The sequence below is a fragment of the Caryophanon latum genome (assembly GCF_001700325.1).
Lineage (GTDB): Bacteria > Bacillota > Bacilli > Bacillales_A > Planococcaceae > Caryophanon > Caryophanon latum.
In genome coordinates this window covers 1-57,671 of the sequence record NZ_MATO01000078.1, presented here as the reverse complement: position 1 = coordinate 57,671, position 57,671 = coordinate 1, and the positions used below count along the sequence as shown (strand labels likewise).

The following is a 57,671-nucleotide window of genomic DNA, read 5'->3' as shown; positions in this document are numbered from 1 at the left end:
ATCAACAAGAAATGATGAAATTAATGCAAGAGTCTGGTGTTAATCCTTTAGCAGGTTGTTTACCAATCTTCATCCAAATGCCGATTTTAATTGGTTTCTATCATGCAATTAGCCGTATGAATGTAACACCAGCATACGATTTAGGATCATTTTTAGGTGTTCATTTAGCTGAGCCAAGCATTCTTTTTGCTGTGCTTGCAGGTTTAATGCAGCTAGCTGTAATTTTAACGGGACCACCAGTTGGCGATAACCCACAAATGAAGATGATGATGTACATTATGCCAGTAATGATCGTTGTGTTCGGTGCGTTTTTACCAGCAGCACTTTCACTATACTGGATTGTCGGAAATATTTTCTCAATCGGTCAAAATTTTGTAATTCATAAACCTTGGTTGAACAAAAAGAAGTAACGAAATGACTCTTTTAGGGGGGCTTTACGTGAAACAAACTACGCAAATTGGTGCTACTTCAGAGGAAGCAATTGAACTAGCTCTTAAAAAGCTAGGCAAGACACGTGAGCAAGTGGACATCCAAGTTTTACAAGAAGGCAAAAAAGGTTTTTTAGGCATCGGAGCGCGCTCTGCACATGTAATCGTACGTGTGAAGGAAGAGTCAAAGCCAGTTGTCGTCATTCCTGCTGAAGAAGCTGTAGAACCGATCGTTTTAGACGAGCCGCGCGTTACAGAAAAACTAGCAGCCGCTGAGGACGATGAACCGATCGTGGAGCTAGAGGAAGCTGTTCCCGAAGCACCGATCGAGGAAAAGCCGAAAAAAATTGATGATACACCGCTTGTAAAAGAAGTGACGGAAACGTATTTAAAAGAAGTAGCTAAAGCAATGAACATTCATGATTTGCACGTTGATATGCATAAGCAAGGGAAAACTTTGTATGTAGAGCTTTCGAGCAAAAAGGCAGCGCTATTAATTGGTAAGCGTGGTCATACGCTAAATGCGCTACAGCAATTAACGCAGCTTGTTGTGAATAAGCAGTCGCAAAGCTATATCACGATTTTAATTGATGTTGAAAATTATCGTGATCGTCGTGAGGAAGCGCTTGAAGTATTAGCGTCACGCATGGCTGAAAAAGCAATTCGCACAGGCAAAACAGTAACGTTTGAGCCGATGCCATCGTACGAACGAAAAGTTATCCACAACGTACTGTCTAGTCGTGTGGATATCGAAACGTACTCAGAAGGCATAGAGCCAAACCGTTACTTAGTCATTCAACCAGTAAGATAAAAAAGACCATCTAAGACAAAAAATCTTAGATGGTCTTTTTTATTTAAGATTTTTGTGAATATTCCGCGATTTATCCACAAAAAGCTGTGGGTAACTTGTGGATAGATGTTAATAACTTCGCGTATTAACGTTGCTGCTTTAGATTTTATGTGAATTATGTTAGTCTATGTAGTTAGTGAGTAAAAGAGCGGATAAAACTTATGCACATGTGGATAAGTTTTTATTTTTAGGAGGATTAGTATGGAATTTGATACAATTGCTGCGATTTCCACACCGATGGGCGAAGGTGCAATTGCCATCGTTCGTTTAAGTGGGAACCAGGCAGTCGAAATTGCAGATCGAGTATTTAAAACGCCAGGTGGCAAACGTTTAATGGAGCAGCCGTCGCATACGATTCATTACGGGCATTTACATGAACCAAAGACTGGTGAAATCGTTGAGGAAGTCATGCTGTCGTTAATGAAGGCACCGAAAACATTTACGCGTGAGGACGTTGTTGAAATTAATTGTCACGGTGGTATTGTGTCTGTTAACCGTGTGTTGCAGCTTGTGCTTGTGAACGGTGCGCGTTTAGCAGAGCCAGGTGAGTTTACGAAGCGTGCGTTTTTAAACGGTCGTATCGATTTATCACAGGCGGAAGCGGTAATGGATTTAATTCGTGCAAAAACAGACCGTGCGATGAATGTCGCGCTCGGACAAATGGACGGTAAGCTGTCGCGTTTAATTACCGATTTACGCCAAGCTCTTATTGAAACATTGGCGCAAGTAGAAGTCAATATCGATTATCCAGAGTACGATGACGTTGAGGAAATGACCGTACCGGTGCTTCTTGAGAAGTGCTCGTGGGTGCGTGATGAAATAGAAAAGCTGTTACAAACGTCATCACAAGGGAAAATTTTACGTGAAGGTTTATCGACTGTTATTTTAGGACGCCCGAACGTTGGAAAATCGTCACTTTTAAATAGCTTAGTGCAAGAAAATAAAGCGATCGTAACAGATATTGCCGGGACGACGCGTGATATTATCGAAGAATATGTGAACGTGCGTGGTGTGCCGCTTCGTCTAGTTGATACAGCAGGCATTCGTGAGACGGAAGATATCGTCGAGCGCATCGGTGTGGAGCGTTCTCGTCAAGTTTTGAAAGAAGCAGACTTAATCTTACTTGTGTTAAACTCTGCTGAGGAGCTATCGATTGAAGATGAGCGCCTATTTGAAACGATTCAGCATATGGATTACATCGTCGTTGTAAACAAGACGGATTTAGAGCGTAAAATTGATTTAAATCGCGTGTACGACTTAGCGGGGAAATCGCGTGTTGTGGCGACATCGTTGTTAAAAGAAGAGGGCGTTATTGAGCTTGAAGAGGCGATTGCGGCGTTATTCTTTGATGGGCAAGTAGAGCAAGGCGACATGACGTACGTATCGAATGCGCGTCACATTGCGCTATTAAACCAAGCGCGCGACGTGATTACCGATGCGCTTGATGCAGCTGAAGCGGGCGTGCCAGTCGATATGGTACAAATTGATGTAACGCGCACGTGGGAAATTCTTGGTGAAATTATCGGTGATACAGTGCAAGAGAGCTTAATTAATCAGCTGTTCTCGCAATTCTGTTTAGGGAAATAGATTTATAACAAGAGAGGAATTTGAGTAATGGCAACACAGTATGAAGCAGGAAATTATGATGTAATTGTTGTCGGTTCAGGGCATGCAGGTGTCGAAGCAGCATATGCAGCGGCAAAAACGGGCGCAAAAACATTAATGCTAACGATCAACTTAGAGTTAATCGCATTTATGCCATGTAACCCGTCAGTTGGTGGACCAGCAAAAGGGATTGTTGTGCGTGAAATTGATGCGCTAGGCGGTTTAATGGGGCGCGTGATTGATAAAACGTACATTCAAATGCGCATGTTAAATACAGCGAAAGGTCCTGCGGTGCGTGCATTACGTGCGCAAGCGGATAAGCAGCTATATCAACGTGAAATGAAGCGCTTGTTAGAAGAAGAGGAAAATTTACAAATTCGTCAAGCGATGGTGGAAGAGCTAATCATTGAAGACGGTGTTGTAAAAGGTGTGTTAACACAAGTCGGTGCGATTTATCGTGCGGAAGCGGTCGTGCTGACGACAGGTACATTCCTACGCGGTGAAATTATTATCGGTGATTTAAAATATTCATCTGGTCCAAACAACCAACAGCCGTCAATTCGCTTAGCGGACAACTTAAAGGAACTTGGCTTTGACTTAGTGCGCTTTAAAACAGGAACGCCACCGCGTGTGAATAGTCGTACAATTGATTATTCAAAAACGGAAATTCAACCAGGTGATGACGAGCCGCGTGCATTTAGCTTTGAAACGACGGAGCATATTACCGATCAGCTGCCTTGCTGGTTAACGTATACGAGCGAAGAAACGCACGACATCATTAATGCGAATTTGCATTTATCGCCAATGTTTTCAGGCATGATTAAAGGAACAGGTCCGCGTTATTGCCCATCAATCGAGGATAAAATTACGCGATTCGCGGACAAGCCGCGCCACCAAATTTTCCTTGAGCCAGAAGGACGCGATACGCAAGAAGTATACGTGCAAGGTTTCTCGACGTCGCTACCTGAACATGTACAGCGCAAAATGGTCGCATCGATTCCTGGTTTAGAAAACGCGGAAATTATGCGTGCAGGCTATGCGATTGAGTATGATGCCATCGTGCCGACACAGCTTTGGCCGACGCTTGAAACGAAGGCGATTAGTGGGCTTTACACAGCAGGTCAGCTAAATGGTACATCGGGTTATGAAGAGGCGGCTGGTCAAGGGTTAATGGCTGGTATGAACGCAGGATTAAAAGTGCAAGGTAAAGAAGAAGTTATTTTATCTCGCTCGGACGCGTACATCGGTGTATTAATCGACGACTTAGTAACAAAGGGGACGAACGAGCCGTATCGTTTATTAACTTCTCGTGCAGAATACCGCTTATTACTGCGTCACGACAATGCCGATTTACGTTTAACGGACGTTGGCTACAAAGTTGGGTTAATTTCGGACGAGCGTTATGCGAAGTTTACGAAAAAGCGTGCGCAAATCGAGTCAGAAATTGAACGTCTACGCAGCATTATCGTGAAGCCGAACGAAACGACGCAAGAAGTAGTGCGTTCAGTTGGTGGTGCGGAATTAAAAGATGGTATTCGTGCATCTGATTTCGTGAAGCGTACAGAAATGACGTATGACTTAGTCGCAAGTTTAATTGAGCCGACAGCAGAGGCATTAAACGAGGACGTTCGTGAGCAAGTCGAAATTCAACTGAAGTACGAAGGTTACATTCAAAAAGCACTGCAACAAGCAGATCGCTTAAAGAAAATGGAAGACAAAAAAATTCCAGACAACATCGACTATGATGCAATTGGCAGCTTAGCAACAGAGGCGCTACAAAAGCTGAAGCAAGTGCGTCCGTTAACGATTGCACAAGCGTCACGCATTGCAGGGGTAAACCCAGCAGACATTTCGATTTTACTTGTGTACATTGAACAAGGGAAAATCGCACGTGTAAGCGGGGAATAACATAATGAAATATCAAGCGTGTTGATTAGCCATTAAACTGGCATTTCGCGTTCCTGAGGCTCGACTCAAGCCACGACCTAGAAACGCGAGCCGCAAGCGCAATGTGCCTAATGAATATGCTTGTAAAAAAAGGGCTGTGCTACAAGTCGACGATGACTTCAGCGCAGCCCTTTTTATTTTCGTATGTGCTGAGGTGAGCGCAGCGCCCGCGGAAAGCTTACTTCGACGTGAAAGGCAATTACAAGCTATGGCGAAGAGCTAAAAGTTATACACATTATGCACAGCGATTTGTGGATAACTGGTGTATAACGGCGAACGAAAATGATATACTGTGGACAACATTTCACGGAACAAAGAAAAGAGGGTTTTTATGAACGAGCAACAATTTATTGAAGCGCTAAAAGAAAAAGGTATCGAGCTAAGCGACAAGCAAATCGAACAGTTCCGCAAATATTTCGAGCTGCTTGTTGAGTGGAACGAGAAGATGAACTTAACGGCAATTACAGATTTAGAAGGCGTGTATTTAAAGCATTTTTACGATTCGATTAGCGCGTCGTTTTATTATGACTTTAACGAAACGACAACTGTATGTGACGTAGGAGCAGGCGCGGGCTTCCCGAGCTTACCGATTAAAATTTGTTATCCACATTTACACATTACGATTGTCGATTCGTTAAATAAGCGCATTACGTTTTTAAATCATTTAAGCGAGCAGCTTGGATTAGAAAACGTCAACTTCGTGCATGCGCGTGCGGAGGAGTTCGGGCAAAATGCGACATATCGCGAGCAGTTTGATACAGTAACAGCACGCGCAGTTGCACGTTTAAGCGTATTATCAGAGCTTTGCATTCCACTTGTAAAAGAAGGCGGCAAGTTTGTGGCGTTAAAAGCAGCAGCAGGCGCAGACGAGTTAAAAGAGGCGAAGTCAGCGATCAACACGCTCGGTAGTAAGCTAGAAGAAGAGCATCACTTCTTATTGCCAGTGGAAGAAAGCGAGCGTTCGTTATACGTGTTTAATAAAATAAAGGCAACACCAAAAAAATATCCACGTAAGCCAGGTGTACCGAACAAGTCGCCAATTAAATAACGACATGTTATCCACACCGTTGTCCACAATTTGTGGATAACGGTGTTTTCAATAGAGAAGGGAGATTATTCGATGGAACAAGCATTTGAGGAAATTGAACAAATTGAATTGCAGCACATTCGGGTAAATCCATATCAGCCGCGCAAAGTGTTTGATGATGAGGCGTTAGAGGAACTCAGTGCGTCAATTATCGAGCATGGTGTGTTGCAGCCGATCGTCGTGCGCAAAAAAATGAACAGCTATGAAATTGTTGTCGGTGAGCGACGTTTTCGTGCATCAAAGCTAGCCGGTAAAACGCATATTCCTGCGATTGTGCGTCATTTAACCGACCAGCAAATGATGGAGCTTGCGATTTTAGAAAATTTACAGCGTGAAGATTTGACGCCGATTGAGGAAGCTGAAGCATACGAAAGCTTAATTCAAAAGCTGCATTTCACACAGGAGGAGCTAGCGGTGCGCCTTGGGAAAAGTCGTTCGCATATTGCCAATTACATTCGACTGCTTAGCTTGCCAAGCGATGTACGCGAGCAAATTACGAGCGGAAAATTATCGATGGGGCATGGTAGAGCGCTGCTTAGCTTAAAGGTGCAGCGTCAAATGTCACTAATGGCTCAGCGCGTGATGAAGGAAAGTTTGAGTGTGCGTCAGCTAGAAAAAATCGTGCAGGAGCGCACCGCTGTTTCACGTGGAACGAAAGCACCGAAGCAAAAAGATGTGTTTGTACAAGAACGTGAAGCACAGCTGCGTGAACTTTTTGGAACGAACGTGCAAATTCAACAGACGAACAATAAAGGGAAAATCGAAATTGAGTTTTACTCGGACGACGATTTGCAGCGCATTTTTGATTTGTTACAATTGAGCGACATTGAATAAAAGCAGAGGTGAAGTGTATGGACATGCAAAGATTTGTGCAAAAGTGGATTGATTATTTTTCAAATCCCGAATTTTGGGACAAAGCATTCGCGGCTTTCATTGAGATTACGTTAATTTTAGTGATTTCAGCCATCGTTGTACGTGTTGCAAGAGCGGTTATTGCGCGCGTGTTCCGCATCCGTCGTCGCACACCACTGCGCGGAAACGAACGACGAGATACGACAATTTTGCGATTGCTGCAAAACATCGTCGTGTATTTAGTGTACTTCTCGGCGATTGTCGGTATTTTATCGTCACTTGGCATTCAAGTAGCCGGATTACTTGCTGGGGCAGGGGTTGCCGGCTTAGCAATTGGATTCGGCGCACAAAGCTTAGTGAAGGATGTTATTACAGGGTTCTTTATTATTTTTGAAGATCAATTTGGTGTTGGCGATTATATTAAGCTTACAGGCGGCGAAGGAACAGTTGTGGAAATCGGCTTGCGCACGACGAAAATTCAAGGACCGACTGGCGAGCAGCACATCATTCCAAACGGCGGTATTACGAACGTGACGAATTACTCGGTGAACAACACGAAGGCGACGATTGATTTAGACGTGCCGGTAAACGCGGATATTGAAGCGGTTCAAAGTGTCATTCAACAATATTTAAATACATTGCCAGCAGAGCATGAGGAGCTTGTGCGTGCGCCTCAGTTTCTCGGTGTCGTAAACTTTACGAAAGATGAGGCGACTGTGCGCATTACGTATGAAACATTACCGCGTCAAGCTGCTGCAGTTGGACGTGTCATGCGCCGTGACGTAATTTCGATTTTTGCGCAGTTTGGTTTTATTGCGACAGATTCAGATGAGGGGGATGAATAACGAATGGAACAAAAAGTATTTGCGTTAAATGACGTAGTGGAAATGAAAAAGCAGCACCCATGTGGTACGAACGTATGGAAAATTATTCGTGTCGGCGCAGACATTCGCATTAAATGTGAAGGTTGCGGGCATAGCGTCATGCTGCCACGCCGCGAGTTTACGAAAAAAATGAAGCGTGTCATTCAAACGGCGGAGTAAGTTGCGCAATCGTAAATAGACTTTTAGCGTGCAAATCAATATAATAGACAAGGTTATATTTTGTTCCTTGAAAGTAAGGAACTTTGTAGTAGTTGTATTCGTGTTGAAGCGCGATTTCACATAAGCTGGGAGCATGCGAACAGCTACATAGCGAATCAACACATTCGTTTTAACTTAGAACGTACGAGAATCTCTCGATAATAAAACATACAAGGAAGGTCGTGACTTTACATGGCATTAACAGCTGGTATCGTCGGTTTACCTAACGTTGGTAAATCAACATTATTTAACGCAATTACAAAGGCAGGTGCACTTGCAGCGAACTACCCATTCGCAACAATTGAGCCAAACGTAGGGAGCGTAACAGTTCCAGACGAGCGCTTAGACAAATTAACAGAATTAGTAACACCGAAAAAAACAGTTCCGACAACATTTGAATTTACAGACATCGCGGGAATCGTAAAAGGTGCATCTACTGGTGAAGGTTTAGGAAACAAATTCCTTGCACATATTCGCGAAGTAGACGCAATTTGCCAAGTAGTACGTTGCTTTGAAGATGAAAACATCACGCACGTATCAGGTACAGTAAATCCAATCGACGACATTGAAGTAATTAACTTAGAGCTTATTCTTGCGGACTTAGAATCTATCGATAAACGTATCGCGCGTGTTGCGAAAATGGCGAAGCAAAAAGATAAAGAAGCAATGGTAGAAGAGCCGATTTTACAAAAAATTAAAGAGGCGCTTGAAGCAGAAAAGCCAGCGCGTTCTGTTGAGTTATCAGACGATGAGAAAAAAGTAATTAAAGGACTGCATCTTTTAACAATTAAACCAACGTTATACGTAGCGAACGTTTCAGAAGATGAAGTAGCAGATACATCTGACAACAAATACGTAAATATGGTGCGTGAATACGCAGCAGCTGAAGGCGCACAAGTTATTACAATTTGTGCGAAAATCGAAGAAGAAATTTCTGAGCTAGAAGACGACGAAAAGAAGGAATTTTTAGCTGAGCTAGGCATTAACGAATCAGGCTTAGATCAATTAATTAAAGCTTCTTACAGCCTTTTAGGTTTAGCGACGTACTTCACTGCAGGCGTACAAGAAGTTCGCGCATGGACGTTCCGTAAAGGCATGAAAGCACCACAATGCGCAGGTATTATCCACTCTGATTTCGAGCGTGGCTTCATTCGTGCAGAAACAGTAGCGTATGACGATTTAGTAGAGTACGGCTCAAAGCCAGCTGCTAAAGAGGCAGGTCGCGTGCGTGCAGAAGGTAAAGAATACGTTGTACAAGATGGCGACGTAATGGAATTTTTATTCAACGTGTAATCATTGGAAAAGACACTTGCGAACATTCGCAAGTGTCTTTTTTTATGCCTTTATTTCGGGTCATGTAAAGTGATGTCGTCGTTCGTCGTGCCAGGTGGATAAATATATAATGTCGGCTCTGTCGGGTCATCTCGTACGACGGCATGTTTCGGGAATTTGCGCAGCGCCTTATACATTGAGAAATCACCGACTGCTCCGGCCATTAAAAATGCACCGACTAGTATCCATAAATAGCTATCGACGTAAAAGCCGTACACAGTTGGCAGCACGCCTGTTAACCAAAATGGTAGCAGCAGCGCTTTTTTCATCGCGTGATTTTCAACGAGCTGTGATGTCGTTGCGTAGGCGAGCCCTTTTTCGAGATCGGTACCGAAGCTTAGCGACGACCACGGCACGCCACCGTAGACGACGAAGCCGAGCAAATGGCATGCCTCGTGCGCGACAATTAAAAATATGTAAGCGACGCAAAACCAACCGAACGTGCTAATGATTGACCAAAATGAAAAGTCCCAGTACATGCGCGGCTGAATGGCGTAGTTTAGAAGCGGCAGTGCGACTGCTAATATGATCGACCAAATGACGTTTTGGCGCATGAGCTTGTCGATGTTCAATGAAATCGTTTCGTGTGACATAGAAGACCTCCTTTTTTGTTACGTATTATCACATTTGTTGATTAGCCTTTTTATACGGCAGTAGCGCGACTTAGCTTGCTGTGAGCGCTACGTCCATGTAGCACCGCCTTCATGACGAACATCGTGTTCACCACCGAGCCCGAGAAAAGCGAAGCCGTGGGAAGCAATCGGTTAATCAACATATGTGAGGCATTAATTTTAAAATTAGTATAGCGTATCACATGCAATAAACGCGCACATTCGCTATAATGAGAATGTACGTTCTATTTATATTGGACGATCAAATAAAAAGAATCAGCAGTAACTTCTAAATATATTTCTTGAATGTGTTCGGCGTGTGTGGTACAATTCATTGATGTGAGTAATACTGTTACTTGCTCCTTGCTCCTCGTAGGAAGAGTGAGCCAAAGACCATAAGGAGGTGCAATCTATAATGCGCAAATACGAATTAATGTACGTAATCCGTCCAAACATCGAAGAAGATGCTAAGAAAGCTTTAGTTGAGCGTTTCGCTGACATCTTAACTTCAAACGGAGCTGAAATCGTTGAGTCTAAAGACTGGGGTAAACGCCGTCTTGCTTACGAAATCAATGACTTCCGCGAAGGTTTCTACCAAATCGTAAAAGTTAACGCTGGCACACAAGCAATCGACGAGTATACTCGTTTAGCTAACATCAGCGAAGACATCATCCGCTTCATCGCTGTTCGCGAAGAAGAGAAATAATTTTTGAATTAAACTGCTGAGAAGGAGGTTGTATACGAATGATTAATAACGTCGTATTAGTTGGAAGACTAACAAAGGATCCAGAGCTGAAAATGACACCATCAGGAATTGCGGTGGCTCGTTTTACACTTGCTGTAAACCGTCCATTCACAAGTCAAGGTGGCGAAAAGAAAGCGGATTTCATTAACTGTATCGCTTGGCGCAAGCAGGCCGAAAACTTAGCAAACTTTATGCGTAAGGGCGGTCAGATCGGGGTAACTGGTCGAATCGAAACAGGTTCATATGAAGGTCAAGACGGCAAACGTGTTTATACAACTGAAGTCGTTGCAGACAATATCCAATTTTTAGAGCCAAAAAATAGCGGTCAAGGCAACGGAGGCTATCAACAGCCGCCAGCGCAAAACCAAGGCTATGATTACGGCGGTGGACAGCAATACGGTCAACAGCCATCTTATGGTGGAGGTTACCAGCAAGCTGCACCACAGCAGGCTCCATTTTCAAATCCGGCTCCAATGCAACAACCGCCGAATCAGCAAAACTATACAAATATGAACAACGACCCGTTTTCAGATAACAACAGTAAAAATTCTGTCGATATTTCGGAAGATGATTTACCGTTCTAAAACGGGACACCAAAAATTAGTTTAAAGGAGGAAAACGATAATGGCACCACGTCGCGGAGGCCGCAAACGCCGTAAAGTTTGCTACTTCACTTCTAACAACATTACGCACATCGACTACAAAGATGTAGATCTTTTAAAGAAATTCATCTCTGAGCGCGGTAAAATTTTACCACGTCGCGTAACTGGTACTTCTGCTAAATACCAACGTAAACTTACAACTGCAATCAAAGTTTCACGTATTATGGCATTATTACCATTCGTTGCTGATGAGAAATAAGAACGAATTAAACCCTGTTTTGTAAGCTTGCTTACGAAACAGGGTTTTTTTATTATTATCGGGCTCGCTTTTTCGCTGTAAAAAGGCTTTTTTAACGTGAGAAGTGACGAATATCGTTAGCCAAATGACGGACATTTTCATTCATTTCTTGAAAGTATACCGATTTGGATTGCGTTTGTAATAATGGTACAATGTTTAAGGAAAAGTACAATAAAGGAAGGTTTTTTATGCCGAATAAACAAACGAGTAAGTTAGCGCAAGGGGCGATGATGATTGCTCTATTTACCGTATTATTGGCGCTAGCTTTTTACGTACCGCTAGTTGGTTCAATTGCTTCAATTTTTGTTGCATTACCGATCATGTTGTACAGTGCGAAATATGATTTATCTGCGTCGATCGTTGTCGGTATTGCAGGCTGTATACTTGCACTATTAATCGGCGGTGTATTAGCAGTGCCATTTGCTTTATTATATATTGCACTCGGTATTGTGATGGGCTACGGAATTCAACAAAAGAAAAGTAAAGAGATGCTGTTTTTATCTTCAAGTGTAGCAGTGTTAATTACATCCGCGGTGCAATATTGGGCATCGATTCAGCTATTTGAAATTGATTTCATTCAAGATTCATTGAAATTAGTGAAGGAAAGCTATACGGAATCAGTAGCATTAGCTAAGGAAATGACAGGGCAGGAAATTTTTACGACAGAGCAGTTAAATTTAATTTTTGACACGCTTGAGATGGCGGTTCCGGCGTGTATTACGATTGCGGTCTTTTCGATTACATTTATTATTATGGTTGTGAACTTGCCAATTTTACAACGTCTTCATGTAGAAGTGCCAAAGTTTGCACCGTTTCGCCATATGCGTTTACCTAAATCGATTTTATGGTATTATTTAGTGATTTTAGTTGTAAACTTTGTAGCGAGTCCTGAAGTTGGCGACACGCTATATATGATTACGTTAAACATCTCGATGATTTTATGGATCTTATTAGTATTACAAGGGGTGTCATTTGTGCATTTCTTTGTGAACGCAAAGGGATTACCAAAGGCGCTTGCATGGTTTGCGACAGTGCTTGCCGTACCGTTATATTCATTTTATGTGCTTCTAGGTATTGTAGATTTAGGTTTTAACATTCGTGGATTGGTAGAGCCAAAGCAGACGAAAGAGTAGGGGTTGAGACAATGGGAGCTTTTCGAAAAAGACCGATGCGTTATCCAATCATCTTCTTTATGCTGTTGTTTATTGTAGCAGCATTTATTATGAGTACAAATAGTATTATGACTGCCGCTGTATTTACATTAGTGAGCCTTGCCATTGCCCTATATGCGTGGCGTACAGAAAAGTATTTATATGACGATACAGAGGCACATATTGAAACGTTATCGTATCGCATGAACAATGTCGGGGAAGAGGCGTTTTTACAAATGCCAATTGGAATTGTACTGTTAAATGAGGCGTACAATATCGCGTGGGTTAACCCGTACATGCAAAATATTATTAAAGAGCAGTCGTTAGTTGAAGAGGAAGTGGCGCTCATTGCACCAGAGCTAAGCAACTTTGTGAAGCAAGACGAGCAAACGGAGCGCACTGTAACGATTCATGAGCGTAAATACCGCGTGCTGTATAAAAAGAAGGAGCGTCTTCTTTATTTCTTCGATGTAACAAAACAGCTTCAAATTGAAACGCAATATTTTGAAGACCGCACCGTGCTCGCCATTTTATTTGTTGATAATTATGATGAAATTACGTCGATGATGGACGACCAGGCGCGCAGCTCGACAAATTCACTCGTGACGTCTATTTTAAATGATTGGGCGAAGGAGCACGATATTTTCTTAAAGCGCATTTCGTCAGACCGTTTTATGGCGGTGCTCAATCGTTCTATTTTAGAAAACTTAGAGGAGAAAAAATTTCCGATTTTAGATGACGTGCGTGAAAAAACACAGCAGCGCAACGTATCGTTAACGTTAAGCATCGGTGTTGGGACAGGCTCTGCTTCGCTAACGGAGCTCGGTCAGCTTGCACAATCGAGCTTAGATTTAGTGCTTGGGCGCGGCGGTGACCAAGTAGCTGTGAAAAATCCAGACGGCAAGCTGCGTTTTTATGGCGGGAAAACAAACCCGATTGAAAAGCGTACGCGTGTCCGAGCGCGCGTCATTTCGCATGCGCTACGAGATTTAATTCAAGATAGCGACCGCGTATTTGTAATGGGACATAAAATGCCAGATTTAGATTCGATCGGTGCGTGTGTCGGTGTGCGCAAAATGGCGAGCATGAACAAAGTAAGCGGTCATATCGTCGTAAACTTTGACGAGCTAACAGGTAGCGTCGGGCGTTTAATGTATGAGCTAAAGGCAAATGAAGAGCTATATACGTCGTTTATTTCGCCGCAAGATGCACAGCCGCTTATTACCGAGAAGTCGCTGCTTGTTATCGTTGATACGCATAAGCCAAGTTTAGTTGTTGACCCGACGATTTTACAGCACTTTGAGAAAGTCGTTGTCATTGATCACCATCGCCGAGCAGAGGAATTCATTGAAAATCCGGTACTCGTATATATGGAGCCGTACGCATCGTCTACAGCTGAGCTTGTGACGGAGCTACTTGAATATCAACCAAAGCATGATAAAATTACAATGATTGAAGCAACAGCACTGCTTGCAGGTATTATTGTTGATACGAAAAGCTTTACGCTACGAACAGGCTCTCGCACGTTTGAGGCGGCGTCGTATTTACGAACAGCTGGAGCAGATACAGTGCTTGTACAGCGCTTATTGAAAGAAGATATCGATACGTATATCGAGCGCTCACGCATTATTCAAACAGTCGAATTTGCAGCGCCAGGTATTGCGATTGCACATGGCAATGAGGGTGAGGTTTACAACTCGGTGCTCATTGCGCAAACGGCTGACATATTGCTAACGATGAAAGATATTTCTGCCTCGTTCGTTGTTGCGTTGCGTCCGGATGGGCAAGTTGGCATTAGTGCGCGTTCACTCGGTGAAACGAACGTTCAGCTCGTAATGGAACGTCTCGGAGGCGGAGGGCATTTATCGAACGCAGCCGCACAATTGCCAAACCAGTCATTAACGGAGGCGATTGCGCAATTGAAGAGTGCTATTTTTGATGTAATGGAAGGGAGTTCGGAAACATGAAAGTCGTATTTATTAAAGATTTAAAAGGTCAAGGTAAAAAAGGTGAAGTGAAGGAAGTATCAGAAGGGTACGCACAAAACTTTTTAATTAAAAAAGGCTACGCGAAGGAAGCAAATGCACAAGCGATGAGCGAGCTTCAAGGTCAAAAGCGTTTAGAAGAAAAGCATGCAGCAGCTGAGCTACAAGCGGCGAAAGATTTAAAAGAAACAATTGAAAACTTAGAAGTGGTTGTAAAAGCAAAATCAGGTGAAGGTGGTCGTTTATTCGGCTCGATCTCAACGAAGCAAATTACAGCTGAGTTACAAAAAGCACATGGTATTAAAATTGATAAACGTAAAATGGATTTACCAGATGGCATTCGTTCATTAGGATACACGAACGTGCCAGTGAAATTACACCAAGAAGTAAAAGCAACATTAAAGGTACATGTGAAAGAAGAAGCGTAAATGTATTCGTATGTTGATTAACTATAGACAATGAACTTAATACGGTAACCGTTCTTTTGTTTCGGTGGACGCTTTTCGCGGAGGGCAACATGATGTTCGTCACAAAGGCGTTGTCGCATGGACGCGACGAATTTAGCCTTTGTTCCACCATTTTCGGTGCGTGCTTGTCCCGCAGAAAGCATGCCTCGACGTGAAGAGCCGACTAACAAAACGTTAAAATATATTCACCGTCTATATATAATTAATCAACACACATGAATTAACGTATGTAAGAAGGAGGGGAAAATCTATGGCCGATCCGATTATGGACCGTGTCCCCCCGCATAACCATGAAGCTGAACAAGCTGTCATCGGGGCGATTTTCCTTGATTCATCAACGCTTATTACCGCGTCTGAAATTTTACGACCGGATGATTTTTATCGTTCGGCGCACCAAAAAATCTTTGAAACGTTCATTCGTTTAAGTGACCGAGGAAAAGGAATAGATGTCGTTACAGTAACAGAGGAGCTGTCTTCTAAAAAGGAACTTGAAAACGTCGGTGGGGTTGCATACATTATGGAGCTTGCCAACGCTGTTCCTACCGCTGCAAATGTTGGTCATTATGCCAAAATTGTAGAGGAGAAGGCGCTCCTTCGTCGTTTAATCCATGTTGCGACAAAGATTGTTGAAGATGGGTATACGCGTGAGGATGAAGTAGAATCGCTATTAGGCGAGGCGGAAAGAAAAGTGATGGAAGTCGCAAACCGCAAAAATGCGAGCGATTTTCGTCACATTAAAGATGTATTAGTGAATACATTCGACAACATTGAACAAATGCAACATCGCACAGGTGACGTTACAGGCATACCGACTGGCTTTACCGCACTTGATAAGCTAACAGCAGGCTTCCAGCGTAACGACTTAATTATCGTAGCGGCGCGTCCTTCTGTTGGTAAAACGGCATTTGCACTAAATGTTGCACAAAACGTAGCAGTACGTGCAGATGAAAACGTCGCAATCTTTTCACTAGAGATGGGGGCAGAGCAACTTATTATGCGTATGCTTTGTGCAGAAGGTAATATCGACGCGCAAAACTTACGAACAGGTTCACTGACGCCAGAGGACTGGAATAAGCTCATGATTGCGATGGGTACGCTATCAGATGCCGGCATTTTTATCGATGATACGCCAGGTATTCGCATTAGTGAAATTCGTGCAAAATGTCGCCGTTTAGCAAATGAGCAAGGTGGGCTTGGTATGATCTTAATCGATTATTTACAGCTCATCCAAGGTAACGGTAAGTCAGGCGAAAGTCGTCAGCAAGAAGTATCGGAAATTTCACGTTCATTAAAAGCGTTAGCGCGTGAATTAAAAGTTCCGGTTATCGCATTATCGCAGCTATCGCGTGGCGTAGAGCAACGACAAGATAAGCGACCGATGATGAGTGACTTGCGTGAGTCAGGTTCGATCGAGCAAGATGCTGACATCGTGGCGTTCCTTTATCGTGAAGACTACTACGATAAAAGCGACGAGGCGGAGAAGGGCATCATTGAGATTATCGTGGCGAAACAGCGTAACGGCCCAACTGACACAGTGAAGTTAATGTTTAAAAAAGAATATAATAAATTTATTAATATGGACTATTCCGCGGAATATAACGCACCACCACCAGTGTAGTGGCGAATAAATCCGTTGAAACACGAACATTTTTTGTTTTTATAACATTACATGTTCGTGTTTTTGTTTGACATGAATTTGTATTAATTGCTACAATGAAAATATATTAGGAATTAAATGGTATTCAATTGGTTGACTGAATCGTTACGATGACGGATTAGTTGATGGCGTAGCAAAACTCCTAGGGGAAAGCTCGTGCCTCAAGACTCTACAGACGCGATGAGCGTCGAGGAGGCTTGAGCCGAGCTATAGGAAAGCGACTATCAACTTTCAATACGGAAATGTTCGGCTTAAATTTCTAGCGGGGGTGCTGTTAAATGACATCAGTAGTTGTAGTAGGTACGCAATGGGGAGACGAAGGAAAAGGCAAGATTACGGACTTTTTATCGAAAAAGGCAGACGTCATTGCGCGTTTTTCTGGCGGCGATAATGCAGGACATACAATTAAGTTCGGTGGAGAAACGTATAAGTTGCATCTAATTCCATCAGGCATCTTTTATAAAGACAAAACGTCGGTAATGGGTAACGGCATGGTCATCAACCCGAAATCTGTCGTGACGGAGCTAAAAGGCTTAGTAGAGCGCGGCGTAGATCCGACGAACTTACGCATTTCCAATCGTGCGCATGTGTTGTTGCCGTATCATATTTATCAAGACCAGCTAGAAGAGAAAGCACGTGGCGACGATAAAATCGGCACGACCGTAAAAGGTATCGGCCCGTGCTACCAAGATAAAATTGCCCGCATCGGCATTCGCATTGCAGATCTTTTGCATAAAGAGACGTTTGAGCAAAAGCTACGAGAAAACTTAACGTGTAAAAATCGCTTATTCGAAAAATATTACGAGGCAGAATCGCTACATTTTGATGATATTTTTGAGCAATACTACAACTACGGTCAACAAATTGCTGAGTACGTAACGGATACGTCGAAAGTATTAAACGACGTGCTAGACGAAGGTGGACGCGTATTATTTGAAGGCGCACAAGGGGTTATGTTAGACGTCGATCACGGCACATATCCGTTCGTCACGTCGTCAAACCCAGTAGCAGGTGGTGTAACGACAGGAACGGGCATCGGACCTTCTCACGTATCGTACGTAATCGGTGTATGTAAAGCGTACACATCGCGTGTCGGTGACGGTCCATTCCCAACGGAGCTTTTTGACGAGCAAGGGCATCATATTCGTGAAGTCGGGCGCGAGTATGGCACGACGACAGGACGACCTCGACGCGTTGGCTGGTTCGATGCAGTTGTCGTTCGCCATAGTCGCCGCGTGTCAGGTATTACACATTTAGCGCTCAATTCGATTGACGTATTATCGGGACTTGAGACGGTAAAAATTTGCACAGCGTATAAATATAACGGTGAAATCATTACCGAGTACCCTGCAAGTTTACAGCAACTAAAAGAGTGCGAGCCAGTGTACGAGGAGCTACCGGGCTGGTCTGAAGATATTACAGGTGTACGCACATTAGACGAGCTTCCACAAAATGCACGCAACTATTTAGAGCGCGTACTAGAGCTAACGAACATTGAGCTCATGACGTTCTCAGTAGGACCAGCGCGCGAACAGACGAATGTAGTAAACGACATTTGGGAAGATGAAGAAGTAAATATATAGATGAACGATCACTCGAAGCAGCGTTATTTCGAGTGATTTTTTTTTGGCCGCATCGAAGTAAAAGAAGCGAAACATGCAGAGAATAGTAAAGCATGTTACAGTTAAGAGTAAAGTTAAATTTGTGTGTAAGTTGTTGAAAGATTTGTACGGGCATGTAGCGCATTTGTCGATACAATCGGAATTAGCGAGACTCCTTGAGGAAAAGCGCGAGAATTGACCCCCCGCAGACGTGAGTTTACGAACGGCGAGGAGGTTCAAGCCACGCCCTAGAAAAGCGAGACGAATGAAGCGGATAGTAACAATGGCGACATCACTAACTTACACATAAAAACGCATTCCACGAAAGAAGGTCATAACATGAACAAAAAGATTTTAGTCGTTGATGATGAAAAGCCAATTGCAGACATTTTGCAATTTAATTTAATAAAAGAAGGTTACGACGTTGTATGTGCATACGACGGCGACGAAGCGCTCGAAAAAGTTGAGGAAAGCCAGCCAGATTTAATGCTGCTAGACATTATGTTACCGAAGCGCGACGGCATGGAAGTTTGTCGTGAAGTGCGTAAAAAATACGACTTCCCAATCATTATGTTGACGGCAAAGGGCTCAGAAATTGATAAAGTGCTAGGGCTTGAAATGGGCGCCGACGATTACGTAACGAAGCCATTTAGTACGCGTGAGCTTATTGCGCGCGTGAAAGCGAATATGCGTCGCTTAAATGTATCGTCACAGGCGGAGGAAGCAGAGCGTGAAACGAACGATATTACTATTGGAGCGCTTGTCATTCAGCCAGATGCTTATTTAGTGCAAAAGCGCGGCGAGTCGATTGAGTTAACGCACCGTGAGTTTGAGTTGCTGCATTATTTAGGGCAGCACATCGGACAAGTGATGACGCGTGAGCATTTATTACAAACGGTATGGGGATACGATTATTTTGGTGATGTGCGTACAGTGGACGTAACAATTCGTCGTCTGCGCGAAAAAATTGAGGATAATCCGTCGCACCCGATGTGGATTGTGACGCGCCGAGGTGTAGGTTACTATTTACGAAATCCTGAGCAGGAGTAACGAGCATGCAAAAAGTAAAATTTTTTAAATCGATTCACGTTAAAATCGTCATTATTTATATTTTACTTATTTTGCTTGCGATGCAAATTATCGGGTTGTATTTCGTAAAAGGGTTGGAAGATAATTTAACGGATAACTTTATCGATTCGATTAAAAATCGCGTAGAGCTTGTGAAATATAATGTAAGTGAAGAGATGCAGCGTGAGCGAGATGAAACGACCGTGTCGACGGAATCAAGCTTAAATGAAGTGCTGTCAGGCTTTGCATCGAACGATATTTTAGATGCGCGCGTGCTAAACGATCAATATCGTATTTTAGCGACGGCGAAAAATAGCTCGCGTAATCGCGTCGGGCAATACATTGAAAATGAAGCAATTGAAAAGGTTGTAAAATCAGGTGAGGAGTACGACGTCATTACGCTTGATGAAAATACGAAAAAGCGTGTATGGGTACTCATTCAACCAATTATTGCAAATGACAAAGTAATCGGTGTTCTATATATCGAGTCGAACATTGAAATTGTGTACGACAACATGAATCAAATTAACCGCATTTTAGCGCTCGGCACAGGTATTGCGCTTGCGATTACAATTGTGCTCGGTACGCTTATTGCACGCACGATCACGCGTCCTATTTCGGATATGCGTGAGCAAGCACAAGCACTCGCAAAACGTAACTTCTCGCGTAAAGTGCGCGTGTACGGCTCAGACGAAATCGGACAGCTTGCGATTGCGTTTAACCATTTAACGAACCGCTTACAGGAGGCGCATTCGACGACTGAAGCGGAACGACGCAAGCTTGCGACCGTGCTAAAAAACATGACGGACGGCGTTATTGCAACTGACCGGAAAGGACGCATCATTTTAATTAATGATCCGGCGCTTCAACTATTGCAGCTAGAGCGTAACGAAACGTTAAACCGACCGATTATTAGCGTGCTTGGATTGGATCAAGATTATGACTTTGAAGATTTAATTCATATGAAAGATTCGGTGAACTTAAACTTTAGCACGCATGATACACCGTACGTGCTGCGTGCCAATTTCTCGGTCATTCAAAAGGAATCGGGCTTCGTCAACGGTTTAATTACGGTGCTGCATGACATTACGGAGCAGGAAAAAATCGAGATGGAGCGTCGTGAATTCGTGGCGAACGTTTCGCATGAGCTTCGTACACCACTGACGACGATGCGTAGCTATTTAGACGCGCTAGCAGACGGCGCGTGGAAAGATGAAAACATAGCGCCGACGTTTTTAAATGTCACGCAAACGGAAACGGAGCGCATGATTCGACTTGTTAACGACTTGTTACAGCTGTCGAAAATGGATAGCCAAGATTACCAGTTCAACAAAGAGGTCGTTGAGTTTAACCGATTTTTTGAGCGCATTATTGACCGCTTTGAAATGTCGAAATCACAAACTGTTGAGTTCATTCGACTGTTGCCGGAGCAAACGTACTTTGTTGAAATTGACACAGATAAGCTGACGCAAGTAATCGATAACATCATTTCAAATGCGATGAAATATTCACCAGACGGCGGCTACATTCGCTTTGGCTTTACGGTGCAAGATACGTTTTTAAAAGTCATGATTTCTGACGATGGTATGGGTATTCCGAAAGAAAATTTAACGCGTATATTTGACCGTTTTTACCGCGTAGACCGTGCGCGTGCTCGCTCGATGGGTGGTACGGGGCTTGGCTTAGCAATCGCGAAGGAAATGATTCAAGCACATGGCGGACAAATTTGGGCGGAAAGTGAAGAAGGACAAGGAACGACAATTTTCTTCACGTTGCCATATGAATTAGAGGATGAAGTAGGTGAGTGGGATTGATGCGCTACATTGAGCCAATCAAATCATGGCTACTAATTTTTTTAGTTGCGTTAAGCTTATTTTTAACATTTCGCATTTGGACATACACACCAGACTACGGTGTTATTGAAGAAAAAGAAGTAGAAGAAATTATTATCGGAGAGCAAACGCAGCTATCGAACGTTATTCGTCCGTATAAGCTCGTATTTAAAGGCGATGAGGCGTGGCGTGGCACTGTATCGACGACGAATATTGACAACGTGCTACAGTCGATGAAAGATTGGCATTTATCGAATGTGTCGCTCGTGACGGATGAGTTTACGCCGAATCAATTAAATGAGCTCGTGCGTACGAAAGATCACGTGACGATGATTTTTGCTGAAGAAATTCCGATGACGCTATTTCAAGAGTTTTTCAAAATGGATTTACAGCGCATGCCAAGCATTAGCTTTGACCGTTTAATTATTGAATGGAATGCAAAAGCGAAAGTGGCGCGCGCATATTTCGTCAACGTAAAGCAGCAGCAACTATATGAGGCATCGATTACGATGACAGCACCTTCATTAGATGAGCGCGTGCTAAAAGAAATTATTATGAACGCTACGGAGTATACTGAAATTGAGCGCGAAGATACGACGTCGCTATACGTCATAAAAAACAACGTCGAGACGGTGCATTACACGTATCATACAGGCGAAGTGTCGATCGATAAATTCGTGCGCTCGTTATTTTCGGATTACTCAAGCATTAATAAGCAAGTAAACTCAGCAGCGAGCGAGCAGTATGAGGGGGCATCTGAAAAAATGGATGTGAACCCGCTGCGCCGCGAGTTTAAATACGTCAATCCACGTGGGCAGGACGAGCAGCTTGCCGATGCTGAGCTTATTCGTGAAACATTCCGCTTTATTAACGCTACAGGCAGCTTCACAGGTGATTTCCGCTACGTATACGGCGACGGCTATGAGGCGAAATATCAGCTATTTGTTCAAGGATTCCCGGTGTACAGTGAAGATTCATCAACGACGATTTCGCTATCGATGCGCGACGGACGACCGTATCAATATAACCGTCCGTACTACACGCTCGACATTGCGGATATGAAAGTAGAAGCACTTATGTCAGGGGCGCGCGTCATTAACATTTTACGCAAGCAAAACCCTGAGCTGCTGGAGCAAATGAATGACTTAGTTGTCGGCTACATGCTGCGTCATACCGAAAACAGTCGCATTTTCGTGCTGGAGCCGTCGTGGTTTGTGCTGCAAGGTGAAGAGTACGTGCGCATTGACCCGCTTATGACGGGAGGTGTTGCAAGTGGACTGGAGTAAAACACAAACCGTTTTCATCATCATTTTCCTCGTGCTAAACGTCGCGCTGTATGGCTTATATAAAGAGCGTATGAGCGGCACGGAAGATTTGGACGTCATTGCGGACAAGTCGATTGAGCTGCGTTTAAAAGAGGATGAAATTACGGTGAAGAAGCTGCCAAATATTAAAGAAGGCGACTTATACATTTCAGGGAAGCCACATGCGTTTAAAAAGCGTGAACTGAACATGTCGAATCAAAACTTTTATATTGAAGAGGACGGCTATACGCTCATTAGCTCCTTGAAGCAGCCGATTACGCTCGAGGAAGTATCGGAGCGCACATTGAAGGAATTTGCTGCACGTTACGTGTATCGCGGCAACGATTACGTGCTCGGTGAAATCGATGAGGACGAACAGCGCGCAATCTTTTTCCAAAAGACGAGCGAGCGTCCAATTTATTATGATGAGCATGCGATGTTAACGATTGAGTGGAATAAGGACAACTTAGTTCGCTCCTATACGATGACGATGCTTAGTGAAATGGAGCCGTTCGAGCATCAAGCGCCACTCATTGAGCCAATTGCGATTATCGAAAAGTTATACTTACAAAAATTGTTAGAGCCAAAAGACCAAATACAAAACGTCAACATCGGCTATACGTTTATGTCTGAGCTATCGCAGCGTGAAGTATTCGTTGCTACGTGGGAAATTCGCGTGAAAAACGATAGCTTAAAGACCGAGGAGTCCTTCTTTGTCAATGCGGTTGATGGTACAATTTTAACGGTTCTGTCAAACGAAGAGGAAGAAGAGGAGTAACAAAATGCGTTTTAGTGTGTTAGCAAGCGGCAGTACAGGAAATGCGATTTATGTCGAAAATGATGAACATGCATTTTTAGTCGATGCCGGTTTAACAGGAAAGAAAATGGAGCAGCTATTTGCGGAAATCGACCGCGATATGAAAAAGTTGTCTGGTATTTTAGTGACGCACGAGCATAGCGATCACATTAAAGGTGTCGGTATTTTAGCGCGTAAATATAAAGTGCCAGTGTTTGCCAATGCAAAAACGTGGGACGCAATGGAAAAAGGTGTCGGCAACATTCCACTAGAGCAGCGATTCCATTTCGAGATGGAGTCGATTCATTCGTTCGGCAGCATCAGTATCGAATCGTTCGCGGTAAGTCATGATGCGGCAGACCCAATGTTTTACATCTTTCATGAAGGCGACCGCAAGCTATCGGTCATTACCGATACAGGCTACGTAAGCGACCGTATGAAAGGGCATATTCGCGGCTCGGATGCGTTCATCTTTGAAAGTAATCACGACGTCAGCATGCTACAAATGGGCGCATATCCGTGGAATACGAAGCGCCGCATTTTAAGCGATGTCGGACACGTATCAAACGAGGATGCTGCACTTGCGATGAGCGATGTCGTCATGGACAAGCCGACGCAAATTTATTTATCGCATTTAAGCAAAGATAACAACATGAAAGATTTAGCCCGCATGAGTGTGACACAAACGTTGCAATCACGCGGCATCATTTGTGGTGAGTACGTCCATTTACACGATACGGACGCAAACAACCCGACGAAGCTTGTCGAAGTTTAAAATGAAAGCTGTGCCGACGTTCAACGTTAGCACAGCTTTTTTATGCAATCATTAAGCGATTTTCATGTAATTTTAATGTTCGCATCGTATAGTAAACATATACAAATTGAACGAAGCGGAGTGATACGATGAGTTACTTTGACGAAGAAAATAAACAGGAAGAGCCGCTAACGCCATTGCAGCAGCGACTAGCGGAGGACGAAAGCCGCATCCATAAACCAAAAAAGCAAACGAAAGAAAAAAGCAGCATCGGTTATTTTTTTAGCGCGTTGATCGGCGTCATGATTGGGGCATTGCTCGTATGGTTTATGATGCCGAGCATGTTAAATGATGTCGAAATCAATACACAGTCAACAACGACGAACGTTTCACAAACAGCAACGTCGGTAACATCAGACATTACATCAGCCGTTGAAAAAGCATCACCAGCAGTTGTCGGCATCTCGAACTATCAGCAATCTCCAAACGCATTAGGTGGCTTCGGCTTCTGGTTCGGTCCAGACGAGCAGCAAGGTGAAGGTGAGCTACAAGAAGCAGGTACAGGCTCAGGCGTTATTTACAAAGTGGACGGCAATGAAGCATTTATCGTGACGAACTATCACGTCATTGAAGATGCAGAAAAACTCGACATTACATTAGCAGATGGAACGAAAAAGGAAGCGACATTAGTTGGTGGCGATGTATGGACAGATTTAGCGGTCATTAAAGTCGAAGCAGAAGGCATTGAAACGGTTGCGAATTTCGGAGACTCCGATGCAATTAAGCAAGGTGAGCCAGCAATCGCAATCGGTAACCCACTTGGTTTTGAGTTTTACGGTTCGGTTACAACAGGGGTAATTTCAGGTACGGAGCGTTCAGTACCAGTCGATTTAGATGGTGACGGCGTTGAAGATTGGGAATCGGAAGTCATGCAAACAGATGCAGCAATTAACGGCGGGAACTCAGGCGGTGCGCTCGTGAACATTAATGGTGATTTAATCGGCATTAACTCGATGAAAATTGCGGCAGAAGACGTAGAAGGATTAGGCTTTGCCATTCCAATCAATACGGTTATTCCAATTATCGAGCAGCTCGAGCAAAACGGTGAAGTACAACGTCCACAAATGGGCATCTCACTTATGGACTTAACAGAAGTGCCATCGTTCTACCAGCAAGAAACGTTAAAGCTACCTGAAGATGTGACAACAGGTGTCGTTGTAACGGACGTTGTCGCAAACTCAGCAGCACAGCAAGCAGGCATGCAAAAATACGACGTCATTATCGAGTTAGACGGCGAAAAGATCGAAAGCGTCATCGATTTGCGTCAGCACTTGTACACAGAAAAGAAAACGGGCGATACGATGAACGTCAAACTATACCGCGCTGGCAAAATCGTTGAAACGAAGATGAATTTAACAGCAGGGCAAACATTTTAAACAGCGAGCGACTATCGGACGGACATGTTCCTTCCATAGTCGCTTTTCGTTTGCTACAATGAACGAGCATATACAGTTGCAATACACATTAGTAGTCGCGTATTGCGGCTCGATGAAAATGAACAATAGTTTCAAAAAGAATGACGTGAAAATTGGAAAAAAGAGGTGGTATTTTAATGGAAAAATATAGCTGTGAAAACCATATCGACCATGCATTAGACATGTTCGTAGCAGAAGAAAAAGTGTTCCCGACGATGGACTTATTAACAGAAGAACAAAAGTTATCCACAGTTTGCTCATATTGCGACGAACACGCGGTATATATAGTATCAAGGTAAAAACTTTACACAATATATAGTGTCGATTGTGGATAACTTTGTCGAAATTGTGGATAACATTTGTACGGAAATGAACGGAGGTACACGACTTGAATATTAGCATTATTACAGTCGGCAAGCTGAAAGAAAAATATTTAAAAATGGGAATTGATGAATACGCAAAACGCCTCGGCAGCTACGCAAAAATCGACCTGATCGAAGTGCCAGATGAAAAAGCACCTGAGCAGCTAAGCGATGCCGAAATGGAAATCGTTAAGAAAAAGGAAGCGGAGCGCATTTTAGCGAAAATCGGACAAGACACGTACGTCATCGCCCTCGCCATCGACGGCAAACAAAAAACGTCCGAGCAAATGGCAAAGGACATCGAATCGCTCATGACGTACGGACGAAGCAAAGTCGCATTTGTTATCGGTGGCTCACTCGGACTGCACGACGACGTACTCAAACGCGCCGACGAACAGCAATCGTTTGGCAAAATGACACTGCCGCATCAGCTCATGAAGCTTGTGTTGATCGAGCAAATTTATCGTAGCTTTAGAATTATAAAAGGGGAACCGTATCATAAGTAGGGCGGTTTGCTTTATACAAAAGAAAAGACAGTCTAAAAGAGTACTGTCTTTTCTATAATTATTGATTGAATTTTTTTAGAATTTTTAAATCTGAATCTCTATTTATTTGAGACAAAATTGGTGAGGTATTGCTAATATATTTTGAAACTGAATTTGAAATATAGGATTGTGGAACCGGTTCACTAGCAAATAAGACTAATTGTATTAGCCTCATACCACATGTTAAATTAATCGCATTAACTCCATTATTTTCGAGTTGTAAAGTTAGTGTACCAGCATAACCGGGGTGAATAATGGATGTTACATTTAAACCTAGTCGATTTAAAGAAGAACGGGTACTTATCATGCCTACTAAATCATTTGGAATTTTAATATATTCAAAGGTATTTACTAAAACTAATTGATTAGGATGTAGTATGAAATTTTCTCCAAATGAACGGAAAGTAGATTGGAAAAATTGTTCCATAGGTTCATCAACTATTCCAATTAAAGGAGATCTAGTAGGTATTGAAACTTTGAATTCGGTCCCTAGTCTTAAGTCGATACTAGCTCCATTTAATTGAGTATTTTCTAGAATAGGTGAGATGATGAGTTTTCTATCTAAAGAATCATCATCTAAATCAAGTCGCTCTTTAATCATTTGAGAAGTCAAAATTGACATGATTCCACCTCCTATGAATATGTGCTGATGTTAACGCTTTTTTCACAAGATTATTAATCACCTCTCTGATATTGTAATCTTGTTCATTTTCAGAAAGGTGTGCACTTAATGTATCTTTATGAACTAAATATGCATGCCAACCAGAGTTTAATATACTAATACTATCGACAGGGCTATTATTCAATTCATTGGGTGGAATAAAGTTAGAAATTTTTTTTGATAATTTAGGTACAACTTCTTTAAATTTTGAAGCGTTATAATGTAAAGAACTTGGTATTTTACTCATTACAAAATCAATTATAGAAGGTAAATTATCTATAAGAATATCTTCAATTAATTTATATGAATCCGGATTTAATTTTAAACGGTAGATTAAATCATTTCTAATATGTCCATCTATAAAACTAGTAGTATCATGAATTTTAGAATTTCTCCATTTTTCTTCACTAATCTCAATGTGTTTTTGAATATAACTATCGAAATTATGTTTGTAATCTAGTTTATCAAATGTTGCCATTCTTACTATGCTTCTTAATGAAGATCTAGGATGAGACTTAGAATAATCATCCACTAAGTGTCCTTCTTCAGATAATGAACTGAAAGTAAAAATACTATCTCCTGAAAAATGTGATGCTGGTCCATATAGTAAAATACCTGCTATGTCTGCTACAAACTCTTTTAGCCAATTAAATAGATGATTTTCACCTAATATCTTTTTTATTAAATCATGTTTAAGGCGATTTTCTTGTTGGTCGCTTAAAGTAATTTGAGTGTTTTGTAGTTTAAATTGTAGAAAAGCTTGTAGCTTATGTAAATTTTTATGCAGTAATAATTGTGGTAATAATTCAGCTGAAATATTTAAACCTGAGTGTAAATCAAAATAATGTCCTAACTCATGCCCCATTACACAACCTAAAAGAACGTCATCTTTGTGTATAATGGGGAACTGAATTAAGATTTTTTTCTTTGAATCGAATTGTAACTCAGGAAATATTTTTTTTATATTACTTGCAAACTGTATCCAAACATCGCCAATGGCATAATTCAAATACCAAAGTGGTTGAGTAAAAAAGAGAGTTTCATCTCCAAATTCAAGAATTAATTCTTTTGCAGGAATCATAACCTCTGTTGGATGATAAGTTATGTTCGCTTGTGAGATAAAACTTACAATTTTTTGTAGACTATTAAATGTTTGTCGATATAAGAGTATTTCTGAATAATTTAGTACAGAACTACTTTTAAATTTATCGAGTAACAACTTAGATATACTTGATAAGTCATTAATAAAAATTGGAATTTCATTTGATGGATAAGAGGTTAATTTCAGTTTTTCAATTTGATTATATAACGCAAATACTTGTTCGTGATGAATTTGTAAAGAAGTATCAAAAAAATTATCTGTTGATGTTACCAATCGAAAAAGTTCCTTGTGTTTTGGTCATTATTCGTATCGTGCGATTTTAAATTATTAATCAAATTTGAAAGGAAATTTATTAGGGTGCTCTTATCGTCTTCATTTAGAGAAGTTAAGTTGTCCAATTTTAATAATAAAGATTCTACATTTTCTTTAAAAGAGTGGTTTAGTAATTGTTCAGTAGTAAGACTCTTATTGATTAAAGAATATACTTCAGCAGTGTCTAAAAAGGAAAAAATCTTAAAAATCCCTTCATCATGAGCTTTACCACTTTCTAGAAGGTTTTTAAAAGTTATTAATTCTTTAGAATCCCCAGAGGATGGGTTTAATGAAATAATGGACTCTTTTAGGCATATTAATTCTTGAGTTAAATAAAGGCGTGTGAGCTTATTTTGTGTATTGAATAAATCATTTCTGTTATCAATTGCTAATACCATACAAATGTCCCCCTTTTCATATGTTTAATATTTATTATTCGCTTTTATTCAGTATATATCCTTCATAAATATTTTAAAACCGCACTTATCTACATTATGGAGAACCGTATCATAAGAAGATCAGATTTTCATACAACCATCGATTACAGTAAATTTATTGTAGTTGGTGGTATGTTTTTATTTACGATAGAAAAAGGATTTGTAGGGAGATTGTAGGAGGGCGTAACATATGCTATATAGTTAAGATGACAATTTAAAAATAAGCAAAAACTAAGGCTGATTTTCTAAAAAAGAAAATCAGCCTTTACAAATCGTTTACGGATTTTTTCATGTACTTTATTATATGTTCGAAACGACTTTAAATGCAAGATATTTTACTTTGATAAAATAATCTTACAGAAGAACATGTATATTGAATGTAACTGGTTATGTTTTAAATAGAGTGCCTTATTTTTTCTAGCGCGAGATAAAAATTTGTATAACTCTCTTGTTCGTTCTTTTTTTGTTCGTCCTTCAGGCATTAGTCGATTGTAAATAATATAAAGTACAGTCATGTCATAGATACGTAAATTATTAAGTTTTTTCTTCGCGGAATTTTTATTTGGAATTCTTTTATAAACAAATTTAGTAACGAGTTTATTATTAGCAAATTCTTCTTGCTCACCAACAATTTCATTTAAAAGTGAAGAACTATGAGCAGCTGTATTTCTAATGTTTTTAATAGCATAAAGATTTTTGCTTAAATATTGAAATTCAGATGAAGGATTACGCTTTAAGTAAAATTCAATAAAATCAACAAGTGTTCCAAATGACATCGTTTCAAACGCAACCCAAACAGGTGTATGTGATTCATATTTATTAAAAAGTGAAGAGCTATATTTAGAGTACTTTGCGTAACCGAGGATTTGTTTTTTAGTTTTAGTAGGATCTTTTGAAGTTGCGATAAATGCGTCGATTATGGAGTACCCATCTTCCGTTAAAGTATTTGTAATTTCAGCAAGAATAACCGTTTTGATTCGATGTTCTAAATCTAACGCCATCTTCATTAATAGATAACGTAATTGCATATCTAATGAAGCTAAATCACTTAATAGTTCAAATGATAAATTTGTATATTGATCTTTGTTATTTTTGATGAAATTTTTTCGATAAGATATAAGCTTAAAAAAGTAATTGTTCTTAGATAAGAAAGATATGATTTCATCATGTGTTAAATTGTATGTAATTCCTTTACGGTCAAAGTAATCGATCATATCTTGGAATCTATAAATAGGAGTATCCATAATTATCACCTCTTAGCACTTATTATATAATAAGTGTGCTTATTTATTCGTATGATAATTATTATCTGGAAATTTAATTTTTCCATTTGCAGGAAATTTGAATCCTTGAAACAATTATTATTCGGGTAATTGTTTCAAGGATTTTTTTATATTTTTCTTTAGTATAAGTTGTTCATTCCCAAGCGTGTTGATTAGCCAATCATTTGGCAGTGCACGGTTTGCGGCTCGCTTTCCTGGGGCTCGGCTCAAGCCTCCTCGACGCTCATACTTCGCGTCTGTGGGGTCTTGAGTCACGAGCTTTTCCCCAAGGAGTCTCGCCGCCCGCGCTCTGCCACTAAAAAGCTGCATCGATTTTCGTTTTCCGGTTCAAAATAAGTCATTCAGCTGTATAAAAATGGCTAATCAACAGACGTGGTTCATTCCACTAAGCTTCATTTGTACTCATCAGCTGTAAAATCCTCTCCGCCACTTCCTCCTTCTCAATCTTCACCGACGCATATTGCTGCACGTCATTGTTACCAACACATATGCTATACGTCGCATGTTCAAATAAGCATTGATCGTTACTGTCATTGCCGAATGCGATAAATTCATCGATGTTGAGCTGCTTTAATCCAGCGACTTTGTTAATGCCAAGTGGGCTAATGTCGATCGCTTGTTCATTTTTATAAGTAGTAATTGAAACAGGCAACGACGCTAATGCTGTTAACACTTGTTGTGATGGCTGAAAGAGCACGAGTTTACAGACGTGTTGTAGCTGTGAGATTGCGACATTTTTAGCGGAGCGCTTATCGATGTTTTTATAAATCGGGTGTGCGACGTCGCCAGTGTACGTATAATCCCATTTGCCGTCTGCTAAATAAGTGAGGTTGTGTGTATCGATAATGTGCTGCAACGCGTTTAGCACATCGGCAGAAAAAGTTGTTGTCGTGATGATGCCGTTTTGTGACGTGAAGCAGCCGTTTCCACCGACTAGCGGATACATTCGAAATGTAGCTGGCAGAACGGGCAGTAAATCACGAATCGGTCGTGCAGATGCAAAAATGACATGATGCCCTTCCTCGCGTAGCGTCGTTAATGCGTCAATGATCGTGTGGTCAATCGTTTTTCCATCAAAGCAAAGTGTACCGTCAATATCGAAAACAAAATTCATGTAAATCGCCTCCTACGACACAGTATAATGAGTACAAATGTGCGCGGAAAGGACAGGTGTCTCGACGAATGAGCTTACAAAAATTTGCGCAGCACTATACGTATCAATTTCCGAGTGAAGTTGTACAGCAGCTGCAAACGAAAACGTATGAACGACAGGAAGCAATTGTGCAAACAGGTGATGACATTGACGGGATATATTTTTTAGTGGAAGGTTGCTATTACGTGTCGAGCGTTGAAATTACAGGAAGAGAGCTGTTACTGCGGTATTGCAAAGCGCCTGCGATTTTAGGGGATATTGAAGTAATCGAGCGATGCAGCATTCAATCGAATTGCATTGTAGCGGAGCGGTGTGAATTTTTATTTGTACCGATGCATACGTATAAGCAGTTTTTACAGCACGATGCGGCGTTTAGTCAGCTATTATTGAAGGAATTAGCGTATAAATTAAAAACGTGTACAATTTCGTCTCGAGTGAATGCGCTGTCGTCTGTTGCGACACGTTTAGCGGCGTATTATTGCACGCTAGCATCGGTTAATACAGGGAGTGAGTATATCGAAACGAGAACGTTAAATGAAGTGGCGTCGCTAATCGGCACGACGAAGCGGCATGTCAATCGCATATTAAAAGCGTGGCAAGAAGAAGGCGTCGTCGTTCGGACAGGTCATACGCTGCACATTGTCGATTGGGAGAAGCTGAAGCGTTATTCGAACGACGTAAGATTTGAATAGTTCGCCATCAATTGTAGTGACATCGCTACAGTTGATGGTTTTTTCATTTGTGTGGAATATTATGAAAATCGTTGTTAGAACAAAGGAATATTATGTTATATTTAGGCTATAATAGGTTCATTACCGTAAGCTGGGGTTGACGTATAAAAGTTGCTTGAAACGAGACTGCCTCGACGTGAAAAGCAACCCCAAGTTATGGTGAAGAGCCGCTATAAGTAGGTTCGTTACTGTAAGTTGGCACGTTGTTTTAGAAAGGCGATGACCATTTCTAATAACGTGTTCGTCTCTGCGTCTGTTTCGACGCGAACGGCAATTCAACGTTATCGTGAGGAGCTTTATAACATTTAATGAGGGAAGAAAAGAGGAGAAGCATTACATGGAAGGTGTACATTTTTCATTTAATACGAAAAAAGTTCATAAGCTCAATTTACAAATTACATGCTTTATGGTGACGTTAATCGTTGCGCCATTGCTTATAAAAAATGGATTCGCTCAGTCGACGTTATATATCATCGCAAGTGCGAGCGTTTTAATTTGTGCGTTTTTAAATTATTTTTTAAAGCATGCGGATTCGGTTAAAGCGTTGTTATTTGCCGCATTGCCTGGGGCGGTCGTGTTCGGGCTATTTATTTTGGACGGCTTTGCGATCAATAAACATTATTTTATGTTTATTACGGTCATTATGGCGGCTATTTATTTTAATCGAAAAATATTGCTTACGTATGGTGTATGCATCAACATTTTTATCGTGACGTTATACGTTTTTGCACCAGAAAAGCTGCTAGGTGAAACATATACGTTTACGATTTTCATGATTGAGTTTTTCGTATATAACGGTATTTTTTACATGCTAAATAAGCTTAACGAATGGGGCGGTGAACTCATTGCGAGCTTACAAAAGCGTGAAGAGGAAACGAGTAAGCTGCTGCAAGAGGCGCAGGAGCTTGTACATAAAATTGAAAAGAGCGCCAATACGTTAGGTGCGGAAACAGATGAAGTAAAAGGAACATCGAACTCGTTAGCGATCGTGAGTGATGCGATTTTAAACTCGACACAACAAATTTCGCAGTCCATTCAAGGAGAAGCGACATCGATTTTAGTGATGCATGACATGATGCATGAATCGCAATCAGAGCTTGCACAAACAGTTCATTTATCGGAAGAGGCGATGCAGCATTCGCAACAAGTGAACGAGCAGCTAGCGAAAAATGAGCAGCACGTGTATGAAGTGACGAAGCAAATGGATGAGCTAAGCAACTCGATGAACGTAACTGTACATACGATGGACGATTTGCAAATGAGCTTGCAGGAAGTAAATCAGCTACTAAACGCCATTAAAAACATTGCCGACCAAACGAACTTATTGGCATTAAACGCAGCAATTGAAGCATCGCGTGCGGGCGAGCATGGTAAAGGGTTTGCGGTTGTAGCAGATGAAGTGCGAAAACTAGCGGAGGAAAGTGCCGTTACCGCTTCGCAAATTACAGAGGTGACGTCACAGCTGTTTGGCAAATCATCGGTTGCGCAGCAGCAATCAATGCGTGGGCAAGCAATCGCAGTCGAAGGACAGCAGCTGCTCGAGGAAATTGCGAACTTGTTTAATGATGTGAAGCATTCAAGTGATCTTTCGAATGCGAATATGCAGCAGAGCGTACAGGCAATCCAAAACGTCAGCGACCAATTTACGCATTTGTTAAATGAAATTGACGTGCTTTCTGCGATGTCGCAGCAAAACAGTGCCGCGACAGAAGAAATCGTATCGTCTATTTCGGAGGAGCATAAATTACTAGAGGCAATCGGTGAGGCGACAGGTAGGTTACAAACGTTAAACCGTGAGCTTATTCAATTAACAAAATAATCGTAAAAAAACGGCACATCTGAACGTTAGATGTGTTGTTTTATTTTTTACCTATTTGAAATATTCAGGTTTATTAAAAAAGGATATAATAGGAAGTGAATAATATATTGATAAAATAAAGGGGGTTGTTCTCGGGGGATGTTTAAAAAACTTTCAATCAATAAACAAATTTTAATTCCAACAATCGCAGCATTAATTTGTTCGTATGCAATCATTATTATTATTTCAATAAATAGTTCAAATGAAGTAAGAAGCAATACGATTGAACAAACGAAGGCGACAGTAGAAAGTACAGCACAATCGGTTACGAATTATTTTGCGAACTTTGAAAAAGGAATGCAGTTATTGGCGAACAACGAGCATCTACAAGAAGCAAGCCGAGCGTCGATTGCGGATGGGCAATTGCGCGTGGAGCAGCTTTTTCAAACGCTCATGCCATATAACGCACATTACGAAGGTGTTTTAAGTACATACATAGGGCTAGCGAATGGGCAAACGGTCATTTCGCCAAATAATGATGTGCCAGAAGGATATGATCCACGAGAACGTGATTGGTATAAAAGTGCAGTAGAGAAAAAAGGGGCTGCGTGGAGTGCACCGTACGTCGATGCATTTACAGGAGAGCTTGTCGTTACCGTATCAATACCGATGTATCATAACGATGCGGTCATGGCGGTCGTCTCAACTGACATTAGTTTAACGAATTTAATTAGCAAGATGAACGAGCTTAACCCAGGTTACGGTGGGCACATTGCGCTCATAAGTGAAGATGGGCAAGCAATTGTACATAAGACGCTACAAAATGAAAACGTATTTGAGCATGAAGCGTATGCGTTTTTACAGTCGATGAATTTAAATGATTTCACGGTGAAAGAGCAAGAAATGGGAGATCAGTTATTCGTATATGAGCCACTTGAAACGATATCATGGACAGTTGGAGCAATTTATGAGCAGCAGCGCATTAATGAAGTGGCGAAAAGTACGTTGACGACTATTTTTGTAACAGCGATTATTGTTATGATTGCGATTAGCGTACTCATTGCATGTATTGTACGTAAAATTATGAAACCTGTTCAACTTTTGGAGCAAACAGCACATCAAGTTGCCGCAGGGGATTTAACGGTAACGCTTACGAAACGTTCAGACGATGAAGTCGGCAACTTAGTTGATGCGTTTAGCAACATGGTATCGACGACGGATGCGATTCTTCGTAAAGCGCAGCAAACGGCTATGCAGCTACATAATGAATCGAGCAATTTAACTACGTACGCCGAAAAAATGCAGCTGACGAGTGGACAAATTGTCGACGCGTCGAACTCGATTACGTCAGAGGCAGTTCATGTGAGCGAGCGTGCATTAGAAGCGAATGAATCGACGGAGCATGTGATGGAAAAGATGCATCGTATTCAAGAAAATACAAATGTGTTAGCGCAATCGACAGAAGAAACAGCAAACGTCATTGAGCAAGGCTTAACACAAATTGAGCAGCTCAATTATACGAGCGCCTCCGTGCAGCAGCAAATGCAGTCGCTGCAGCAAACGTTACAGACGCTTGAGCAAAATGTACAAGGTATTAACGGGCAAACAGAGCTCATTCATGCGATTGCTGAACAAACGAATTTGTTAGCGCTCAACGCGTCAATTGAGGCAGCGCGCGCAGGAGAGCACGGCAAAGGGTTTGCGGTCGTAGCTGAGGAAGTTCGCCAGTTAGCAGAAGAAAGTGCAAAAGCGAACGAATCGATTCAGCAAACGGTGACGACTATTTTAAATACGACACAAGTCGCTGTACAAGAAATGAAGCAAACCGATACGCAAGTACATACACAAAGCACCGCTGTTACGAAAACGAATGATATGTTTACGAAACAATCAATGCTAGTGCAGCAAATGGAGCAGGCAATTCATAATATTCATATAGAATTAGATCAAACGGTGGAAGAAACTATGCTATTACAACAAAAGATGAACAGCATGGTGACAGCGAGCCAGCAAACTGTTGCAGCGACCGAGGAAGTAACCGCTTCGACCGAGGAGCAGCGTTATGCCGCGAACATCGTAGCCGAAAGCGCTGAAACATTGCTTCAAACAGCGGAGGAGCTAAAGCAAACCGTAAATCAATTTAAATTAAAAGGTGAACTGGTGCATATAGACGGTAAATAACATTGATAACGACAACAAGCTTGAAATAAGAGGAGGCTTGAGGAAGGTGGTGAACGCCACTACACGAGTCACCACCTTCAGAACAAACCTCGTGTCCTCCCCCGAGCCCCAGGACTTTTGCGACGAGTAACCGCAGGAGCAAAATCTTTTCTGCCTCGAGTAACCGCAGAGGCACCCGCGAGCCGCAATACGCGCCCTGCCAATTGAATGGCTAATCAACACGCGTGTTAATGGAACGCTGTACTACATGTCGAACTGGACAATTAGCACAGCGTTTTTAAAATAGAAGAAACATAAAAAAAAGACAATGAATAGTAACAAAAGTAAATATGCGTAAAAAAATTACTGTTTCAACATATATATTTCCTTTTCCTATCTCTATAATAGGCTTATAGGATGAATAGGGGGAATTTACATGTACGCTAATAATGAAAATAATACAGATGAAACGCTTCAATTTTTTCTCGCGCATGCACAAACAATTAAACAATTATTTACTGAAGATGTTGATGTAACGATTACAAGTAAAGAGAAAGTGCTTGAGCAGCTTTTATCGAACGAAATTCCCGTTCAAAGCTCGAAAGGAAGAACGTTACAGCAAGATGAGCCGATGATGCAAGTGATACGATCAAATAAAATACAGTCGATGTACATACCAGCAGAGCTATACGGTGTACCATTTACAGCGACGATGGTACCAATTCGTAACGCGCAAGGAACTGTTGTCGGTGGTATCGGTATTAGTCGCAGTACATCAAAGCAAACGATTTTGAAGGAAGTTTCGCAACAGTTTGCAACGTCCTCTGAGGAAATTTCTGCTTCTACAGAGGAGCTCGCTACATCTGCATCGAGTTTCAATGATTATATGCATAATTTATCGAACTCACAAAATGAGATGAGTTTGCAAGTGGAAGAAACGACGAAAATTTTAGATATGATTAATAGCGTTGCCAAAAATACGCGTGTGTTAGGCTTTAATGCGGGGATTGAAGCGGCGCGTGCAGGAGAGTACGGGCGAGGATTCGGTGTCGTGGCAAAGGAAATTACACGACTAGCTGATCAAAGTGCAGATTCTGTAAATGAAATTCGCCAGCTATTACAGGAGCTTAATAGCAAAGTAGCGAACGTTGTAACGATTGTGAACGATGCGATTGACATTTCAGAGAATCAATCGGCAGTGATTCATGAAATTGCGCAGTCGATTCAAACGTTAACAGATGGAGCGGAGCAAATTGAAAAGCTCGCACAAAAAATGTAACAATAGTTTGGGATAGAAGTAAATTTCATCTACAACGGATGATATTCATCGTCACAATTTGATGACGGAGCGCGTGAAGCGGCGTAGGGGAAAAGAAACGTGCCAAGAAAATTGCGACAGCAAGGCGAAAGTAGCGGCGATTGCGCCACGCCTACATGATCAACATCGGTTCGCCGAGGACTTCTGTCTTGAGTAATTGCAGAGGTAGACTCCCGCGTAACATAGCGAAGTTGAACAGTAAAAAGCGTTACCGGAAAATGAACTTTTCTGGTAACGCTTTGTTTTGTCCTAGCCTCTTTCTTTTTAACGATCCATTGCCGTTTTTCTTCACCTCGTAAAGCGCTTATGTCACAATTTGCGAAAATGAACTTAAAAATCGTTCTTTTGTATCGATTTACATAACGTAGCTATCGAAAAAGAAATAAAAAAAGACACCCTTATAAAAAGGATGTCTCTTTTTGCACGAACATGTAAAAATTAAAGTTTTACGATGTTTGTAGCTTGTGGGCCACGTTGACCGTCTTCGATAGAAAACTCAACTTTTTGGCCTTCTTCTAAAGATTTGAAGCCTTCACCTTGGATAGCTGAGAAGTGAGCGAATACGTCCGCGCCGCCTTCAACTTCGATGAAACCGAAACCTTTTTCTGCGTTAAACCATTTTACTGTACCTTGTGTCATTTAAATGACCTCCATTAATCGTATTAATAAGACGATTTTTTTCAAAAGAAAAAATTCACATATTCCAAAAAGTACTAACTATAAAAAACAAATACTCTTTGGAATAGGTGAATTTATTAGTTGTTTTGAAATTATCTTACTAAGGTTAGTATACACGACAGAAATGCAGTTGTCTACTAATATAAACAATTTAGGGATGATAGGCTCATGAAATTGATAAGAGTGCGTAGAAAAATGTAGGTAAACTTCTATATAGTGGGAATTTTATGTGATTTTTATTATGCTTGCAAGCGTGTTGATTAGCCATTAAACTGGCATTTCGCGTATGGTAACACGATGTTGGTCATGAAGGTGATGCCACATGGACGTGGCGCTCATCACCTTCCTCAAGCCTCCGCGCCTCTCCTATGTCGAGGCTTACGGGGTCTTGAGGCACGAGCTATTCACCCGCTCCATGCCACAAAAATGCAGCGTTCATCTCCGTCTTGCTACTAAAAACAAGCAATTCAGCTGTATAAAAATAGCTAATCAACAGACCTGTTATGCTTGTTTCTATATGGAATGCTTGAATATACGCTCTCACGCAACATATTTGTTCATCTTGTACATAAATAAAAAATGATGAATGCTTCTACTATAGAGATTGAACTTTTGTGTCTAACATGAGGAAAGAAAGCATCGTTCTGACGTGAGGCGGCGACTTCTGCGGGACAAGCACGCACCGAAAATCCATTTTTGGAGAGCTTGCTCGACAAAAATTAGTTGAGGGCGCGCCCGCGAAAAGCGTCCGCCGAAACAAAAGAACGGTTACTTTTTTAAGTTCAATTTATATATAAAGAAATGATTACGAGCACATTTTATTGGGAAATGTGCTTGTAAGCGTTTGTCGCGTTGTACGTGATGGGCGTTTTACATATAAAGGGGGAAAAAATATGAAGAAAGTAGTCATTATTGGCGGTGGGCTTGGCGGCGTATCTGCGGCGATCTCACTAAGGCAGCGAGGCTATGACGTTTCATTGTATGAGCAAAACGGACATATCGGAGGGAAGCTCAATCGATTAGAGCAAGACGGTTTTGGCTTTGATTTAGGACCATCCATTTTAACGATGCCACATATTTTTGAGACGCTGTTTACGCGCAGCAGTAAAAATATGAGTGATTACGTAACGATTGAGCGCTTACCTCATCAATGGCGTTCGTTTTTTCCAAATGGCAACGTGCTTGATTTGCATGAGGATATTGATGAAATGCTTCGCCGTAATAGTACGCTCACAAAAAAGGACATGCAGCAATACGAGCAGCTGTTAGTATATGCGAAGCGTTTGTACGATGTAACAGAGGAAGGATATTTCGACAAAGGGCTTGATGATTTAAATGAAATTATGCAGCATCACGGGGCAATTCGTGCACTGCGTCAATTTGATATCGGCACGTCGATGTATGACGGTATTGCGAAGTACGTTAAAAATAAACAGTTCCGTGACATGCTGAGCTACATCGTAAAATATGTTGGTTCATCGTCTTATGATGCGCCGACCGTGCTAAATATGATGTTATACATGCAGCACGCACAAGGCATTTGGTATGTAAAAGGTGGTATGCATCATTTAGGATTAGCGCTCGCAAAGCTTGCAGAGGAAATTGGTGTAGAGTTACATGTGAACAAAAAAGTTGTGAAATTTGATACGGAGAAGCGTCGCGTAATTGCAGCGTATTTAGATGACGGTACGAAGCTTGAGGCGAATTATTTTGTATCAAATATGGAAGTCATTCCAGCGTACGAGCAGCTAACGCATGAAAAGGAAAGCTATATGACGAAGCTGCGCGATCAGTTCGAACCAGCAAGCTCAGGGCTCGTGCTCCATTTAGGTGTCAATAAACAGTACCCGCAGCTTGCGCATCACAACTTTTTTTTCGCAGACGATATGAAGCGCCAAATGAAACGTATTTTCAAGCAGCACATTTTGCCAGACGATCCGGTTATTTATTTAGTGAACGTTAATAAAACGGACGCAGCACAGGCGTTACCAGGGCATGAAAACTTAAAAATTTTGCCGCACATTCCGTATTTACAGGAAGGGGCATATACGCGCCAGCAATACGAGCAGTTTGGCGAAATCGTACTCGATAAGTTAGAGCGACTTGGGCTAACGGATTTGCGCAAGCATATTGTGACGAAAGATATGTGGACACCGCACGACATACAACGTACATACAGCTCAGACCGCGGTGCAATTTACGGTACAGTATCAGATAAGAAGAAAAACAAAGGCTTCAAACATAAAAAGCAAAGTGAACTGTATGACAATCTGTTCTTCGTTGGCGGTACGGTGAATCCAGGTGGTGGCATGCCAATGGTGACACTTAGTGGGCAGCAAGTTGCAGACAAAATTGCTGCGCAGCGTAAATAAGGAGTGAGTGTATGGCAGCGATTTTATTGTTACTAGCTTGTGTCGGCTTACTATGCGGCATACTTATGTTTTGGAAAACGAACGAGCCACCTATTACGAAGCAAGCGATTACACATACATTAACGATAATTATTCCTGCACGTAACGAGGCATTGCGCATCGAACCGCTCCTGCAATCACTCGCGATGCAAACGTGGCGGGGGTTCGATGTGCTAGTGGTCGATGATGGCTCAATTGACGATACGGCAGCCGTCGCAATGCGTTACGGTGCGCACGTTATCACAAGTGAAGTCGTTGGCACTATGACGCCAGGGAAAGCGAATGCATGTGCATACGGGGCAAAGCAGGCGACGGGTGATTGGTTATTATTTTTAGATGCGGATGTGCAGCTTGCAAGTGAGCATAGCTTGTCGCGCATGATGACGAGCTTTTACGCGCAGTACGGTAAAGGAATTTTGTCGGTGCAGCCGTATCACCGTATTACGAAGCGTTATGAAAATTTGTCAGCAGTATTTAACGTCATTGTGCTAACGGGAATGAATGTGTTTACAGTTTGGCAGTCGCGATTGTCGACAGCAGGCTCATTTGGTCCGTGCATTTTGTGCGACCGACAAAGCTACGAGCAAACAGGTGGGCATGAGGCGGCGGAAGAATCGATTATGGACGATTTTGCGCTAAGTGACGTGTTTATTGCAAAGCAGCTACCGGTGACGAACTACGTCGGGCGCGGCATAATGAATATGCGCATGTATGAAGAAGGCATCGGACAACTCGTTGAAGGGTGGACAAAAAATTTAGCGACTGCTTCACAATCGACGCATCGAGCTGTAATGGCGCTCATTCAAGGTTGGATTTTCGGTGTCATTATGGTCGTTGCTGCGCTCATGTTGTCGATTAGCTCACCGTTATTGATTGTAAGCGTCTCGTTATATGTTGCGTATGGTGTGCATATGTACGTGCTAGTTAGACGTGCGGGCAATTTCCATCCAATTATTATTTTGACATATCCGCTGTACGTGCTGTTTTTTACGAGCGTTTTTATGTATTCGCTATACCGCACGCATGTGTTGCATTCCGTTATGTGGCGCGGGCGTAAAATTAAAGTGTAGGGGGCGGAGCATATGACGTTTACAGAATTACTAGGACTTATCGTTATAAACGGTGTAGCGTGGCTCTTTTTTCATATTTCACTTTCATTACTTTGCTTTTTTATGCCGCTTCGTTTTTTTACACGCGACGTTCTACGCATATATAAGTGGGAGCAACACGGCGAGCTTTGGCAACAATTGTTTCACGTGAAGCAATGGAAAAAGCATTTAATTGATGGCTCATCGATCGTGAAAAAAAGCTACAATAAACGTCATTTGCACGGGACGACTGCGCACGATTTAGTCGTGTTTGCGGCAGAGACGAAGCGTGCGGAGCTGACACATTGGCTTCTTCTACTACCAACGCCTCTATTTTTTATTTGGAATCCAGCGTGGGCGGCATGGGTGAACGTCGCGTATGCTTTGTTAGTGAACGTGCCGTTTATTATGACGCAACGCTACAATCGCGGACGTCTTGAACGCATTTCGCATCGTGACGAAAAAAAGCACCTTCTCATTAAGAAGATGCTGTAGCGACAATTGTCGATCGTGTTTTTTTCGCCTCGTAAATAGCCGTATCAGCAATTTCGAATAAATCTTCAATTGAATAATACGCATTTCCGGTATAGCCAACACCCATACTAATCGATAAAAAAATGTGCTCATTCGTTTTTGGAATGTAAAACGGTGTTGTTAAAATGAGGTCATGCAACTGCTTAATGAAATGTTTTATTTCCTCATAGCGGTATGGAATTAATAAAATAAATTCATCGCCTCCGTAACGCACAACGGAAATATCATGTCTTGGTGTCCAGTTGAGCAAATGAGAGGCGATGCATTTAATTGCTTGATCGCCAACGATATGTCCATATGTATCGTTAATGGACTTGAAGCGGTCGATATCGAGCACGACTACTGTATAGTTTTTCACGCGCTGCTGCTTTGCGAGTAAGTTTTCGTAAAAGTTGCGGTTTTTTACGTTTGTGAGCTGATCGACGAAAAGCTGCCCTTCATAAAACTGACGCGACATTTCTTTCATCGATTGTTTGCGCACTTTGCCGACTTCGCTTGCGTATTCCGTTTCCAAAATATCAATCATAATCGTTTGGTAATGCACGATATCCTCGTATAAATGCAGCTCGCGCAGTGCATCAATCCATAGCTTTAGCTCGTGACGAACGTGGGCTAAATGATTCACCGTTTTTAACGTATCGCTAAACAGCTGCTTTGCTTCATCGATTTCACCGAGCTGAATTTTTAGTAGCGCTGCGCAAATGTCGTATAAGTACGCGAAGCTATCGACAATTGTAATTCGCTCGTCTGTATCGATTTCATGCATAATGTGAGCGCACATTGCCCAATCTTTTTTGCCGTAAAATAATAAAAAAGCATAAACGTGATGCATGAAGCGCGTCATTTTGTTCGGGCAGTCGTATCGCTCAACTAAATCGAGCAGCTTGTAATAAAGCGTAATGCCTTTATCCATTTCATTTCGCTCACAGTATGTAAACAATAAGTTGCTGCCGATTAAAAATAAAACGGTATTTTCGTCCTCTACTTGTAGTACTTCCTCAAACAGCTCTTCAAATTGCTGAAGCGCATCGCCGATTGAGTAATAGTTGTTAAAGATTGCTTGTTGCAGCTTGTAGAAAAAATAATCTTCGGTCGTACCGTGCTGCTTAATGAGCGACTGTAAAATGAGTAGCGACGTATACATTTCTTGAATTTGCGCAGTGTTAATAAACGTGCGGTTCAAATAAATAAGCGCACTCACATATGTGCTGTAATCGTTATTTTGAAAGGCGCTTTCGATTACGAGACGCAAATTCATTTCCGCTTCGTCATACCGTCCGTTTAAAAAGGCGTCTTTTCCGATTTCGAAATGTTGCTGCTGTTGTTCAATTGTGAATAGTTTTTTCATGCACTCAAATCCATTCTTTAGTGTCAAAAGTATATGTATACTGTACCGACATTATAGTCATTTTCAAACATGAAATAGATGACAAAAAGCTAAGGGCAATTGTTCGCACCTTAGCTTTTTTGTTAATCTTCTTTATTGAACCAAAGTGGGTCTTCGTTATCGACTTCACCATTATAGTTAATTAAAATTTCTTCGCCCGCTGTAATGTCTGTGTACGCAAAGAAATCGAATGTGTGGTTATCAAAGTTAATGTCATACGTTGCATTTGGTGTGTATGAATGGTTAAACAGCATACCATATCCTAGTAAAATGGCAGAATGGTGAATACCATATTCAAATGCATAGTCCTCTAACAATGTTTTTTCAATATGCTCGTGCTGCTCGTTCGGATAGGCGATTACTGGTGCTTGGTGAATCATTTCGCCTTTTTTAATGTTTTGTGTTGCAAAAACGCCGCGGTTAAATTCGCCGTCACTTAATTTAGAAGTTTTAATTTCAATCATCGTATACTCTCTTTTCCTTTTTTTTAACTGTAACATAAAAGCGAGCAAGTTACGTGAATAAACACTTTTTGTGAAAACATTTATAGAGATTGAACTTTTGAACATAACGTAAAGAAGGAATCATTTTGGAATGAAAGAACAGCCAGCATCCAAATATTTATACATACTGCTAAAAAGATTTACGACAGAAACAAGTGCGACTTCACGAAAAAACATATATGCTAGGAAGTAGAGAGAAACAATGTATACAAGGGGGAGAATGTATGAACATTATTGTATATGGTGCAGGTGCGATCGGAGCGTATTTCGGTGGGCGCTTTGCGGAAGCGGGTGCGAACGTAACATTTTTCGTACGCGAGCGTCGTGCGGCACAGCTAGCGAACGGTTTAACGATTGAAAGCCCAGAAGGAAACTTTCATGCACATGTGCACACTGCAACAACAGTGAATGATGTAACAGCAGCAGACGTTATCATTGTTGCTGTAAAAGGGTATCATTTTAAAGACGCGCTGCCGCAAATTGTGGAGCTTGCGAATAAAACGAACGCATACGTGCTACCGTTACTAAATGGTATCGAGCACGTTACGTTATTGCGAAAGTCACTTGGGGAACATCGCGTGATCGGTGGCTTTGCATCGATTATCGCTACGCTAAATGAACAAGGGCACATCATTCATTCAAGTAAAGGAAGCAACATTCAAATTGGCGCATTAGCAGCAGAGCAGCAGCCAATCGTTGACGAACTGGCAGCGATGAGTGAGCGCATGCATACAAATGTTGTCGCACAGAGCGATATTGTAAAAGGCATGTGGAAAAAGTATATGCTCATTGCAGCGTTTTCAGGCATTACAAGTACGACGCAACAACCAGCAAGCAGCATGCAGCACGAAGCGACGTTAAACGTGGCAAAAACAATTGTGCGTGAATTGGCGCAGCTTGCTCAGCTAGAAGGTGTTTCATTTACAGCAGATGAAATTGAAAAGGAAGCGAGCCGCCTAGAGAAATTCAAAGGCGACGTGACGTCCTCGATGCATCAAGATTTACGTAAAGGTTTACCGCTAGAAGTCGAGCATTTACATGGTGGGGCGCTGCGAATAGCACAAAAGCACGACGTTACAGTACCGACAATTGCGACAGTTTATGGTATTTTACAGCCTTATGCACACGGTACGCCTACAAATGAGTGAGCAAAGGATTTTTGACTTAAAAAACAATAAATAAACATTTTTTAAGGGAATTGTGATTTTAAATGCTGAATGAGTGCGATATTTTCTTTGTAAACTCGAAAATTCAGTTATTTCTCAAAACGTTATTGAAAACGATGCTAAAAAAACTTAGAATTGAAAAGATTATAGGATGTGTTATTTCATATCCTTTTTTAGTTTTACTTTAATGCGTGTCAGTTGTACATGTTTATATGAAATGAATAAATTAAGCAGCGTAATTGTCGACATTTATCTCAATTTCAAGCGCTTTCAAAAGGCGTTTAACTATTATATAATATGCAACAGAGCGATTTATAATTGTAATTGAGCAGTTTCGTCGTTACGTTTATAGAAGAAAGCCAAAATAGGGCGGTTATCGAGGGAGTACCACCTTGTTTTGAGTAAATAATAACTATGAGGATGGTCAGAACATGAGCAATCAAAAACAAACGGATGTTATCTTAATCGGCGCAGGTATTATGAGTGCGACATTAGGAACAATGTTAAAAGAATTAGCACCTGAGTGGAACATTAAAGTATTCGAAAAGCTAGACAAAGCTGGTGAAGAAAGTTCAAACGAGTGGAACAATGCTGGTACTGGTCACGCAGCGTTATGTGAATTAAACTACACACCTGAAAAAGACGGGAAAGTAGACGTTTCAAAAGCGATCAACATTAACGAGCAATTCCAATTATCATTACAATTTTGGTCTTACTTAACGAAAAAAGGCTTAATTAAACAGCCGAGCGACTTCATTCAACCTTTACCACATATGAGTATGGTACGCGGTGAAAATAACATCGAGTTTTTAAAGAAACGTTTTGCAGCGTTATCTGAATATAAACTATTCGAAGGTATGGAGTTCTCAGAAGACCACGAAGTATTAAAACAATGGATGCCATTAATGATGGAAAACCGTCCAGCAAACGACAAAATCGCAGCGACAAAAATCGATGGCGGTACGGACGTAAACTTCGGTGAGTTAACTCGTGTATTAACAGATCAATTACAACAAAGCGGCGTTTCTGTAAACTACAAGCACTCTGTAGAAAACATTAAACGTACAAACGACGGTCGTTGGGAATTAAAAGTGAAAAACGAAGCAGAAGGTAAAGTAGAATACCACACTGCGAAATTCGTATTCATCGGCGCTGGTGGTAAGAGCTTACACTTATTACAACAAACAGCGATTCCTGAATCAAAACAAATCGGTGGATTCCCTGTATCTGGTATCTTCTTAGTATGTAAAAACGAAGAAATCGTTGATAAGCATTTCGCAAAAGTATACGGTAAAGCGGCAGTTGGAGCTCCTCCGATGTCAGTACCTCACTTAGATACTCGCTTCATCGACGGCAAACGTTCATTATTATTCGGACCATTCGCAGGCTTCTCTCCGAAGTTCTTAAAAACTGGTTCAAACATGGACTTAGTTACATCTGTAAAACCGAACAACTTATTCACAATGTTAGCTTGTGGCGCAAAAGAAATGGGCTTAACGAAATACTTAGTGCAACAGTTAATGTTAAATAAAGATCAACGCATTGAAGAATTACGTGATTTCATTCCAACTGCACAAGCAAAAGACTGGGATATCGTAGTTGCTGGTCAACGTGTACAAGTAATTAAAGATACACCACAAGGTAAAGGTACATTACAATTCGGTACAGAAGTCATCACTTCTCAAGACGGTTCTGTAGCAGCATTATTAGGAGCTTCTCCAGGTGCATCTACTGCTGTTAAAGTAATGTTAGACATTATCGGCAAATGTTTCCCAGAGCAATTACCTGCTTGGGAAAATAAAATTAAAGAAATGGTTCCTTCATACGGCATTTCTTTAGTTGAAAACACAGATTTATTAGCGGCTGTAAAAGAAGACGCTGAAAAAACGTTAAAGCTTAAATAATATATAGGATTGTCCGAGAAGTCATTTTCGGGCAATCCTTTTTCATTGTTGTATAGTTATAGCAGTTATGCTATGCGGTGAGAAAAAGGATAAGGCGGTTGATGGAAGCGCATGGCGAGACTCCTTGGAGAAAAGCTTGTGCCTCAAGACCCCGCAATCGCTAGCGGTGAGGAGGCTTGAGGAAGGTGGTGAACGCCACTACACGAGTCACCACCTTCAGAACAAACATCGTGTTCGCCCCCGAGCCCCAAGAAAGCGAGCCAACAGCGCGATCATCGACACGTATGATATTATCACTAACAAATCGGAGGAACATCATGACAACAACATACGCAATTATCGGCACAGGTGTCGTAGGAGAACGCATTATTCAACAAATTATTCAGCACGACGGTAGCGCAATTACCGCCATTTTTGACGAAAATACGGAGCGCTTGCAACAAATGGCGGCGAAATATGATGTACAAGCAGTCGATTCACTCGACGCATTATTTGCGACAAATCCAGATTGGGTGTACATCGGCACGCCACCTGTGAGCCACGCAAGTTTAACGAGCGAAGCGGCAAAGCGAGGCTTCAACGTTTTATGCGAAAAGCCACTTGCGCACGATGCAGCAGACGGAGAAGCAATGGTCGAAGCGGCGAAGTATGTGACGACCGCAATGCATTTTCCGATGATGTACAGTCCAGTCGTAGCGCGTTTAAAAGAGGCGGTGCAACGAGGTGAACTCGGTGACATCGTTCGCATTGAGCTGCATACGCACTTTCCAGTTTGGCCGCGTCCGTGGCAGCAAAACCCGTGGATTGCAACGCGTGAGCAAGGTGGCTTCATCCGCGAAATTTTCCCGCATTACTTGCAGCTGACGCATCACATTTTTGGCGACGTCGCAATTGATGCGCATGCGACGCAGTACCCAGCAAATGAAGCGCTTTGTGAAACAGCAGTGAGCGCATTAATGCATACAGCAAGTGGCATTCCGATGCTCGTTAACGGAGTAGCCGGCATCGCACAGCAAGAGCGCATTGACTACAAAGTGTACGGCACGAACAAGTCGATGATCATTCGCAACTGGGGACAATTGCTTGAGACGACGGCACAAACAGCAGAAGTCGAAGTAGCAGTACAGCCCGCGACGTTTACGTTTCTTGATGCGTGTGCGAGCGAGACGAATGTCGTAACGTTTGAAGAAGGTTTAAAAGTACAACTTTGGATCGATGAATTATTAAAATAATGCTATTTCGAAACTGTAGCTCGTTTTTAATGTTATTTTTTTATATACTTTTTATAAGGATAGATAAATAAATTTGGTTCATCACCGTAAGCTGGGGTTGACGTATAAAAGTTGCTTGAAACGAGAGGCGGACTCCAGCGGGAAAAGCGCGAGCCTCAAGACCCCGCAGTCGTGAGGCACGAACGACGAGGAGGCTTGAGCCGCGCCCGCGGAAAGCCTGCCTCGACGTGAAAAGCAACCCCAAGTTATGGTGAAGAGCCATAAATTTTCCAATAAACAGGGGGTCTTTCATGAACATTCAGCAACGAAACAACGTGTGTATACAAGGAGAAGGGAATGAACTCGTCATGTTTGCGCACGGGTTTGGTAGCAATCAACAAACGTGGCAATACGTATTAACGCCAATTTTAGCGCAATGCCGCGTGCTGTTATTTGATTATGTTGGTGCAGGAAACTCCGATTATAGCGCATATTCTACAGAACGCTATTGTACGTTAAATGGCTACGTACAAGATGTTATTGATATTATCGATGCGTATGAGCTTGAGCAGGTGACGTTCGTTGGGCATTCAATTAGTGGGGTCATTGGTATACTTGTGTCATTACAGCGTCCAAAAGCATTTAAAAAAATCATTATGATTGGCTCATCGGCATGCTATTTAAATGATGATGGCTATGTAGGTGGCTTCAATCAAGAGGAGCTAAATGTGCTGTTTCAAATGATGGAAATGAACTTTAACGGCTGGGCAAGTCACTTAGCGCCAATCGTTTCAAGTGATAAGGAATCGGCTAAAGTAGTAGAGACGGCTTTTAAACAAAATGATGCGGCCATTGCTCGTGAGTTTGCGGAAGTGACATTTACAGCAGATGTGCGTGCGTATTTGCATGACGTCACGGTAAAAACAGTGCTGCTCCAAAGTAAAGATGATTTTATCGTACCGATGGAGGCGTCACAATATTTACACGATCATTTAGCAAGCAGTGAGCTAATCTTTTTAGATGTGCGAGGGCATTACCCGCATTTAAGTCACCCTGTATTAACGATTAAGCATTTATTAGACCATGTGTAATGAGTTGCATCGAGAGAGGAGAATGAGCATGTTAACATACGAGCAGTTACCTTGCAGTATCGTGTTGCTAAATTCGGAGGGCATCATTACGTATGCGAATACGTTTTTTTGCAATTTGCTACAAAGGAAGGAGCACGACATTGTTGGCGAGCATGTAGAACGCTTTTTGTCGACAACGAATAAGTTCATTTTCCATTCGAGTTTTTATCCGCAGCTTCATATGCATGGGCATGTAGAGGAGTTTGTTTTGCATTTTGAGCGCAGTGACGGCGTGCAAATTCCGCTTATGATTAATACAAAGCGCACGTTGTATAACGGAGAGGAACACGTCGTATGCATTTTAATGTCGATGACAAAGCGCATTGAATATGAGCAAGAAATTCGTACGATAGCTAAAAAACTGGAGCAAGTTAATGAGGAGCAAGCACAGGCACTTGCAAAGCTTCAGCAGCTACATGCAGAAATTGAAAAAAAGCAGCAGGAGCTTGTTATGATTACGAATACCGACAAGCTAACGAACATTTTTAATCGCCGCTACATTGAGCATTATTTGGCTGAACTCGTCGAGGTGGCAGGGCAAACGGAAGATGCATTTTCGCTTTGCATTTTAGATATCGATTTTTTCAAAAAAGTAAATGATACGTACGGACATCAAGTTGGTGATTACGTATTAATAGAAATTGCCTCATTAATGAAGCAGCACGTCGGGGAAGAGGGCGTCGTAGCGAGATACGGTGGTGAGGAGTTTATTATATTGCTGCCGAACATTGCTAAGGAGCAAGCGGTCATTATATCAAATGCAGTGAATGAAGCTGTACGCACGTATGAATTTGATCATGTGCAACGCGTGACGATCAGTATCGGTGTATCGACATACCGCGCAGGTGACACCGAATCAATGCTCATTAACCGAGCAGACCGAGCGCTATATTACGCAAAGCAGCACGGACGCGACCGCACGATACATTTTCGCGACATTGAGCATGTGCTACATCCGTAAAAAGGGATACACGACAGTTATAGCAACTGTAACGTGTATCCTTTTTTGCGTTATTGCTGATAAATAAAGCTTAAATGACGCCCTGCACGACGGTCTTGGCGATATGAAAACCCTTCGTCACTATTAAACGTACATGTGCGGTCAATCGCAATATTTTCTTCACGTACACCGGCGAGTACACATTGCTGCTTCACCGTTAGTTGGTTGTCGATATGGTATTTGCTCGTCGCCACGTTGAAATACATGAAGTCGTCCGCATAGCCAAGCGCTGCAAATTTTTCGTATACGTCACAGTTCACTTCAAATCGTTGCTGGCTAAGCGCCATGCCGATCTGCACATGAATGTTTTGTGGATTTAGCTGCTCATTTTTAATTAAATGATCGAGCATTTTTTTCGTAATTTCTTTCACTGTACCTTGCCAGCCAGAATGAATCGCTCCGACCATGCCACGCGTTTCGTCGTAAATAAATACCGGCACGCAATCAGCGGAGAAACTACAAAGTACGATATTTTTTTCAAATGTGTATAAGCCGTCTGTATTGGCGATTGCATTGCTCATCGTCGTCGTTCCTCTTCCGATATCATCTATCGTGACGCGGTGGAAATTCTCGCTGTGCGTTTGTTCGGCGCAAACAAACTGCGACAAGTCCATTTGCAGCGCATTTGCGAGCTGTTTGCGGTTATGGATAATTGCCATTTCGTCATGACAGCTATGAAGTGCCATGTTATAACTTTCGGGAAATGCGGCATGCTTTAATGTAATGCCAGCGACAGTTGAAGCTGTTTCAATGTATGTTTTGCTGTTCAAAAAAATCACCTCAATACGTATGATAGCATTTTGACGCATTGCCAGCTATTTCATATATTTTGCAAAAGGTTAAAATTTATATAGTTGACTCACTTGTTGAAAACGATTATCATTATCGGTGTAAGGCTTAATCCACATTGCAGTTTAAATACTATCCCAACGAAAGAGGCAAAGCAGAGCAGAAAATATTTTTGCCTGCGTTGCCTTTTTTGCTACACAAATTATCGAAGGCGAGGTGAATCTGTTACGACATGCTCGTAGCAGACGATAAACATGGAATTCCGTATTGAAAAAGACACAATGGGTGAAATTCAAGTACCAGCACACAAGCTTTGGAAGGCGCAAACACAGCGCTCACTACAAAATTTTAAAATCGGCACAGAAAAAATGCCAATCGAAATCATTTACGCATTTGCAATTTTAAAACGTTCAGCTGCAATTGCGAACAATAAATTAGGCAAGCTATCGGATGCGAAAAAAGACGCGATCGTTGCAGCAGCAGACGAAGTGCTTGCAGGAAAGCTCGATGACCAATTCCCGTTAGTCGTATGGCAAACAGGCTCAGGCACACAGTCGAACATGAACGTCAACGAAGTATTATCGTTCCGTGCCAATCAGCTATTAAAAGAACAAGGCTCTGACGAAAATGTGCATCCAAACGACGATGTGAACATGTCGCAAAGCTCAAACGATACATTCCCAACAGCACTACACGTAGCCGCTGTTTTAGCAGTAGAAGAATTATTATTACCGAAGTTAAACGTTTTAAAAGAAACGTTTATTGAAAAACAACAAGCGTTCAAAGACATTATTAAAATCGGTCGTACACATTTACAAGATGCAACGCCACTAACGCTCGGTCAAGAAATTTCAGGCTGGACGCACATGCTTGTAAAGTCTGAAAAAATGATTGAAGTGACAAATGAGTTTATGAAGGAGCTAGCAATCGGCGGCACAGCAGTAGGGACGGGCATTAACGCGCATCCGAAATTCGGTGACATGGTCGCTGAGGAAATTTCGGCGTACACAGGTAAATCATTTACATCAGCGGAAAATAAATTCCATGCATTAACGTCGCATGACGAAATCACGACTGCGCACGGTGCGTTAAAGGCATTAGCTGCTGACTTAATGAAAATTGCAAATGACGTGCGTTGGTTAGCATCCGGTCCACGTTCTGGTATTGGTGAAATTACAATTCCAGAAAACGAGCCAGGTTCATCGATTATGCCAGGGAAAGTAAATCCAACACAATCAGAGGCGTTGACGATGGTCGCTTGCCAAGTGTTCGGTAACGATGCAACGATTGGCTTTGCGGCTTCTCAAGGAAACTTTGAGTTAAACGTTTTCAAGCCAGTGATCATTTACAATTTCCTACAATCAGCGCGCTTGCTTGCAGATGCGATGCAAAGCTTCAATGACAATTGTGCAATCGGCATCGAGCCAAATATGGAAGTGTTAGACGCAAATTTAAACAATTCGTTAATGCTTGTAACGGCGCTAAATCCATATATCGGTTACGAAAAAGCGGCGGAAATTGCGAAAAAGGCGCATAAGGAAGGCACAACGTTAAAAGAGGCAGCGCTTGCGACTGGCTATTTAACGGAGGCGCAGTACGATGAATATGTAGACCCTGCGACGATGATTTATCCGAACGCAGAATAATGAACGTGCTTTAGAATAGAAGTGGAATTTTCATCGTATAACAGATGATATTCATTGTAGCGGTTTGATGACGGAGCGTTCGCGTAACGTAGTCGAACAGTAAAAAAGGCTGCCCGATTTTTGAATCGGACAGCCTTTTTTTACGCTTGCATCATCGTCGGTGTTGACGTTGGCATCGCTTTTTTTATTTCGATGTAGTGCAACTGATGCCCTTCCTTTGCATAAACAGTGAACTCATAGTCTTCAAAGCGTACAAGTAAGTTTGCATCTAAATCTGTATTTTGTGTTAAATACCATCCAGCAATTGTATCGACGTCGCCTGCATGTAGCTCAACGCCAAGCAATGTGCTCACGTCATCAATTAACAGCTTCGCATCAACAATGTAATGATTGTCACGCACTTTACGAATGTCTGGCACTTCATCATCATCAAACTCGTCGCGAATTTCCCCAACAAGCTCTTCTAAAATATCCTCAACTGTAACCATACCGCTCGTGCCACCATATTCATCAAGCAAAATGGCAATATGTGTACGCTCGCGCTGCATTTTTGCAAGCAAGTCGTGAATTGGTGTTGATTCGATCGTATTAATAACCGGGTTTAAGAAATTATCGAGCGCAAAGTTTTCCTCTGTTACTTTGTTCGTCATTCCTTGCGTTAAAAATTCTTTAATGTTTAAAAAGCCTAAAATGTTGTCGCGGTCGCCGTCATAAATCGGGTAGCGTGTATATTGCTCATGTGAAATTGTCGCAATGACTTCATCGAGTGATGTGTTGCGCTCAAACGCGACGATTTCTGTACGCGGTACCATAATTTCACGTGCGATTTTGTCATCAAACTCGAACACGTTGTTTACATATTTTAATTCGTTTTTATTAATTTCCCCGGATTTGAAGCTTTCCGTTAATAGTAAACGCAGCTCTTCCTCTGTATGAGATAGCTCGTGCTCTGACGCCGGCTTCATACCGAGTAGTTTTAACAACAGACGCGCCGAGCCGTTTAAAGCCCAAATGAACGGATATAAAATACGGTAAAAAATTTGAATCGGCTTCGCAAACATAAGCGTAACAGCCTCAGCTTTTTGAATGGCAATCGTTTTTGGCGCAAGCTCACCGATGACAACGTGTAAAAATGTTGCAATGGCAAACGCTGCGGCAATTGTGAAGAAGTGAATGTATTCCTCACCTACACCGATACTTGTAAATAGCGGGTGTAAAATAAACTCAAACGTCGATTCACCGACCATACCGATTCCTAACGCGGTAACGGTAATGCCTAGCTGACACGCTGATAAATATTCGTCTAAATGAGTAGTTACTTGTTTGGCAGCAAGCGAGCCAGCTTTTCCTTCTGCAACGAGCTGATCGATTCGTGATTGGCGTACTTTTACGATGGCAAACTCAGTTGCCACGAAGAACGCGGTTAATGCGATTAAAACTGTAAAAATAGACAAGTTGACTATGGTCACTCAAAGGTCTTACGCAAAAACGTAAGACTTTCACCTCCTGGGTTAATGTAAAAGTAGTGCAAGAGATTTAATGAGCGCTAAACTCTCTTGGGTAATATTTTTTTTAATAGTTTGCGTTGAATGCTGATTATCATCAAGCGTTGCAATTAACTTGGAAACGTCTTGCTCTAAATCAAGCATTTTTAAGCGGATTTCCTGTACGTCCAGTGCTTCGGCATTGCGTTCAATTAACTCTTTACGAATCTCCTCTAAGCTTAAGCCTTCCATTTTCCGTCTCTCGATGTAGTGTAAATCTTCAATAGCGTCTACATGGTAATAACGATAGTTGGATGAAGAGCGCTCAGCTTTTAATAAGCCTAGTGTTGTATAGTAATCAATTGTACGTTTCGTAATACCGGTTTTGGCTGCGAGTTCACCAATTTTTAATTTCTCTGTCCCAATGTAGTCACCTCCAATTTTGCTTCATCTTATAGTCATTGAAAGTATACAGTATTTTTCGGTATGTTTTCAAACTTTCGCTATGCGATGCGCGTTATGTATAAAAAGAAGGCGAGCTGCGATGCAAAAGTACAAAGCCTTTTACATGCCCTCGCCAATCAAATACGTAATTAATATTGTAATGTTGCCGCTACTTCAGCAATTACAAGCTTGCTGCCGATGATTGGGCTTTCTTCTTTGCTTGCGTGTGGATGACTTTGACCTTCCTTTGCGTCATCGCGCTTATGTGCTGCTTTAAATTCATCTGAGTTGCGCCAAACTTGAAAATCTTCTAATGATTCCCAAAACATGTTGACGCTCATTTCATCAGACTGCTCATTTTCTGCGACTAACACTTCAACTTTTACGAAGCCTTTAAATTTGTCTAAGCCAGTTGGACGCGCAAAGTTTGGTGCCATTTTTTTGCCGAAGCCTTTTTTCACTTCGATGCGGTTCGTTACGACGATCATGAATAGTATGCCCCTTTTCATTGGAATATGTATTGCTAGTTTTACTATAAATTTAATGACGTAGTTTCGTCAACTAAATGCGACAGTTGTGTCAAAAAATGCGCCGAGGAATGAAAAGTTTATTGACAATGAGAATCATTATCGATAGTATTGAAATTATATTAGTAAATATTAAACGATGAAAACAGGTCTGTTGATTAGCCACTTTTATACAGCTGAATCGCTTGTTTTGAACAGCAAAATGGGAATTATCGCTGTTTTGTAGTGGCAGGAAGCGTGCGGCGAGACTCCTTGGGGAAAAGCTCGTGCCGAAACACCCCGTAAAGCGCGACGTAGGAGCGGTGCGGAGGCTTGAGGAAGGCGGTGAACGCTACTACACGAGTCACCGCTTTCATGACCAACATCGTGTTCGCCGCCGAGCCGCAATACGTGCCCTGCCAATTTAATGGCTAATCAACACGCGTGCGATGAAAATACTTTTATAAGATGAAAAGGTGTACAAAATGAATAAGATGGAACGTTCTGCAGTGAAGGGAAAAGTAAAGCATCCGTTACAAAAAAAGCGTCGCCGTGTGCTCATTGCGCTGCCAATTTTAATGGTTGTTATGGGGCTTTTAAGTTTAATGATTGGGCAAGTTTCTTTTTCGTTTAGTGAAATTATAAACGGTGTTACAGGAAGTGATGATTCGCTTGAGCATCGCATCGTCTGGGAGCTGCGATTCCCGCGTGTCATTATCGGCATAATTGTCGGTATGTGCTTAGGTGTTGCAGGGGCAATATTACAAGGTGTGATGAAAAACCCGTTAGCAGATCCAGGCATTATCGGTGTTACATCTGGAGCAGGTGTTATGGCGATTACAGTAATGGTCGTATTTCCAGCGATGTTATCGTTATTACCGATCGCTGCATTTTTAGGCGCGTTTATTACGGCGATTGTCGTCTACACATTGTCATGGAAAAAGGGCGGTGCGTCCCCGATGCGTATCGTGCTCGTCGGTGTTGCAATTAACGCGTTAATGGGTGCGGTAACAAATGCGCTCATGATTATTTATTCAGATCGCGTGCAGTCGGTGCTACCTTGGCTGTCTGGTGGCATTGCAGGTGTTGGTTGGGCGCAGGTAGAAATGATTGTGCTATATGCGATTGTCGCACTCATACTGTCGCTATTTGCGATTAAGCATATTCGCGTGTTATCGCTCGGTGATGAAATGGCCAAGCTGCTCGGTCACCGCGTTGAGCGCAGTCGCTTTTATTTAATTTTATTAAGTGCGCTACTAGCGGGCATTGCGGTAAGTGTTGCTGGATTAGTCGGATTTGTCGGGCTAGTTGTGCCTCACATTTTACGCTTAATGATCGGTGGCGATTATCGCTATTTATTGCCAGCATCTGCGTTCGGTGGTGGGCTGCTCGTTGTGTTTGCCGATACGCTTGCACGCAGCTTATTTAATCCAATCGAGCTACCGGTTGGCATTTTACTCGCATTTATTGGCGGTCCATATTTCTTATACTTAATTTATAGAAAGAGTGGTTCATTTGCTACAAACTAGTCAATTATCATTTGAACGAAGCGCGGCGTTTCGGTTACATAACATCGACATTAATATTCAGCCTGGGGAAATTGTCAGCTTAATCGGTCCAAACGGCTCAGGGAAATCGACGCTGCTGCGTGTCATCGCGCGTCTCATTTCGCCAGACGAAGGGACAGTGTTGCTAGATGGAGAAGAAATCGTCAACATGAAGACGGAGGACGTTGCGAAAAAGCTCGCGATGCTGCCGCAAATGAATGACCATCAGCTAGATTTAACGGTACGTGAATTAGTGGAGTTTGGGCGTTATCCACATAAAAAGCGCTCTAGTCGTCTTTCGGCAGAGGATGAGGATATTATTGATTGGGCGCTAGAGGTGACGGGCTTGACGGACATGTCAGGGCGCGTGCTGCCGGCAATGTCTGGTGGGGAGCGTCAGCGTGCATGGATTGCAATGGCGATTGCGCAACGCCCTAAAGTATTATTGTTAGACGAGCCGACGACGTATTTAGATATTTCGCATCAGCTTGAAGTGATGGAGCTTGTGCACGAGCTAAACGAGAAGTTCGGTATGACTGTCGTAATGGTGCTGCACGACATTAATCAGGCAGCGCAATACAGCGATCGCCTCATCGTGCTAAAGCGCGGTGAAGTACATTACGACGGTATTCCACAATGCGTTATGTGCAAGGAAATGTTTGAGTCCATTTTTGAAATTGATGCTGACATTTATCGACAAAACGGCAAGTTCTTTTTTACACCGAACCGCCTGAAAAAATAATGAGTACACGGCCATTTGATGTTGCGACGTCAAATGGTCGTTTTTGTGCTACGATAGTGCGAGAAAAAAGGAGCATTCCTGTTAGAAAACTTTTCGGGGACTTGAAAATA

The 57,671-nt window shown here is 41.9% G+C and carries 53 protein-coding genes and 1 pseudogene (1 of these 54 running past the window's edge); 40 read left to right on the top strand and 14 right to left on the bottom strand.

The annotated features are described in order from the left end of the window. The 9 genes from yidC to ychF all read left to right on the top strand — a co-directional run. Positions 1-410: the 3' portion of a membrane protein insertase YidC gene (yidC, locus tag A6K76_RS15480; protein WP_066466508.1), read on the top strand. Its footprint begins 334 nt before the window's first position; 410 of the gene's 744 nt are visible here — the last part of the coding sequence; the start codon falls outside the window, past its left edge; it ends in the stop codon at positions 408-410. Between the two features lie 28 nt (positions 411-438). Then, positions 439-1,239, top strand: coding sequence for an RNA-binding cell elongation regulator Jag/EloR (jag, locus tag A6K76_RS15475; protein ID WP_066466507.1), 801 nt, complete (start codon positions 439-441; stop codon positions 1,237-1,239). Positions 1,240-1,479: 240 nt separating this feature from the next. Continuing rightward, a complete protein-coding gene (mnmE, locus tag A6K76_RS15470) occupies positions 1,480-2,865 on the top strand; it encodes a tRNA uridine-5-carboxymethylaminomethyl(34) synthesis GTPase MnmE (protein WP_066466506.1) in 1,386 nt (461 codons plus the stop codon). A 27-nt stretch (positions 2,866-2,892) separates the two neighbouring features. Further along, the gene (gene mnmG, locus A6K76_RS15465) at positions 2,893-4,791 is read left to right on the top strand and encodes a tRNA uridine-5-carboxymethylaminomethyl(34) synthesis enzyme MnmG (protein ID WP_066466505.1); all 1,899 of its coding nucleotides are present in this window, start codon (positions 2,893-2,895) and stop codon (positions 4,789-4,791) included. A gap of 370 nt (positions 4,792-5,161) precedes the next feature. Continuing rightward, positions 5,162-5,878 (top strand): 16S rRNA (guanine(527)-N(7))-methyltransferase RsmG, encoded by a 717-nt coding sequence (rsmG, locus tag A6K76_RS15460; protein ID WP_066466504.1) that lies wholly within the window; start codon positions 5,162-5,164, stop codon positions 5,876-5,878. A gap of 72 nt (positions 5,879-5,950) precedes the next feature. Beyond that, positions 5,951-6,751 (top strand): ParB/RepB/Spo0J family partition protein, encoded by an 801-nt coding sequence (locus A6K76_RS15455; RefSeq protein WP_066466503.1) that lies wholly within the window; start codon positions 5,951-5,953, stop codon positions 6,749-6,751. A gap of 17 nt (positions 6,752-6,768) precedes the next feature. Beyond that, positions 6,769-7,614 (top strand): mechanosensitive ion channel family protein, encoded by an 846-nt coding sequence (locus tag A6K76_RS15450; protein ID WP_139108718.1) that lies wholly within the window; start codon positions 6,769-6,771, stop codon positions 7,612-7,614. A gap of 3 nt (positions 7,615-7,617) precedes the next feature. Continuing rightward, positions 7,618-7,812, top strand: coding sequence for a DUF951 domain-containing protein (locus tag A6K76_RS15445; RefSeq protein ID WP_066466501.1), 195 nt, complete (start codon positions 7,618-7,620; stop codon positions 7,810-7,812). Positions 7,813-8,043: 231 nt separating this feature from the next. Then, complete coding sequence (ychF, locus tag A6K76_RS15440) at positions 8,044-9,144, top strand: redox-regulated ATPase YchF (RefSeq protein WP_066466500.1); 1,101 nt, start codon at positions 8,044-8,046, stop codon at positions 9,142-9,144. A 50-nt stretch (positions 9,145-9,194) separates the two neighbouring features. Here ychF and A6K76_RS15435 read toward each other — a convergent pair whose 3' ends face one another. Continuing rightward, entirely contained in the window at positions 9,195-9,776 is a 582-nt protein-coding gene (locus A6K76_RS15435) for a DUF3267 domain-containing protein (protein WP_066466499.1), read from the bottom strand. Between the two features lie 433 nt (positions 9,777-10,209). Here A6K76_RS15435 and rpsF point away from each other — a divergent pair, with 433 nt between their 5' ends. From rpsF to rlmH, 16 genes are all read left to right on the top strand, one after another. Continuing rightward, positions 10,210-10,500 (top strand): 30S ribosomal protein S6, encoded by a 291-nt coding sequence (rpsF, locus tag A6K76_RS15430; RefSeq protein ID WP_066466498.1) that lies wholly within the window; start codon positions 10,210-10,212, stop codon positions 10,498-10,500. Between the two features lie 38 nt (positions 10,501-10,538). Further along, positions 10,539-11,123 carry a single-stranded DNA-binding protein gene (gene ssb / locus A6K76_RS15425; RefSeq protein ID WP_066466497.1) on the top strand — a complete coding sequence of 195 codons (585 nt, stop codon included), beginning with the start codon at positions 10,539-10,541 and terminating at the stop codon, positions 11,121-11,123. 37 nt (positions 11,124-11,160) lie between these two features. Continuing rightward, the gene (gene rpsR, locus A6K76_RS15420; protein WP_211270286.1) at positions 11,161-11,400 is read left to right on the top strand and encodes a 30S ribosomal protein S18; all 240 of its coding nucleotides are present in this window, start codon (positions 11,161-11,163) and stop codon (positions 11,398-11,400) included. 227 nt (positions 11,401-11,627) lie between these two features. Next, complete coding sequence (locus A6K76_RS15415) at positions 11,628-12,572, top strand: YybS family protein (protein WP_066466495.1); 945 nt, start codon at positions 11,628-11,630, stop codon at positions 12,570-12,572. Between the two features lie 11 nt (positions 12,573-12,583). Beyond that, positions 12,584-14,557 (top strand): DHH family phosphoesterase, encoded by a 1,974-nt coding sequence (locus tag A6K76_RS15410; RefSeq protein WP_066466494.1) that lies wholly within the window; start codon positions 12,584-12,586, stop codon positions 14,555-14,557. Then, entirely contained in the window at positions 14,554-15,003 is a 450-nt protein-coding gene (gene rplI / locus A6K76_RS15405) for a 50S ribosomal protein L9 (RefSeq protein ID WP_066466493.1), read from the top strand. The genes A6K76_RS15410 and rplI overlap by 4 nt, the downstream gene beginning before the upstream one ends. A 289-nt stretch (positions 15,004-15,292) precedes the next feature. Beyond that, a complete protein-coding gene (dnaB, locus tag A6K76_RS15400) occupies positions 15,293-16,660 on the top strand; it encodes a replicative DNA helicase (RefSeq protein ID WP_066466492.1) in 1,368 nt (455 codons plus the stop codon). Positions 16,661-16,977: 317 nt separating this feature from the next. Further along, positions 16,978-18,282 (top strand): adenylosuccinate synthase, encoded by a 1,305-nt coding sequence (locus A6K76_RS15395; RefSeq protein WP_066466491.1) that lies wholly within the window; start codon positions 16,978-16,980, stop codon positions 18,280-18,282. Positions 18,283-18,639: 357 nt separating this feature from the next. Then, on the top strand, positions 18,640-19,350 hold the full coding sequence (gene yycF / locus A6K76_RS15390) for a response regulator YycF (RefSeq protein ID WP_066466490.1): 711 nt from the start codon (positions 18,640-18,642) through the stop codon (positions 19,348-19,350). Positions 19,351-19,355: 5 nt separating this feature from the next. Continuing rightward, positions 19,356-21,182: a cell wall metabolism sensor histidine kinase WalK gene (gene walK / locus A6K76_RS15385; protein ID WP_066466489.1), complete on the top strand. Its 1,827-nt coding sequence runs from the start codon at positions 19,356-19,358 to the stop codon at positions 21,180-21,182. Continuing rightward, on the top strand, positions 21,182-22,486 hold the full coding sequence (locus tag A6K76_RS15380; RefSeq protein WP_066466488.1) for a YycH family regulatory protein: 1,305 nt from the start codon (positions 21,182-21,184) through the stop codon (positions 22,484-22,486). Before walK ends, A6K76_RS15380 begins: the two co-directional genes overlap by 1 nt. Beyond that, positions 22,473-23,282, top strand: coding sequence for a two-component system regulatory protein YycI (locus A6K76_RS15375; RefSeq protein ID WP_066466487.1), 810 nt, complete (start codon positions 22,473-22,475; stop codon positions 23,280-23,282). Before A6K76_RS15380 ends, A6K76_RS15375 begins: the two co-directional genes overlap by 14 nt. 4 nt (positions 23,283-23,286) lie before the next feature. Next, positions 23,287-24,075 carry an MBL fold metallo-hydrolase gene (locus tag A6K76_RS15370; protein WP_066466486.1) on the top strand — a complete coding sequence of 263 codons (789 nt, stop codon included), beginning with the start codon at positions 23,287-23,289 and terminating at the stop codon, positions 24,073-24,075. Positions 24,076-24,203: 128 nt separating this feature from the next. Continuing rightward, entirely contained in the window at positions 24,204-25,490 is a 1,287-nt protein-coding gene (locus A6K76_RS15365) for a S1C family serine protease (RefSeq protein ID WP_066466485.1), read from the top strand. Positions 25,491-25,666: 176 nt separating this feature from the next. Next, positions 25,667-25,828, top strand: coding sequence for a CxxH/CxxC protein (locus A6K76_RS15360; protein WP_066466484.1), 162 nt, complete (start codon positions 25,667-25,669; stop codon positions 25,826-25,828). 89 nt (positions 25,829-25,917) lie between these two features. Further along, a complete protein-coding gene (gene rlmH, locus A6K76_RS15355; protein WP_066466483.1) occupies positions 25,918-26,397 on the top strand; it encodes a 23S rRNA (pseudouridine(1915)-N(3))-methyltransferase RlmH in 480 nt (159 codons plus the stop codon). 58 nt (positions 26,398-26,455) lie between these two features. Here the strand turns inward: rlmH and dcd are convergent, their stop codons facing one another. From dcd to A6K76_RS15325, 5 genes are all read right to left on the bottom strand, one after another. Continuing rightward, a complete protein-coding gene (dcd, locus tag A6K76_RS15350) occupies positions 26,456-27,058 on the bottom strand; it encodes a dCTP deaminase (protein ID WP_066466482.1) in 603 nt (200 codons plus the stop codon). Next, positions 27,030-28,472, bottom strand: a complete 1,443-nt coding sequence (locus A6K76_RS15345) for a M48 family metalloprotease (protein ID WP_066466481.1) — start codon at positions 28,470-28,472, stop codon at positions 27,030-27,032. Before A6K76_RS15345 ends, dcd begins: the two co-directional genes overlap by 29 nt. Continuing rightward, a complete protein-coding gene (locus tag A6K76_RS15340; protein WP_066466480.1) occupies positions 28,466-28,909 on the bottom strand; it encodes a hypothetical protein in 444 nt (147 codons plus the stop codon). The genes A6K76_RS15345 and A6K76_RS15340 overlap by 7 nt, the downstream gene beginning before the upstream one ends. Positions 28,910-29,283: 374 nt before the next feature. Beyond that, entirely contained in the window at positions 29,284-30,192 is a 909-nt protein-coding gene (locus A6K76_RS15335; protein ID WP_066466479.1) for an Abi family protein, read from the bottom strand. 424 nt (positions 30,193-30,616) lie between these two features. Continuing rightward, positions 30,617-31,345 carry an HAD-IIB family hydrolase gene (locus tag A6K76_RS15325; RefSeq protein ID WP_066466477.1) on the bottom strand — a complete coding sequence of 243 codons (729 nt, stop codon included), beginning with the start codon at positions 31,343-31,345 and terminating at the stop codon, positions 30,617-30,619. A gap of 68 nt (positions 31,346-31,413) precedes the next feature. Here A6K76_RS15325 and A6K76_RS15320 point away from each other — a divergent pair, with 68 nt between their 5' ends. The 4 genes from A6K76_RS15320 (at position 31,414) to A6K76_RS15305 (ending at position 37,352) form a co-directional block, all read left to right on the top strand. Continuing rightward, on the top strand, positions 31,414-32,076 hold the full coding sequence (locus A6K76_RS15320) for a Crp/Fnr family transcriptional regulator (RefSeq protein WP_066466476.1): 663 nt from the start codon (positions 31,414-31,416) through the stop codon (positions 32,074-32,076). Positions 32,077-32,452: 376 nt separating this feature from the next. Further along, on the top strand, positions 32,453-33,934 hold the full coding sequence (locus A6K76_RS15315; RefSeq protein WP_066466475.1) for a methyl-accepting chemotaxis protein: 1,482 nt from the start codon (positions 32,453-32,455) through the stop codon (positions 33,932-33,934). Between the two features lie 138 nt (positions 33,935-34,072). Beyond that, complete coding sequence (locus tag A6K76_RS15310) at positions 34,073-36,094, top strand: methyl-accepting chemotaxis protein (protein WP_066466474.1); 2,022 nt, start codon at positions 34,073-34,075, stop codon at positions 36,092-36,094. A gap of 415 nt (positions 36,095-36,509) precedes the next feature. Next, positions 36,510-37,352 carry a methyl-accepting chemotaxis protein gene (locus A6K76_RS15305; protein ID WP_066466473.1) on the top strand — a complete coding sequence of 281 codons (843 nt, stop codon included), beginning with the start codon at positions 36,510-36,512 and terminating at the stop codon, positions 37,350-37,352. A 477-nt stretch (positions 37,353-37,829) separates the two neighbouring features. Here the strand turns inward: A6K76_RS15305 and A6K76_RS15300 are convergent, their stop codons facing one another. After that, positions 37,830-38,030: a cold-shock protein gene (locus tag A6K76_RS15300; protein ID WP_066466472.1), complete on the bottom strand. Its 201-nt coding sequence runs from the start codon at positions 38,028-38,030 to the stop codon at positions 37,830-37,832. A 932-nt stretch (positions 38,031-38,962) separates the two neighbouring features. Here A6K76_RS15300 and A6K76_RS15295 point away from each other — a divergent pair. From A6K76_RS15295 to A6K76_RS15285, 3 genes are read left to right on the top strand one after another with little or no spacing between them, the layout of a single operon-like run. Then, positions 38,963-40,441 (top strand): phytoene desaturase family protein, encoded by a 1,479-nt coding sequence (locus A6K76_RS15295; RefSeq protein ID WP_066466471.1) that lies wholly within the window; start codon positions 38,963-38,965, stop codon positions 40,439-40,441. A gap of 11 nt (positions 40,442-40,452) precedes the next feature. After that, a complete protein-coding gene (locus A6K76_RS15290; RefSeq protein ID WP_066466470.1) occupies positions 40,453-41,550 on the top strand; it encodes a glycosyltransferase family 2 protein in 1,098 nt (365 codons plus the stop codon). Between the two features lie 12 nt (positions 41,551-41,562). Next, positions 41,563-42,063: a glycosyl-4,4'-diaponeurosporenoate acyltransferase CrtO family protein gene (locus A6K76_RS15285; protein WP_066466469.1), complete on the top strand. Its 501-nt coding sequence runs from the start codon at positions 41,563-41,565 to the stop codon at positions 42,061-42,063. Here the strand turns inward: A6K76_RS15285 and A6K76_RS15280 are convergent. Beyond that, positions 42,047-43,450 carry a GGDEF domain-containing protein gene (locus A6K76_RS15280; RefSeq protein WP_066466468.1) on the bottom strand — a complete coding sequence of 468 codons (1,404 nt, stop codon included), beginning with the start codon at positions 43,448-43,450 and terminating at the stop codon, positions 42,047-42,049. The two genes, A6K76_RS15285 and A6K76_RS15280, sit on opposite strands and share 17 nt — an antisense overlap. A gap of 122 nt (positions 43,451-43,572) precedes the next feature. Further along, a complete protein-coding gene (locus tag A6K76_RS15275) occupies positions 43,573-43,953 on the bottom strand; it encodes an SET domain-containing protein (RefSeq protein ID WP_066466467.1) in 381 nt (126 codons plus the stop codon). A gap of 263 nt (positions 43,954-44,216) precedes the next feature. On the opposite strand from A6K76_RS15275, the gene A6K76_RS15270 reads away from it, so the two are divergent. The 5 genes from A6K76_RS15270 to A6K76_RS15250 all read left to right on the top strand — a co-directional run bounded on the left by A6K76_RS15270 (position 44,217) and on the right by A6K76_RS15250 (position 50,364). Further along, a complete protein-coding gene (locus A6K76_RS15270; RefSeq protein WP_066466466.1) occupies positions 44,217-45,140 on the top strand; it encodes a ketopantoate reductase family protein in 924 nt (307 codons plus the stop codon). A 449-nt stretch (positions 45,141-45,589) separates the two neighbouring features. After that, complete coding sequence (locus A6K76_RS15265) at positions 45,590-47,062, top strand: malate:quinone oxidoreductase (protein ID WP_066466465.1); 1,473 nt, start codon at positions 45,590-45,592, stop codon at positions 47,060-47,062. Positions 47,063-47,379: 317 nt separating this feature from the next. Then, positions 47,380-48,294 (top strand): Gfo/Idh/MocA family protein, encoded by a 915-nt coding sequence (locus A6K76_RS15260; RefSeq protein WP_066466464.1) that lies wholly within the window; start codon positions 47,380-47,382, stop codon positions 48,292-48,294. A gap of 290 nt (positions 48,295-48,584) precedes the next feature. Beyond that, positions 48,585-49,364, top strand: coding sequence for an alpha/beta fold hydrolase (locus A6K76_RS15255; RefSeq protein WP_066466463.1), 780 nt, complete (start codon positions 48,585-48,587; stop codon positions 49,362-49,364). A 28-nt stretch (positions 49,365-49,392) separates the two neighbouring features. Then, the gene (locus A6K76_RS15250; protein ID WP_169818039.1) at positions 49,393-50,364 is read left to right on the top strand and encodes a sensor domain-containing diguanylate cyclase; all 972 of its coding nucleotides are present in this window, start codon (positions 49,393-49,395) and stop codon (positions 50,362-50,364) included. 50 nt (positions 50,365-50,414) lie between these two features. On the opposite strand, the gene pgeF is transcribed toward A6K76_RS15250, so the two are convergent. Then, positions 50,415-51,173: a peptidoglycan editing factor PgeF gene (pgeF, locus tag A6K76_RS15245; protein WP_066466518.1), complete on the bottom strand. Its 759-nt coding sequence runs from the start codon at positions 51,171-51,173 to the stop codon at positions 50,415-50,417. A gap of 273 nt (positions 51,174-51,446) precedes the next feature. Between pgeF and fumC the strand changes: the two genes are divergently transcribed. Next, positions 51,447-52,838, top strand: coding sequence for a class II fumarate hydratase (gene fumC / locus A6K76_RS15240; RefSeq protein ID WP_066466461.1), 1,392 nt, complete (start codon positions 51,447-51,449; stop codon positions 52,836-52,838). Positions 52,839-52,978: 140 nt separating this feature from the next. Here fumC and A6K76_RS15235 read toward each other — a convergent pair whose 3' ends face one another. The 4 genes and pseudogenes from A6K76_RS15235 to A6K76_RS15225 all read right to left on the bottom strand — a co-directional run bounded on the left by A6K76_RS15235 (position 52,979) and on the right by A6K76_RS15225 (position 55,254). Further along, positions 52,979-54,307 (bottom strand): hemolysin family protein, encoded by a 1,329-nt coding sequence (locus tag A6K76_RS15235; protein WP_066466460.1) that lies wholly within the window; start codon positions 54,305-54,307, stop codon positions 52,979-52,981. Positions 54,308-54,349: 42 nt separating this feature from the next. Then, positions 54,350-54,574: a hypothetical protein gene (locus tag A6K76_RS17320; protein WP_245672009.1), complete on the bottom strand. Its 225-nt coding sequence runs from the start codon at positions 54,572-54,574 to the stop codon at positions 54,350-54,352. A 24-nt stretch (positions 54,575-54,598) separates the two neighbouring features. After that, positions 54,599-54,685, bottom strand: a pseudogene (locus tag A6K76_RS17315) (MerR family transcriptional regulator); the annotation flags it as partial. 230 nt (positions 54,686-54,915) lie between these two features. Next, positions 54,916-55,254, bottom strand: a complete 339-nt coding sequence (locus A6K76_RS15225; protein ID WP_066466458.1) for a heme oxygenase — start codon at positions 55,252-55,254, stop codon at positions 54,916-54,918. A 512-nt stretch (positions 55,255-55,766) separates the two neighbouring features. On the opposite strand from A6K76_RS15225, the gene A6K76_RS15220 reads away from it, so the two are divergent. Beyond that, positions 55,767-56,801: a FecCD family ABC transporter permease gene (locus tag A6K76_RS15220; RefSeq protein WP_066466517.1), complete on the top strand. Its 1,035-nt coding sequence runs from the start codon at positions 55,767-55,769 to the stop codon at positions 56,799-56,801. Further along, positions 56,788-57,561 carry an ABC transporter ATP-binding protein gene (locus tag A6K76_RS15215; protein WP_066466457.1) on the top strand — a complete coding sequence of 258 codons (774 nt, stop codon included), beginning with the start codon at positions 56,788-56,790 and terminating at the stop codon, positions 57,559-57,561. The genes A6K76_RS15220 and A6K76_RS15215 overlap by 14 nt, the downstream gene beginning before the upstream one ends. Positions 57,562-57,671: the final 110 nt, after the last annotated feature.

Excerpts from the sequence above, each read along its gene's own strand:
- A6K76_RS15305 (WP_066466473.1), top strand. The coding sequence starts at position 36,510 with ATGTACGCTAATAATGAAAATAATACAGATGAAACGCTTCAATTTTTT.
- A6K76_RS15325 (WP_066466477.1), bottom strand. The coding sequence starts at position 31,345 with ATGAATTTTGTTTTCGATATTGACGGTACACTTTGCTTTGATGGAAAA.
- A6K76_RS15295 (WP_066466471.1), top strand. The coding sequence starts at position 38,963 with ATGAAGAAAGTAGTCATTATTGGCGGTGGGCTTGGCGGCGTATCTGCG.
- A6K76_RS15310 (WP_066466474.1), top strand. The coding sequence starts at position 34,073 with ATGTTTAAAAAACTTTCAATCAATAAACAAATTTTAATTCCAACAATC.
- mnmE (WP_066466506.1), top strand. The coding sequence starts at position 1,480 with ATGGAATTTGATACAATTGCTGCGATTTCCACACCGATGGGCGAAGGT.
- A6K76_RS15380 (WP_066466488.1), top strand. The coding sequence starts at position 21,182 with ATGCGCTACATTGAGCCAATCAAATCATGGCTACTAATTTTTTTAGTT.
- A6K76_RS15395 (WP_066466491.1), top strand. The coding sequence starts at position 16,978 with ATGACATCAGTAGTTGTAGTAGGTACGCAATGGGGAGACGAAGGAAAA.
- A6K76_RS15280 (WP_066466468.1), bottom strand. The coding sequence starts at position 43,450 with ATGAAAAAACTATTCACAATTGAACAACAGCAGCAACATTTCGAAATC.
- A6K76_RS15300 (WP_066466472.1), bottom strand. The coding sequence starts at position 38,030 with ATGACACAAGGTACAGTAAAATGGTTTAACGCAGAAAAAGGTTTCGGT.
- A6K76_RS15285 (WP_066466469.1), top strand. The coding sequence starts at position 41,563 with ATGACGTTTACAGAATTACTAGGACTTATCGTTATAAACGGTGTAGCG.
- A6K76_RS15250 (WP_169818039.1), top strand. The coding sequence starts at position 49,393 with ATGTTAACATACGAGCAGTTACCTTGCAGTATCGTGTTGCTAAATTCG.
- A6K76_RS15370 (WP_066466486.1), top strand. The coding sequence starts at position 23,287 with ATGCGTTTTAGTGTGTTAGCAAGCGGCAGTACAGGAAATGCGATTTAT.
- A6K76_RS15435 (WP_066466499.1), bottom strand. The coding sequence starts at position 9,776 with ATGTCACACGAAACGATTTCATTGAACATCGACAAGCTCATGCGCCAA.
- A6K76_RS17320 (WP_245672009.1), bottom strand. The coding sequence starts at position 54,574 with ATGGAAGGCTTAAGCTTAGAGGAGATTCGTAAAGAGTTAATTGAACGC.
- A6K76_RS15445 (WP_066466501.1), top strand. The coding sequence starts at position 7,618 with ATGGAACAAAAAGTATTTGCGTTAAATGACGTAGTGGAAATGAAAAAG.
- A6K76_RS15365 (WP_066466485.1), top strand. The coding sequence starts at position 24,204 with ATGAGTTACTTTGACGAAGAAAATAAACAGGAAGAGCCGCTAACGCCA.
- ssb (WP_066466497.1), top strand. The coding sequence starts at position 10,539 with ATGATTAATAACGTCGTATTAGTTGGAAGACTAACAAAGGATCCAGAG.
- dcd (WP_066466482.1), bottom strand. The coding sequence starts at position 27,058 with ATGTCAATTTTGACTTCTCAAATGATTAAAGAGCGACTTGATTTAGAT.
- A6K76_RS15275 (WP_066466467.1), bottom strand. The coding sequence starts at position 43,953 with ATGATTGAAATTAAAACTTCTAAATTAAGTGACGGCGAATTTAACCGC.
- A6K76_RS15455 (WP_066466503.1), top strand. The coding sequence starts at position 5,951 with ATGGAACAAGCATTTGAGGAAATTGAACAAATTGAATTGCAGCACATT.
- mnmG (WP_066466505.1), top strand. The coding sequence starts at position 2,893 with ATGGCAACACAGTATGAAGCAGGAAATTATGATGTAATTGTTGTCGGT.
- ychF (WP_066466500.1), top strand. The coding sequence starts at position 8,044 with ATGGCATTAACAGCTGGTATCGTCGGTTTACCTAACGTTGGTAAATCA.
- A6K76_RS15225 (WP_066466458.1), bottom strand. The coding sequence starts at position 55,254 with ATGATCGTCGTAACGAACCGCATCGAAGTGAAAAAAGGCTTCGGCAAA.
- A6K76_RS15220 (WP_066466517.1), top strand. The coding sequence starts at position 55,767 with ATGGAACGTTCTGCAGTGAAGGGAAAAGTAAAGCATCCGTTACAAAAA.
- A6K76_RS15290 (WP_066466470.1), top strand. The coding sequence starts at position 40,453 with ATGGCAGCGATTTTATTGTTACTAGCTTGTGTCGGCTTACTATGCGGC.
- A6K76_RS15320 (WP_066466476.1), top strand. The coding sequence starts at position 31,414 with ATGAGCTTACAAAAATTTGCGCAGCACTATACGTATCAATTTCCGAGT.
- rpsF (WP_066466498.1), top strand. The coding sequence starts at position 10,210 with ATGCGCAAATACGAATTAATGTACGTAATCCGTCCAAACATCGAAGAA.
- yycF (WP_066466490.1), top strand. The coding sequence starts at position 18,640 with ATGAACAAAAAGATTTTAGTCGTTGATGATGAAAAGCCAATTGCAGAC.
- dnaB (WP_066466492.1), top strand. The coding sequence starts at position 15,293 with ATGGCCGATCCGATTATGGACCGTGTCCCCCCGCATAACCATGAAGCT.
- A6K76_RS15410 (WP_066466494.1), top strand. The coding sequence starts at position 12,584 with ATGGGAGCTTTTCGAAAAAGACCGATGCGTTATCCAATCATCTTCTTT.
- A6K76_RS15255 (WP_066466463.1), top strand. The coding sequence starts at position 48,585 with ATGAACATTCAGCAACGAAACAACGTGTGTATACAAGGAGAAGGGAAT.
- rsmG (WP_066466504.1), top strand. The coding sequence starts at position 5,162 with ATGAACGAGCAACAATTTATTGAAGCGCTAAAAGAAAAAGGTATCGAG.
- walK (WP_066466489.1), top strand. The coding sequence starts at position 19,356 with ATGCAAAAAGTAAAATTTTTTAAATCGATTCACGTTAAAATCGTCATT.
- A6K76_RS15265 (WP_066466465.1), top strand. The coding sequence starts at position 45,590 with ATGAGCAATCAAAAACAAACGGATGTTATCTTAATCGGCGCAGGTATT.
- A6K76_RS15335 (WP_066466479.1), bottom strand. The coding sequence starts at position 30,192 with ATGGATACTCCTATTTATAGATTCCAAGATATGATCGATTACTTTGAC.
- A6K76_RS15415 (WP_066466495.1), top strand. The coding sequence starts at position 11,628 with ATGCCGAATAAACAAACGAGTAAGTTAGCGCAAGGGGCGATGATGATT.
- A6K76_RS15450 (WP_139108718.1), top strand. The coding sequence starts at position 6,769 with ATGGACATGCAAAGATTTGTGCAAAAGTGGATTGATTATTTTTCAAAT.
- A6K76_RS15315 (WP_066466475.1), top strand. The coding sequence starts at position 32,453 with ATGGAAGGTGTACATTTTTCATTTAATACGAAAAAAGTTCATAAGCTC.
- A6K76_RS15340 (WP_066466480.1), bottom strand. The coding sequence starts at position 28,909 with ATGGTATTAGCAATTGATAACAGAAATGATTTATTCAATACACAAAAT.
- A6K76_RS15260 (WP_066466464.1), top strand. The coding sequence starts at position 47,380 with ATGACAACAACATACGCAATTATCGGCACAGGTGTCGTAGGAGAACGC.
- A6K76_RS15360 (WP_066466484.1), top strand. The coding sequence starts at position 25,667 with ATGGAAAAATATAGCTGTGAAAACCATATCGACCATGCATTAGACATG.
- fumC (WP_066466461.1), top strand. The coding sequence starts at position 51,447 with ATGGAATTCCGTATTGAAAAAGACACAATGGGTGAAATTCAAGTACCA.
- A6K76_RS15270 (WP_066466466.1), top strand. The coding sequence starts at position 44,217 with ATGAACATTATTGTATATGGTGCAGGTGCGATCGGAGCGTATTTCGGT.
- rplI (WP_066466493.1), top strand. The coding sequence starts at position 14,554 with ATGAAAGTCGTATTTATTAAAGATTTAAAAGGTCAAGGTAAAAAAGGT.